Source organism: Bradyrhizobium sp. Ghvi (genome assembly GCF_900115265.1).
Taxonomy (GTDB): Bacteria; Pseudomonadota; Alphaproteobacteria; order Rhizobiales; family Xanthobacteraceae; genus Bradyrhizobium.
Genome location: NZ_FOVU01000001.1, coordinates 972,865 through 1,029,777, shown reverse-complemented (window position 1 = coordinate 1,029,777; position 56,913 = coordinate 972,865). Strand labels below are relative to the sequence as shown.

Annotated in this window: 50 protein-coding genes; 23 read left to right on the top strand and 27 right to left on the bottom strand. The window is 64.7% G+C overall.

Annotation, left to right across the window (positions count from 1 at the left end; genetic code table 11):
* Nucleotides 1-9 precede the first annotated feature (9 nt).
* From rpsA to trpB, 6 genes are all read left to right on the top strand, one after another.
* Nucleotides 10-1,716 (top strand): 30S ribosomal protein S1, encoded by a 1,707-nt coding sequence (rpsA, locus tag BM374_RS04780; protein ID WP_177248090.1) that lies wholly within the window; start codon nucleotides 10-12, stop codon nucleotides 1,714-1,716.
* Between the two features lie 371 nt (nucleotides 1,717-2,087).
* On the top strand, nucleotides 2,088-3,068 hold the full coding sequence (gene sppA / locus BM374_RS04775) for a signal peptide peptidase SppA (protein ID WP_092289427.1): 981 nt from the start codon (nucleotides 2,088-2,090) through the stop codon (nucleotides 3,066-3,068).
* 182 nt (nucleotides 3,069-3,250) lie between these two features.
* Nucleotides 3,251-3,556, top strand: a complete 306-nt coding sequence (locus BM374_RS04770) for an integration host factor subunit beta (protein WP_007598410.1) — start codon at nucleotides 3,251-3,253, stop codon at nucleotides 3,554-3,556.
* 71 nt (nucleotides 3,557-3,627) lie between these two features.
* A complete protein-coding gene (locus tag BM374_RS04765; RefSeq protein ID WP_092289425.1) occupies nucleotides 3,628-4,020 on the top strand; it encodes a lipopolysaccharide assembly protein LapA domain-containing protein in 393 nt (130 codons plus the stop codon).
* A gap of 64 nt (nucleotides 4,021-4,084) precedes the next feature.
* Entirely contained in the window at nucleotides 4,085-4,744 is a 660-nt protein-coding gene (locus BM374_RS04760) for a phosphoribosylanthranilate isomerase (RefSeq protein ID WP_092289423.1), read from the top strand.
* Nucleotides 4,741-5,958, top strand: coding sequence for a tryptophan synthase subunit beta (trpB, locus tag BM374_RS04755; RefSeq protein WP_092289420.1), 1,218 nt, complete (start codon nucleotides 4,741-4,743; stop codon nucleotides 5,956-5,958). The genes BM374_RS04760 and trpB overlap by 4 nt, the downstream gene beginning before the upstream one ends.
* Before the next feature lie 79 nt (nucleotides 5,959-6,037).
* Here the strand turns inward: trpB and BM374_RS04750 are convergent, their stop codons facing one another.
* Entirely contained in the window at nucleotides 6,038-6,382 is a 345-nt protein-coding gene (locus tag BM374_RS04750; protein ID WP_092289417.1) for an endonuclease domain-containing protein, read from the bottom strand.
* Between the two features lie 72 nt (nucleotides 6,383-6,454).
* Between BM374_RS04750 and trpA the strand changes: the two genes are divergently transcribed.
* From trpA to BM374_RS04730, 4 genes are all read left to right on the top strand, one after another.
* Complete coding sequence (gene trpA, locus BM374_RS04745; protein WP_092289415.1) at nucleotides 6,455-7,291, top strand: tryptophan synthase subunit alpha; 837 nt, start codon at nucleotides 6,455-6,457, stop codon at nucleotides 7,289-7,291.
* A 172-nt stretch (nucleotides 7,292-7,463) separates the two neighbouring features.
* Complete coding sequence (gene accD, locus BM374_RS04740) at nucleotides 7,464-8,405, top strand: acetyl-CoA carboxylase, carboxyltransferase subunit beta (RefSeq protein WP_092289413.1); 942 nt, start codon at nucleotides 7,464-7,466, stop codon at nucleotides 8,403-8,405.
* Nucleotides 8,402-9,745, top strand: a complete 1,344-nt coding sequence (locus BM374_RS04735; protein ID WP_092289411.1) for a bifunctional folylpolyglutamate synthase/dihydrofolate synthase — start codon at nucleotides 8,402-8,404, stop codon at nucleotides 9,743-9,745. Before accD ends, BM374_RS04735 begins: the two co-directional genes overlap by 4 nt.
* Before the next feature lie 129 nt (nucleotides 9,746-9,874).
* Complete coding sequence (locus BM374_RS04730; protein ID WP_177248089.1) at nucleotides 9,875-10,615, top strand: metallophosphoesterase family protein; 741 nt, start codon at nucleotides 9,875-9,877, stop codon at nucleotides 10,613-10,615.
* Between the two features lie 120 nt (nucleotides 10,616-10,735).
* Here BM374_RS04730 and BM374_RS04725 read toward each other — a convergent pair whose 3' ends face one another.
* Nucleotides 10,736-11,794, bottom strand: coding sequence for an ATP-dependent DNA ligase (locus BM374_RS04725; protein ID WP_283807073.1), 1,059 nt, complete (start codon nucleotides 11,792-11,794; stop codon nucleotides 10,736-10,738).
* 123 nt (nucleotides 11,795-11,917) lie between these two features.
* Here BM374_RS04725 and BM374_RS04720 point away from each other — a divergent pair, with 123 nt between their 5' ends.
* On the top strand, nucleotides 11,918-12,346 hold the full coding sequence (locus BM374_RS04720) for an SRPBCC family protein (RefSeq protein WP_092290238.1): 429 nt from the start codon (nucleotides 11,918-11,920) through the stop codon (nucleotides 12,344-12,346).
* 8 nt (nucleotides 12,347-12,354) lie between these two features.
* Nucleotides 12,355-12,831 (top strand): MarR family winged helix-turn-helix transcriptional regulator, encoded by a 477-nt coding sequence (locus tag BM374_RS04715; protein WP_092289407.1) that lies wholly within the window; start codon nucleotides 12,355-12,357, stop codon nucleotides 12,829-12,831.
* A 50-nt stretch (nucleotides 12,832-12,881) separates the two neighbouring features.
* On the opposite strand, the gene trxA is transcribed toward BM374_RS04715, so the two are convergent.
* From trxA to ubiE, 11 genes are all read right to left on the bottom strand, one after another.
* Entirely contained in the window at nucleotides 12,882-13,202 is a 321-nt protein-coding gene (gene trxA / locus BM374_RS04710; protein ID WP_092289405.1) for a thioredoxin, read from the bottom strand.
* A 68-nt stretch (nucleotides 13,203-13,270) separates the two neighbouring features.
* On the bottom strand, nucleotides 13,271-16,780 hold the full coding sequence (addA, locus tag BM374_RS04705; protein ID WP_177248088.1) for a double-strand break repair helicase AddA: 3,510 nt from the start codon (nucleotides 16,778-16,780) through the stop codon (nucleotides 13,271-13,273).
* Nucleotides 16,774-19,917 carry a double-strand break repair protein AddB gene (addB, locus tag BM374_RS04700; RefSeq protein WP_092289400.1) on the bottom strand — a complete coding sequence of 1,048 codons (3,144 nt, stop codon included), beginning with the start codon at nucleotides 19,915-19,917 and terminating at the stop codon, nucleotides 16,774-16,776. Before addB ends, addA begins: the two co-directional genes overlap by 7 nt.
* Before the next feature lie 229 nt (nucleotides 19,918-20,146).
* Nucleotides 20,147-20,869 (bottom strand): nucleotidyltransferase family protein, encoded by a 723-nt coding sequence (locus BM374_RS04695; protein ID WP_092289397.1) that lies wholly within the window; start codon nucleotides 20,867-20,869, stop codon nucleotides 20,147-20,149.
* A gap of 123 nt (nucleotides 20,870-20,992) precedes the next feature.
* Nucleotides 20,993-21,310, bottom strand: coding sequence for a PilZ domain-containing protein (locus BM374_RS04690; protein ID WP_092289395.1), 318 nt, complete (start codon nucleotides 21,308-21,310; stop codon nucleotides 20,993-20,995).
* A gap of 87 nt (nucleotides 21,311-21,397) precedes the next feature.
* Entirely contained in the window at nucleotides 21,398-22,918 is a 1,521-nt protein-coding gene (gene tsaE / locus BM374_RS04685) for a tRNA (adenosine(37)-N6)-threonylcarbamoyltransferase complex ATPase subunit type 1 TsaE (RefSeq protein WP_092289393.1), read from the bottom strand.
* A complete protein-coding gene (locus BM374_RS04680; protein ID WP_092289391.1) occupies nucleotides 22,915-25,419 on the bottom strand; it encodes a PAS domain-containing sensor histidine kinase in 2,505 nt (834 codons plus the stop codon). The genes tsaE and BM374_RS04680 overlap by 4 nt, the downstream gene beginning before the upstream one ends.
* Nucleotides 25,420-25,646: 227 nt before the next feature.
* Nucleotides 25,647-26,105, bottom strand: coding sequence for a dUTP diphosphatase (dut, locus tag BM374_RS04675; protein ID WP_092289388.1), 459 nt, complete (start codon nucleotides 26,103-26,105; stop codon nucleotides 25,647-25,649).
* Nucleotides 26,102-27,550 (bottom strand): bifunctional phosphopantothenoylcysteine decarboxylase/phosphopantothenate--cysteine ligase CoaBC, encoded by a 1,449-nt coding sequence (coaBC, locus tag BM374_RS04670; RefSeq protein WP_092289386.1) that lies wholly within the window; start codon nucleotides 27,548-27,550, stop codon nucleotides 26,102-26,104. Before coaBC ends, dut begins: the two co-directional genes overlap by 4 nt.
* Nucleotides 27,551-27,622: 72 nt before the next feature.
* Complete coding sequence (gene ubiB, locus BM374_RS04665) at nucleotides 27,623-29,197, bottom strand: 2-polyprenylphenol 6-hydroxylase (RefSeq protein WP_092289384.1); 1,575 nt, start codon at nucleotides 29,195-29,197, stop codon at nucleotides 27,623-27,625.
* On the bottom strand, nucleotides 29,194-29,955 hold the full coding sequence (gene ubiE / locus BM374_RS04660) for a bifunctional demethylmenaquinone methyltransferase/2-methoxy-6-polyprenyl-1,4-benzoquinol methylase UbiE (protein WP_092289382.1): 762 nt from the start codon (nucleotides 29,953-29,955) through the stop codon (nucleotides 29,194-29,196). Before ubiE ends, ubiB begins: the two co-directional genes overlap by 4 nt.
* A gap of 81 nt (nucleotides 29,956-30,036) precedes the next feature.
* On the opposite strand from ubiE, the gene mutM reads away from it, so the two are divergent.
* Genes mutM through BM374_RS40085 form a run of 3 tightly spaced genes read left to right on the top strand, consistent with a single transcriptional unit; the run spans nucleotide 30,037 to nucleotide 31,502 of the window.
* A complete protein-coding gene (gene mutM / locus BM374_RS04655) occupies nucleotides 30,037-30,942 on the top strand; it encodes a bifunctional DNA-formamidopyrimidine glycosylase/DNA-(apurinic or apyrimidinic site) lyase (RefSeq protein WP_092289380.1) in 906 nt (301 codons plus the stop codon).
* 6 nt (nucleotides 30,943-30,948) lie between these two features.
* The gene (locus tag BM374_RS40090; RefSeq protein ID WP_349509983.1) at nucleotides 30,949-31,158 is read left to right on the top strand and encodes a GNAT family N-acetyltransferase; all 210 of its coding nucleotides are present in this window, start codon (nucleotides 30,949-30,951) and stop codon (nucleotides 31,156-31,158) included.
* Nucleotides 31,155-31,502, top strand: a complete 348-nt coding sequence (locus BM374_RS40085; protein WP_349509982.1) for a GNAT family N-acetyltransferase — start codon at nucleotides 31,155-31,157, stop codon at nucleotides 31,500-31,502. Before BM374_RS40090 ends, BM374_RS40085 begins: the two co-directional genes overlap by 4 nt.
* Nucleotides 31,503-31,722: 220 nt before the next feature.
* Here the strand turns inward: BM374_RS40085 and BM374_RS04645 are convergent, their stop codons facing one another.
* Nucleotides 31,723-32,463 (bottom strand): nucleotide-binding protein, encoded by a 741-nt coding sequence (locus BM374_RS04645; RefSeq protein ID WP_092289377.1) that lies wholly within the window; start codon nucleotides 32,461-32,463, stop codon nucleotides 31,723-31,725.
* Between the two features lie 244 nt (nucleotides 32,464-32,707).
* Here BM374_RS04645 and ggt point away from each other — a divergent pair, with 244 nt between their 5' ends.
* Complete coding sequence (ggt, locus tag BM374_RS04640; RefSeq protein ID WP_092289375.1) at nucleotides 32,708-34,387, top strand: gamma-glutamyltransferase; 1,680 nt, start codon at nucleotides 32,708-32,710, stop codon at nucleotides 34,385-34,387.
* Between the two features lie 138 nt (nucleotides 34,388-34,525).
* Here ggt and BM374_RS04635 read toward each other — a convergent pair whose 3' ends face one another.
* On the bottom strand, nucleotides 34,526-35,887 hold the full coding sequence (locus BM374_RS04635; RefSeq protein WP_177248087.1) for a serine protease: 1,362 nt from the start codon (nucleotides 35,885-35,887) through the stop codon (nucleotides 34,526-34,528).
* Nucleotides 35,888-35,978: 91 nt separating this feature from the next.
* On the opposite strand from BM374_RS04635, the gene BM374_RS04630 reads away from it, so the two are divergent.
* Complete coding sequence (locus tag BM374_RS04630) at nucleotides 35,979-36,782, top strand: HesA/MoeB/ThiF family protein (RefSeq protein ID WP_092289370.1); 804 nt, start codon at nucleotides 35,979-35,981, stop codon at nucleotides 36,780-36,782.
* A 20-nt stretch (nucleotides 36,783-36,802) separates the two neighbouring features.
* On the opposite strand, the gene BM374_RS04625 is transcribed toward BM374_RS04630, so the two are convergent.
* Entirely contained in the window at nucleotides 36,803-37,804 is a 1,002-nt protein-coding gene (locus BM374_RS04625) for a 2-hydroxyacid dehydrogenase (RefSeq protein WP_092289368.1), read from the bottom strand.
* 322 nt (nucleotides 37,805-38,126) lie between these two features.
* Between BM374_RS04625 and BM374_RS04620 the strand changes: the two genes are divergently transcribed.
* Nucleotides 38,127-38,657, top strand: coding sequence for an SH3 domain-containing protein (locus BM374_RS04620; RefSeq protein WP_092289365.1), 531 nt, complete (start codon nucleotides 38,127-38,129; stop codon nucleotides 38,655-38,657).
* A 155-nt stretch (nucleotides 38,658-38,812) separates the two neighbouring features.
* Here the strand turns inward: BM374_RS04620 and irrA are convergent, their stop codons facing one another.
* A complete protein-coding gene (gene irrA, locus BM374_RS04615) occupies nucleotides 38,813-39,301 on the bottom strand; it encodes an iron response transcriptional regulator IrrA (protein WP_092289363.1) in 489 nt (162 codons plus the stop codon).
* 357 nt (nucleotides 39,302-39,658) lie between these two features.
* Here irrA and fabA point away from each other — a divergent pair, with 357 nt between their 5' ends.
* The 3 genes from fabA (at nucleotide 39,659) to fabI (ending at nucleotide 42,391) form a co-directional block, all read left to right on the top strand.
* Entirely contained in the window at nucleotides 39,659-40,180 is a 522-nt protein-coding gene (gene fabA, locus BM374_RS04610) for a bifunctional 3-hydroxydecanoyl-ACP dehydratase/trans-2-decenoyl-ACP isomerase (protein WP_092289360.1), read from the top strand.
* Between the two features lie 50 nt (nucleotides 40,181-40,230).
* Nucleotides 40,231-41,454, top strand: coding sequence for a beta-ketoacyl-ACP synthase I (gene fabB, locus BM374_RS04605; RefSeq protein ID WP_092289358.1), 1,224 nt, complete (start codon nucleotides 40,231-40,233; stop codon nucleotides 41,452-41,454).
* Nucleotides 41,455-41,590: 136 nt separating this feature from the next.
* Nucleotides 41,591-42,391, top strand: a complete 801-nt coding sequence (gene fabI / locus BM374_RS04600; protein WP_092289356.1) for an enoyl-ACP reductase FabI — start codon at nucleotides 41,591-41,593, stop codon at nucleotides 42,389-42,391.
* 53 nt (nucleotides 42,392-42,444) lie between these two features.
* On the opposite strand, the gene BM374_RS04595 is transcribed toward fabI, so the two are convergent.
* Nucleotides 42,445-42,906, bottom strand: coding sequence for a GNAT family N-acetyltransferase (locus BM374_RS04595; protein WP_092289354.1), 462 nt, complete (start codon nucleotides 42,904-42,906; stop codon nucleotides 42,445-42,447).
* A gap of 6 nt (nucleotides 42,907-42,912) precedes the next feature.
* Nucleotides 42,913-43,839, bottom strand: a complete 927-nt coding sequence (locus BM374_RS04590; protein WP_092289352.1) for a hydrogen peroxide-inducible genes activator — start codon at nucleotides 43,837-43,839, stop codon at nucleotides 42,913-42,915.
* Nucleotides 43,840-43,953: 114 nt separating this feature from the next.
* Between BM374_RS04590 and katG the strand changes: the two genes are divergently transcribed.
* The gene (gene katG / locus BM374_RS04585; protein ID WP_177248086.1) at nucleotides 43,954-46,122 is read left to right on the top strand and encodes a catalase/peroxidase HPI; all 2,169 of its coding nucleotides are present in this window, start codon (nucleotides 43,954-43,956) and stop codon (nucleotides 46,120-46,122) included.
* Nucleotides 46,123-46,353: 231 nt separating this feature from the next.
* On the opposite strand, the gene pnp is transcribed toward katG, so the two are convergent.
* Nucleotides 46,354-48,516 carry a polyribonucleotide nucleotidyltransferase gene (gene pnp, locus BM374_RS04580; protein WP_092289348.1) on the bottom strand — a complete coding sequence of 721 codons (2,163 nt, stop codon included), beginning with the start codon at nucleotides 48,514-48,516 and terminating at the stop codon, nucleotides 46,354-46,356.
* A 130-nt stretch (nucleotides 48,517-48,646) separates the two neighbouring features.
* On the opposite strand from pnp, the gene BM374_RS37755 reads away from it, so the two are divergent.
* Entirely contained in the window at nucleotides 48,647-49,021 is a 375-nt protein-coding gene (locus BM374_RS37755; RefSeq protein ID WP_143270144.1) for a hypothetical protein, read from the top strand.
* Here BM374_RS37755 and rpsO read toward each other — a convergent pair.
* The 7 genes from rpsO to rimP all read right to left on the bottom strand — a co-directional run bounded on the left by rpsO (nucleotide 48,982) and on the right by rimP (nucleotide 56,796).
* Complete coding sequence (gene rpsO / locus BM374_RS04575) at nucleotides 48,982-49,251, bottom strand: 30S ribosomal protein S15 (RefSeq protein ID WP_018644188.1); 270 nt, start codon at nucleotides 49,249-49,251, stop codon at nucleotides 48,982-48,984. The two genes, BM374_RS37755 and rpsO, sit on opposite strands and share 40 nt — an antisense overlap.
* 2 nt (nucleotides 49,252-49,253) lie before the next feature.
* Nucleotides 49,254-50,372, bottom strand: a complete 1,119-nt coding sequence (truB, locus tag BM374_RS04570) for a tRNA pseudouridine(55) synthase TruB (RefSeq protein WP_177248085.1) — start codon at nucleotides 50,370-50,372, stop codon at nucleotides 49,254-49,256.
* Nucleotides 50,369-50,812 (bottom strand): 30S ribosome-binding factor RbfA, encoded by a 444-nt coding sequence (gene rbfA / locus BM374_RS04565; protein WP_092289346.1) that lies wholly within the window; start codon nucleotides 50,810-50,812, stop codon nucleotides 50,369-50,371. Before rbfA ends, truB begins: the two co-directional genes overlap by 4 nt.
* A 153-nt stretch (nucleotides 50,813-50,965) precedes the next feature.
* The gene (gene infB, locus BM374_RS04560; RefSeq protein ID WP_092289344.1) at nucleotides 50,966-53,650 is read right to left on the bottom strand and encodes a translation initiation factor IF-2; all 2,685 of its coding nucleotides are present in this window, start codon (nucleotides 53,648-53,650) and stop codon (nucleotides 50,966-50,968) included.
* Nucleotides 53,651-53,720: 70 nt separating this feature from the next.
* Nucleotides 53,721-54,404, bottom strand: coding sequence for an RNA-binding protein (locus BM374_RS04555; RefSeq protein WP_092289342.1), 684 nt, complete (start codon nucleotides 54,402-54,404; stop codon nucleotides 53,721-53,723).
* A gap of 23 nt (nucleotides 54,405-54,427) precedes the next feature.
* The gene (gene nusA / locus BM374_RS04550; protein ID WP_092289340.1) at nucleotides 54,428-56,038 is read right to left on the bottom strand and encodes a transcription termination factor NusA; all 1,611 of its coding nucleotides are present in this window, start codon (nucleotides 56,036-56,038) and stop codon (nucleotides 54,428-54,430) included.
* A gap of 2 nt (nucleotides 56,039-56,040) precedes the next feature.
* Nucleotides 56,041-56,796 (bottom strand): ribosome maturation factor RimP, encoded by a 756-nt coding sequence (rimP, locus tag BM374_RS04545; RefSeq protein WP_092289337.1) that lies wholly within the window; start codon nucleotides 56,794-56,796, stop codon nucleotides 56,041-56,043.
* Nucleotides 56,797-56,913: the final 117 nt, after the last annotated feature.

Here is a 56,913-nt window from a genome sequence, read left to right as displayed (position 1 = left end):
GGAGAACAAATGGCTTCGACTTCCGCTGGTACCTATAGCCCGTCGCGTGACGATTTCGCCGCGATGCTCGACGAGTCCTTCGCAGGTGGCAACCTGCAGGAGAGCTCGGTCGTCAAGGGCAAGGTGGTTGCAATTGAAAAGGACATGGCCGTCATCGACGTCGGCCTGAAGACCGAGGGCCGCGTTGCCCTGCGCGAATTTTCCGGCCCCGGCCGTGACTCCGACCTCAAGGTCGGCGACGAGGTGGAAGTGTTCCTCGATCGCATCGAAAACGCTCTCGGCGAGGCCGTGCTGTCGCGCGACAAGGCGCGCCGCGAAGAGAGCTGGGGCAAGCTCGAGAAGGCCTTCCAGAACAACGAGAAGGTCAACGGCGTCATCTTCAACCAGGTCAAGGGCGGCTTCACGGTCGACCTCGACGGTGCCGTGGCCTTCCTGCCGCGCTCGCAGGTCGACATCCGCCCGATCCGCGACGTTGCGCCGCTGATGAACAACTCGCAGCCGTTCCAGATCCTCAAGATGGACCGCCGCCGCGGCAACATCGTGGTGTCCCGTCGCACGGTTCTCGAAGAGACCCGCGCCGAGCAGCGTCAGGAGCTGGTGCAGAACCTCGAAGAGGGTCAGGTCATCGACGGCGTGGTCAAGAACATCACCGATTACGGTGCGTTCGTTGACCTCGGCGGCATCGACGGCCTGCTGCACGTCACCGACATCGCGTGGCGCCGCGTCAACCACCCGACCGAGGTGCTCTCGATCGGCCAGACCGTGAAGGTCAAGATCATCAAGATCAACCACGAGACGCACCGCATCTCGCTGGGCATGAAGCAGCTGCTGGACGATCCGTGGCAGGGCATCGAAGCCAAGTACCCGCTGGGTGCCCGCTTCACCGGCCGTGTCACCAACATCACCGACTACGGCGCGTTCGTCGAGCTCGAGCCGGGCATCGAAGGTCTGATCCACGTCTCCGAGATGTCGTGGACCAAGAAGAACATGCACCCCGGCAAGATCGTGTCGACCTCGCAGGAAGTCGACGTGCAGGTGCTGGAAGTCGATTCCGTCAAGCGCCGCATCTCGCTCGGCCTCAAGCAGACCATGCGCAACCCGTGGGAGGTCTTCGTCGAAGGTCATCCGACCGGTTCGGTGGTCGAGGGCGAAGTCAAGAACAAGACCGAGTTCGGTCTGTTCCTGGGCCTCGAGGGCGACGTCGACGGCATGGTCCATCTCTCCGATCTCGACTGGAAGCTTCCGGGCGAGCAGGTGATCGACAATTACAAGAAGGGCGACATGGTGAAGGCCGTGGTGCTCGATGTGGACGTCGAGAAGGAGCGCATCTCGCTCGGCATCAAGCAGCTCGAAGGCGATCCCTTCGCCGAGCCGGGCGATGTCAAGAAGGGCGCGGTCGTGACCTGCGAAGTGCTCGAGGTGAAGGAAAGCGGCATCGAAGTGAAGATCACCGGGACCGACTTCTCGACCTTCATCAAGCGCTCGGAGCTCGCGCGTGACCGCAACGACCAGCGCGCCGAACGCTTCGCCGTCGGCGAGAAGGTCGATGCCCGCGTGATCCAGTTCGACAAGAAGGCCCGCAAGGTCCAGGTGTCGATCAAGGCGCTCGAAGTCGCCGAAGAGAAGGAAGCCATCGCGCAGTACGGCTCCTCGGATTCGGGTGCGACGCTGGGCGACATCCTGGGCACCGCGCTCAAGAACCGCGACAGCAAGTAAGCAAAACTCAGGTTTTGCCGACATCGAAGCCCCGGCGCGAGCCGGGGCTTTTTTGTTGGGCGGCAAACACAACTCTCGTCTCGGGGCACGCGAAGCGCGAGCCTGGGACCCAAAGCCACAGGAAGTGGTTTTTGACGAAGACTCGAAATGGGCGACTCGCCTCACACTGCGCCCTGTGGCTATGGATCCCCGTCCCGTCCGCAATCGCGCACTAGACTAGGCGGGGATGACGCGTGAGTTCTTGGCGGCTTCCCTGCCTCACCCCAAGCCTTGTTTTCTTCAAATTACGCCGCAATTGATGTATCCAGAGAAGCTGATGGTCACAATGTGACGGCACAACGCCCGCGGCCTTTTCATTTGGAGAAATCTCGATGTCGCTCGATTCGGACATCATCGTCGATCGCCGCAGGATCCGCCGTAAGCTGACGTTCTGGCGCGTGATCGCCGCGCTGATCGCGATCGCGGCGATTGCGGGCTTTGCGCTGATCGCGACGCCGGGCGCGCGCGGTACCTTCGCCTCCGCAGGCTCCATCGCGCGCGTGCAGATCGACGGCCTGATCCGCAGCGATGCCGAGCGCACGCAGGCGCTGGAGCGGCTGGAGAATTCGAAGGCCGCCGCCGTCATTGTTCACATCAACTCGCCGGGCGGCACCACTGCCGGCTCAGAGCAGCTCTATGATTCACTGACGCGCCTGAAGGCGAAGAAGCCGCTGGTCGTCGTGGTCGAAGGCCTTGCGGCATCCGGTGGATACATCACGGCGATCGCGAGCGACCACATCATCGCCCAGCAGAGCTCGCTGGTCGGCTCGATCGGCGTGTTGTTCCAGTTTCCCAACGTCTCGGAGCTCCTGAAGACCATCGGGGTCAAGGTCGAGGAGGTGAAGTCCACGCCGCTGAAGGCCGCGCCCAATGGTTTTGAGCCAACCAGCCCGGAAGCGCGGGCCGCGCTGGATGCGCTGGTGAAGGATTCCTATGCCTGGTTCAAGGATCTGGTGAAGCAGCGCCGTGGCATGGACGACACGCAGCTCGAAAAAGTCGTCGATGGCCGGGTCTTCACCGGCCGCCAGGCGATCGGTCTCAAGCTGATCGATCAGCTCGGCGACGAGAAGACCGCCGTGACCTGGCTCGAGGAGCAGAAGGGCGTCAAGAAGGGCTTATCGGTACGTGATTACAAGCTCGAGCCGCGCTTCGGCGATCTGACGTTCCTCAGGACAGCTGCGGCCGTGACGCTGGAAGCGCTGGGATTCGGCTCGATTGCGCATCAAATCGCGCAAACTGGCGTCGTCCAGGCAGTTGATCGCATCGGGTTGGACGGAATGCTGGCCGTGTGGGAGCCGGCCGCCTCGAACTGAGGGAAACGGCGGGGAACTGCGCGAGCTTCAAACTTTTTTCCCGTTTGGCGAGTGGCTGCGCAGCCCGCTTTTTCGGCATTTGTCACCCATTTTCACGACGTCCAATCTTTATTTAGCGTCTTGACAGATCAAGGCATTTTCACGGAAATGGTCATCCGCACGCTTCCGGGTCCTATCTCTCGATGATCAAATCCGAACTTGTTCAGCGTATCGCCGAGCACAACCCGCATCTGTACCAGCGGGATGTCGAGAACATTGTGAATGCGATTCTCGAAGAGATCGTAGCGGCTCTCGCGCGCGGTGACCGCGTCGAGTTGCGCGGCTTCGGTGCCTTCTCGGTCAAGCATCGCCCTGCGCGCGCAGGGCGCAATCCGCGCACCGGCGCCCATGTCCCTGTCGATCAGAAGAGCGTTCCGTTCTTCAAGACCGGCAAGGAAATGCGCGAGCGGCTCAATCGCGACCATCCGGATCCAGGTGCGCCGGATTAAGCCTGTCGTCCGGGCTTAACCTGACAGCCGCATGATGCGGCAGCTAGCTTGATTCAAGACGAGCGATCGCGATGCGAAAGTTCCTGACCGCACTGATCGTGATTCCGCTGGGCCTGATCCTGGTCACCTTTGCCGTCGCCAACCGGCATTTCGTCACCGTCTCCTTCGATCCCTTCATGGCGGCTGATCCGGCCCTGTCGGTCACGCTGCCGCTGTTCCTGCTGCTGATCCTGGCGGCTACCGTGGGCGTCATCGTCGGCGGCTGCGCCGTCTGGTTCGGCCAGCGGCACTGGCGGCGCGCGGCACGCCGGCATGAGGCGGATGCCCGGGCCGCCCGGCTGGAGGCGGCCGATCTGCGGGCCCAGACGGCCCCGGCCAAGCCCGAGGCCCAGCGCCTCCCGGTACCCTCTGGCGTGGGCCTTTACGGGCCTGTTGGGCGAGACAAGCAGCGCGCGACGTTGTAGAAGCGGCCCGACCGAAAAGCCCGTTTCCCGGCCGCCACTTGCGGCCTCCCTTTGCATTGAGACCATGTCCCTGCTCGTCAAGATCTGCGGCCTGTCCACGCCCGAGACGCTCGAGGTGGCGCTCGATGCGGGCGCCGACATGGTCGGCTTCGTGTTCTTTCCACCGTCGCCGCGGCATGTCTCGCTGGAGACGGGACGGGATCTCGGCCGGCAAGTGAAGCGGCGCGCGCTGAAAGTGGCGCTCACGGTCGATGCCGACGATGCCACGCTCGACAACATCATGGATGCGCTGTCGCCTGATATCTTCCAGCTCCATGGCAAGGAAAGCGTGGCGCGACTGCGCGACATCAAGCAGAGGTTTGGCCGTCCGGTGATGAAGGCGGTGCCAGTTGCAAGCGCCGCCGACCTCGCCGTTCTGCCGGGCTATGCCGCGGTTGCCGACCGTATCCTGTTCGATGCACGCGCGCCGAAAGACGCGACCCGCCCCGGTGGTTTGGGGGAGCCGTTCGACTGGCACCTGCTCGAAAATCTCGATCTGGAACTGCCCTATATGGTCTCCGGCGGGCTTCACATCGACAACGTTGCCGAAGCCCTTCGCGTCACCCGCGCCGGTGGCGTCGACGTCTCCTCCGGTATCGAGAGCGCCCCCGGCGTAAAAGACCCGGAGCTGATCAAGGCCTTCATTCGCGCCGCGCGCGCCACTCGAGAGTTGAGCGTTCGATGAACATCGCCAAACCAAATTCCTATCGCAGCGGGCCCGACGAGCGCGGCCATTTCGGCATTTTCGGCGGCCGCTTCGTCGCCGAAACCCTGATGCCGCTGATCCTCGACCTCGAGAAGGCCTACACTGCCGCCAAGGCCGATCCGGCCTTCCAGGCCGAGATGAACGGCTATCTCAAGAACTATGTCGGCCGGCCCTCGCCGCTTTATTTCGCCGAGCGCCTCACCGAGCATCTCGGCGGCGCCAAGATCTACCTGAAGCGCGAAGAGCTCAACCACACCGGCTCGCACAAGGTGAACAACGTGCTCGGCCAGATCATGCTGGCGCGGCGCATGGGCAAGAAGCGCATCATCGCCGAGACCGGCGCCGGCCAGCACGGTGTCGCCACCGCGACGCTGTGCGCGCGTTTCGGCCTCGAATGCGTGGTCTATATGGGTGCCGTCGACGTCGAACGGCAGCAGCCCAACGTGATCCGCATGGAGATGCTGGGCGCAAAGGTGTTCCCGGTGCAGTCGGGCACGCGCACGCTGAAGGACGCGATGAACGAGGCGCTGCGCGATTGGGTCACCAACGTGCACAACACTTTCTATTGCATCGGCACGGTGGCGGGCCCGCATCCCTATCCAACGCTGGTGCGCGACTTCCAGTCCATCATCGGCAACGAGACCAAGGCGCAAATGCAGGAGGTCGAGGGCCGCCTGCCGGACTCGCTGGTTGCCTGCATCGGCGGCGGCTCGAACGCGATGGGCCTATTCCATCCGTTCCTCGATGATCCCTCCGTCGAAATCTTTGGCGTCGAAGCCGCCGGCCACGGGCTCACCCAGCTGCATGCGGCGTCGATCGCGGGCGGTCGTCCCGGCGTGCTGCATGGCAACCGCACCTATCTCCTGATGGATGCCGACGGCCAGATCCAGGACGCGCATTCGATCTCGGCCGGTCTCGACTATCCCGGCATCGGGCCCGAGCATTCCTGGCTGCACGAGGTCGGCCGCGTTAATTATCTCTCTGCGACCGATGACGAGGCGCTCGCTGCGTTCCAACTGCTCTCGAAGCTTGAAGGCATCATTCCCGCGCTCGAGCCCGCGCACGCCATCGCCAAGGTGATGGAGCTCGCGCCGAAGCGGCCGAAAGACCACCTGATGGTCGTCAATCTCTCCGGCCGCGGCGACAAGGACGTCCCCCAGGTCGGCGACATCCTGAGGGGCAAGAGCAGGTGAGGCGCGTGTCGAACTCTCTTCACCTCTCCCCGTCGGGGAGAGGTCGGCTGCGCAGCAGCCGGGTGAGGGGCCTCTCCGCTCACTCGAATCTCAGGGACCTTTCGATGAGCTTGAGCACGCCCTCGATATTTTCGTACACGTCGGTATTCGAGACTCGGAGGACGAGGAATCCGCACGCCTCAAGCACTCTGGTTCGCGCGTCATCGCGTGCTATTTCGGACGGGCTGGAATGCGTGACGCCGTCCACTTCGATGATGAGCTTACCGTCGAGTGTCACGAAATCGACGACGTATCGGTCGACCGGGTGCTGGCGACGAAATTTCCAACGGGCGAGCTGCCGGTTGCGCAGCGCTTGCCAAAGCTTCGCTTCGGCGCTCGTCTGCGAATCGCGGAGCCTTCGCGCCCTTGATTTGAACCTCTCCATCCCCCTCACCCGGCTGCTTCGCAGCCGACCTCTCCCCGGAGGGGAGAGGTATAGCACAGCGGCCGCCGAATCATGACCACGCGTATCGACACACGTTTTGCCGAGCTGAAGAAGCAAGGCCACTCGGCCTTCGTCACCTATGTGATGGCCGGCGATCCCGATCTCACGACGTCGCTCAATATCGTCAAGGCGCTGCCCAAGGCGGGCTCCGACGTGATCGAGCTTGGCATTCCCTTCACCGATCCGATGGCGGATGGTCCCTCGATTCAGGCGGCAGGTCTGCGAGCGCTCAAGAACGGCATGACGTTGAAGAAGACGTTGGAGCTGGTGCGCGATTTCCGCAAGGACGACAACGTCACGCCGCTGGTGCTGATGGGCTATTACAATCCGATCTACATTTACGGCGTCGACAAGTTTTTGGCTGATGCCAAGTCGGCCGGCGTTGACGGCTTGATCATCGTCGATTTGCCGCCGGAGGAAGACGACGAGCTCTGCATTCCCGCGTTGAAGGCGGGACTGAACTTCATTCGCTTGGCGACCCCGACCACCGACGACAGGCGCCTGCCGGCGGTGCTCGCGAACACGTCGGGCTTTGTCTACTACGTCTCGATCGCGGGCATCACCGGTGCGGCGGCAGCGGACGCGAATGCCGTCGGTGAAGCCGTCGCGCGCATCAAGCGACACACCAAGCTGCCGATATGTGTTGGTTTTGGCATCCGCACGCCGGAGGCGGCGCGCGCCATTGCCGAGAAGGCGGATGGTTCGGTGGTCGGGACCGCGCTGGTCGATGCGCTCAAGACCAGCCTTGATGCTGAGGGGCGGGCGACCGCCAAGACCGTTAACGCCGTGGCCGAACTGACCGCGGCGCTGGCCCGGGGCGTCAAGGGCGCCAAACAAGCGGCCGAATAGGCCATAATTCCGCTTAAGCTTTTTAGTTTGAGCATGATCTTATCGGAAAACCGCTTCACAGTTTTCCGGATCATGCTCTAACGGGGCGACATGGCGGCTTGCCGGCCATCGGCCCGGCCGCCATATAGTCCTTCAGGCGTTCCCTTTGGGGGATCGTACATCGGAGCAAACCATGAACTGGCTTACCAATGTGGTCCGGCCGAAGATCCGCAACATGCTGCGGCGGGAGACGCCGGAAAATCTGTGGATCAAGTGCCCGGATTCCGGACAGCTCGTGTTCTACAAGGACGTCGAGGCCAACCAGTTCGTCATTCCCGGCTCGAACTACCACATGCGCATGGGCGCGGTGGCGCGGCTGAAGTCGATCTTCGACAACGAGACCTGGTTCGACATCGCGCTGCCCGAGGTCACGCCCGATCCGCTCAAGTTCCGTGACGAGAAGAAATACGCCGATCGCATCAAGGACGCGCGGGCACGCACGAACCTCAACGACGCGGTCAAGGTCGGCTACGGCAAGCTCGAAGGTGCCGGCGTCGTCGTCGCCGTGCAGGATTTCGACTTCATGGGCGGCTCGCTCGGCATGGCGGCAGGTGAGGCGATCGTGCGCGGGATGGAGCTCGCAGTCGAGAAGAAGTCACCCTTCATCGTGTTCGCCGCGTCCGGCGGGGCGCGCATGCAGGAAGGCATCCTGTCGCTGATGCAGATGCCGCGCACCACGGTCGCGGTGCAGATGCTGCGCGAGGCCAAGCTGCCCTACATCGTCGTGCTGACCAACCCCACCACCGGCGGCGTCACCGCCTCCTATGCGATGCTGGGCGACGTGCAAATCGCCGAGCCCGGCGCGCTGATCGGCTTTGCCGGCGCGCGCGTGATCGAGCAGACCATCCGTGAGAAGCTGCCCGAAGGTTTCCAGCGGGCCGAGTATCTGAAGGAGCACGGCATGGTCGACATGGTCGTGCATCGTCACGAGCTGCGCCCGACCCTGGCGCGGCTGTGCCGTCTGCTGACCAAGGCGCCGGCGCTCGAGAGCGCGTCGAAACCGGCGCAGGCCGTCACCAGTCCGGCGCAGATCGTATCGGCCCCCGAAACGGCGCCGGCTGCGCCGCACGCGTGAACGCGACTCCCGACAGCGCAAAGTCGTTACTCGACGCAGTGATCGGGCGGCTGTCGGCCCTGCATCAGAAGCGTATCGATCTGGGGCTCGAGCGCATGCATCGCCTGCTCGAGCGGCTCGGCCATCCCGAACGCAAGCTGCCGCCGGTGGTCCACGTCGCCGGCACCAACGGCAAGGGCTCCACGGTCGCATATTTGCGCGCGACGCTGGAGGCCGCCGGCTTGCGCGTCCACGCCTACACCTCACCCTATCTCGTCCGCATCAATGAATGTTTTCGGCTCGGCCGCATCGGTGGCGGCGTGCTCGTCAGTGACGACGAATTGCGTGCCGCACTGGAAGAGGTCGAGCGCGTCAATGCCGGCGAGCCCGCGACATTGTTCGAGCTGAAGACTGCCGCCGCCTTCCTGTTGTTCGCGCAAAACCCTGCCGATGCGGTGCTGCTCGAAGTCGGCCTCGGCGGCCGGCTCGATTCGACCAACGTAGTTGATGCGCCCGCCGCCTGCGTGATCACGCCGGTCAGCATGGACCACATGGATTTCCTCGGCGACACGCTGGCATCGATCGCCACCGAGAAGGCCGCGATCATCAAGCGGGGCGTGCCCGTGGTTTGCGCGGAGCAGGCGGAAGAGGCCATGGCGGTCATCGAGGCGGAGGCCAAGCGCATGCGCGCGCCGCTGCTTGCCGCGAATGAAAGCTGGCACGTCAATATCGAGCGCGGGCGCCTTGTCTATTCCGACGACCGTGGCCTGATGGATCTGGCGGCGCCGCGCCTGTTCGGCCGCCATCAGTTCGACAATGCCGGCCTTGCGATCGCGACGCTGCGAGCGATCCCGACTTTCAAGATCAACCAGGCGGCGTTCGAGGCCGGCATCGTCGGTGCCGAATGGCCGGCGCGGATGCAGCGCATCACCTCCGGCGAGTTGCTCTCCTGGGGACCGCAGGGGTCGGAGATCTGGCTGGACGGCGGGCACAATGCCGAGGGCGGCCGGGTCGCCGCCGCTGCGCTCGGCGATCTCGAAGAGCGCGTGTCGCGGCCGCTGGTCGTCATCGCAGGCATGATGGCCAACAAGGACGCGCGGGCGTTCCTCGCCAATTTCGCCGGCCTCACCCGTCACATCATCGCGGTGCCGATACCCGACACCGAGAATGCGATGCCGGCCGATCGTCTTGCCGACGCGGTCCGCAGCCTCGGCATGCGTGTCGAGATCGCACCCGGTATCGAGACCGCGTTGCGCGCGCTGTCGCGGCTCGCCTATGAGGTGCCGCCGCGGATCCTCATCACCGGATCGCTCTATCTCGCCGGCCACGTGCTCGGCCTCAACGGCACGCCTCCTGCATAGCTCGCGTGTCCCGGACGAGCGCAGCGAAGCGGAGCGCAGAGCCGGGACCCAGAATGCCGCCATGCGCCCTGGCTCAGCAGCGCACCGCGGAAGACGCGCTGCGCCGCCTCCGGGGAAAGAGGGATACCAATGCGCTTTGCCGCGATTGCCGACATCCACGGAAATTACCTCGCGCTGGAGGCTGTGCTTGCCGACATTCGCGCGCAAGGGATCACTGACATCGTCAATCTCGGCGACATGCTGAGCGGCCCGCTCGATGCAAGGCGTACCATCGAGATCCTGATGCCGCTCGAGATCTTGCATGTACTCGGCAACCACGATCGCTATCTGCTCGACCGTGCCCCCGAGAAGATGGGCTCATGGGACCGTCCCGCCCACGCGGCGCTCGATGCCTCGCAACTCGACTGGCTCCGCGCCCACCCGATGGCGCGCGTGTTTCGCGATCAGGTTTTCCTCTGTCATGCGACGCCTGACAATGACGAAGTCTATTGGCTTGACATTGTGCACCCTGACGGCACCGTCGCGCTGTCGCCGCTCGATCGCATCGAGCAATTCGCGCAAGGCATCGCGCAGCCCCTGATCCTGTGTGCCCACACCCATCTTGCGCGCGCCGTCCGCTTGCGCGATGGCCGCATGATCGTCAATCCCGGCAGCGTCGGCAGCCCTGGCTACCGCGATGTGCACCCGTTCCCGCATGTCATCGAAGCCGGCACGCCGCACGCGCGGTACGCGATCCTCGAACTCGTGGATGCCAGTTGGCGGGTGACTTTCCGCAACATCGCCTACGATCATCAAACGATGGCCACGCTCGCACGACGCAACAATCAACCGGAGCTGGCGAACGCGCTGGCGACTGGGTGGATCAGGTAAGTCTCTTGTCCCGGACGCGGTGCAGCGCGAAGCGATGCGCCGCCGAGCCGGGACCCAGCTTGTGGTCTCTGGGCCCCGGTTCCGCAGCGCGTCGCGCTGCGTTCGGGCACGAGTCGAATATCACGTCAACATCTTCATCGGATCCGCCACCTTCTGCTTCAACTGCTCGAACGTGCACTGCCGCGGCGCCTTGTCCGGGCGCCAGCGCAGGATCGAGGTGCCGTGGCGAAAGCGCTCGCCGCTGAAATGGTCGTAGCAGACCTCGATGACGAGCTTCGGCTCGAGCGGGCACCATTTTGCCGAGCGCTCGGTCGACCAGCGGCTCGGCCCGCCCGGCGCGTTGCCGGTGAAGCCGGGTTCGCCGATCAGTGCCTCCAGCCGGTCGGTCAGGGCAGGCTTATCACCGGCCTTGATCGCGGAGGTGAAGCCGACATGGTTCAGAAGGCCCTTGTCATCGTAGAGCCCGAGCAGCAGCGAGCCCACGACCTTCCTCCCCGAGATCTTGTTGCTTGCATAGCGGAAGCCTCCGACCACGCAATCGGCACTGCGGAACCTCTTGATCTTCTGCATGCCGTCGCGATTGCCCGCCTGGTAGGGCAGGTCGATGCGCTTGGCGATCACGCCGTCCGAACCGCCGCCCGATTGTGCCAGCCATTTCTGGGCCGTGGCGAAGCTTGTCGTCGCAGGAGAGAGGCGAAACAGGCTGCCCTTCAGATGGGCCTTCGCAAAAGCCTCAAGCGCCGGCCGGCGCTCGGTGAGCGGGGCTTCGGCAAGCTCCCTTTCGTTGGCCGTTGCGAGCAGATCGAAGACGAGATAGAGCGCCGGCGTTTCCTGCGAGAGTTTTTTCACACGGCTCGCGGCGGGATGAATCCGCTGCAGCAATGCGTCGAAAGAGAAGCCTTTGGCTTGCGGCACGACGATCTCGCCGTCGAGCGTGAACCGGTCTGCCCTCAGCTTCAGTGCCGCGGCGACGATTTCAGGAAAATAGCGCGCGAGGTCCTCGCCGGATTTCGAGCGGAGATCGACCTGGTCGCCCTCGCGCGAGAGCAGGCAGCGAAAGCCATCCCATTTCGGCTCGTACTGCCACTCCTTGCCCCGCGGAATCGCGTCGACGGAGCGAGCCTCCATCGCGGCCAGCGCGGGGGGCTTTCGGTTGGCTATGCGGCGGCGGGTGGACATGGCGGAGGCTCTTCGTTCAAACCATGGGTTTCAACGCAAGACAGGCAAGTTCGCTCCCTCATGATGCCTTGACCTTTTAATATGTGCGCATATTATATGCGCACATATTATATGGAGCAAGTCATGAGCGAACTTTGGCGCACGGAATACGCGATCGAGACGTCGGCAACCGCCGAGACGATCTGGAGCATCTTTCGCGATGTCCCCTCCTGGAAAAGCTGGAACGCAGGCATCGAGCAGATCGACATTGAGGGGCCGTTCGCGGCCGGCACCTGGTTCACCATGAAGCCACCCGGCGAGGACGCGCTGCGCTCTCAGCTGGTCGATGTTCGCGAGAACGTGTGCTTCGTCGACGAAACGCGGGTCGGCGAGCTGGCCATTCTCGTCGGTCATCGCATCGAGCCGCTTGGGCCGGCGCGGACGCGCATCGTCTACGCGGTCGATGCCCGCGGGCCGCAGGCCGCCGAGATCGGTCCGGCCGTTTCTGCGGATTTCCCCGATGTGCTGGCGAGCCTGTCCAAACTTGCAGAATCCAGGTCGGGCAAGGAGTGAGATCGGCGATGACAAAGCCGCCGCTCCCGACCCGTCTGTCCGGACCCGGAGAAAGTCCCGGCTTCCTGCTCTGGAAGATCTCGAATGCCTGGCAACGCCGGCTGCGCTTGGCGCTTCAGCCCTACGAACTCACGCATTCCCAGTTCGTGCTGCTGGCGACCGCGGCCTGGTTCGGCGTGTCCGAGACGCTGACGCAGGCGCGGCTGTCGCAGCTCTGCGGCGTTGACCCGATGACGACCTCGCAGGTGCTGCGCGCGCTGGAAGCGGCGCGGCTGATTCAGCGCGTGGACCATCCAAGCGATCCGCGTGCCAAAGCGATCATGGTCACCAAGACGGGACGCGATCTTGCTCGCAAAGCCGTTGTTGCGGTCGAAGACGCCGATGCCGCATTCTTCGCGCCGCTGGGACCTGATACCAAACGGCTGGTCACGATGTTTCAGGCGCTCGTCGAGAACAACGAACGCACGGAGCCATCCGACAAATAAAACGGCCGGCGAGGCGCCGGCCGTTGTCGAAAATCATGTGCCGCGGTGGATCAGACCGCAGAGGTGATCCACTGCTGCAGCTTCGCCTTCGGCGCCGCGCCGACCTGCCGGGAGGCCATCTCGCCGCCCTTGAAGATCATCAGGGTCGGGATCGACATCACGCCGTATTTCGACGCAGTCTTCGGGCTCTCATCGACGTTGAGCTTGACGATCTTGACCTTGTCGCCCATCGCGCCGGCGATCTCGTCGAGGGCGGGCGCGATCATGCGGCAGGGTCCGCACCACTCGGCCCAGAAATCGACGACCACGGGGCCGTTCGCCTTGAGCACTTCGGCTTCGAAATCGCTGTCGGAAACCTTGCCAACGGCCATTGGAGTACCTCACTCGGTTGAAAGAGAAGCGGCGCGACCTGAATCGCGCCGGGGATCATGCCGTCAACCTATGAACGGCCCCTTGCCGGGTCAAGGATGCTCACACCGAGATGAACAGATGCCAGCGCCGCGTCCAGCGCGGGGGCCGAAATCTCCATATATTCAAGGGTCTCGGTCCAGAGCAGGACGGCACGGATGGGCTTTTGGGGATAAAGCCGCGACAGCACCGCCCGGTACAACGCAAGCTGGCGAACATAGGCGGCGGGCGCCTCGGCCGCGGTCCTGGGCGCGGCCTGGTTGGTCTTGAAATCGACGATCAAAACCTCCTCCGGACGAACGACCAGCCGGTCGATCTGGCCTGACACCAGCGCCGGCGCTCGCCCGGGCCGGTCGAGCTTGCCGACTATGGCGACCTCGGCCCGGCTGCCCGCGCCAAACACGGCCGCAAAGCGCGGCTCGGCAATCAGGGCAAGCACCTTGTCGGCGAGCGCAATACGGTCGGCCTCCGCCCAGTCCGAGGCATTGCGCGCCATGAAGCCGAGCGCGGCCTCGCGCCGCCGCTCGACGGCGATCTCGGGCAGGGATTGCAGGAGACGGTGCACCAGCGTGCCGCGTTGCAATGCCAGTGCGCGCGACTGAACCGATTCGCCTGATCGCACGCTGCGACCTTCCTCCGCCGCCTGGCCGGATGGGCGCAGCGGATCGTCTTCGCTCATTTCGCGTGGTGCGGGCGTCCGCAGCCAGTCCGGCAGCGTGACCGAATGCTCTATTGAGGTCGCGGGCGGGCCGAGTGCAACGGCGTCCTCCGGGCGGGCGAATCGGGTGACCTTGCCGAGCGGAGTCTCGATCGTCTCCTTCGCCAGGCCCGAGCCCGAAAGCCCGGTGTCGATCAGATCGTACCAGCTCAGCTTGCGGACGGTCCGCACATTGCCGGGCATGCAGCCGCCGACGATCAGTCGGTCGGCCGCACGCGTCATTGCGACATAGAGCAGGCGGCGATATTCGTCCTCGGTCTCTTCGAGCATGGCCTTGCGCGCGTCGGCGACCGGCTTGGGATCGTCGGCCTTACGCCCGGCCCAGACCACGACCTCGCCGCCATTGCCGCGCGGCACGTGGATGAGGCGCACCCGCTGCGAGTCCGCGGGCGATGACGTGGTGTCCACCATGAACACGACGGAGGCCTCGAGGCCCTTGGCGCCATGCACGGTCATGACCCGCACCTCGTCGCGCGAGATCTCCATGTCGCGCTTCACCTCGGTGTCGGCCGAGCGCAACCAGGCCATGAAGCCTTGCAGCGAAGCCGGCGCCTTGCGCTCGTAATTCAGAGACAGCTCCAGGAATTCGTCGAGTGCGTCGTTGGCCTCATGGCCGAGCCGGCGCAGGATGCGCGCGCGGCCGCCGTCGCCGCCGAGCAGCCACGCATAGAAGGCGAAGGGTGTTTCCTCGCGCGCGCGAATCTCGCAGGCTTCCAGGCGCCGCAGCGCGGTCGCGAGCCTCTCGCTTCCAGCCGCATGCTCCCCGAGCGCGCGACGCAGCGAGCCTTTGCGGTCATGGGCGAGCTGGAACAGATCGTCGTCGTCGAGGCCGAACAGCGGGCTCTTCAGCGCCACCGCCAGCGCGAGGTCGTCCTGCGGCAGCAGCAGCGCGTCCGCAAGATTCATCAAATCGATGATCGCGATATGCTCGGTGAGCTTGAGCCGGTCTGCGCCGGCGACCGGGATGTTGGCGTGCTTCAGCGCCTGGATCACCGCATCGAATGCGTTGCCGCGCCGGCGGACTAGGATCAGCATGTCGCCATAGCGCAGCGGCCGCCGCTCGCCTTCGTGGCCTGTCAGCGTGCCGCTCTCGACCAACCGCTTGATCTCGGCCTGGATACGGCGGGCCAGCTTGACCTCCGGGCTGGTGACGGCGACGCCATCGAACGGCGCGCGCCAACCCTCGATCTCCTGCCGGTCGTCGGCCTCCGCGAGATCCCAGAGCTCGATCACGCTGGGACCGGCATCGGCGAGCGCATTGTGCAGGGGATGGCCGATCTCGACCGCATGGATGCTCTTGTAGATCGCGGGATCGCGGAAGACGTGGTCGACCGATTGCAGGATGGTCGCGCCGGAGCGGAACGAATAGGTGAAGGCAACAGGATCGAACTTCAGTCCGGCCGCGGTGAACTTGCGATGCAGCTCGCGCCGGCGCGCGTCGAACTCGTGCGGCGCTGCGCCCTGGAACGAGAAGATCGACTGCTTCTCGTCGCCGACCGCGAAGATGGTGCGGTTCAGCCCCTCGCGCGCGCCTTCGCCGGCGGTGAACTCCGAGATGATGTGCGCGACGATGTCCCATTGCCGGGGGCTGGTGTCCTGGGCCTCGTCGATCAGGACGTGATCGACGCCGCGGTCGAGTTTGTAATGCACCCAACCCGAGGAGATGCGATCGAGCATCGCCAGCGTCTTGTCGATGAGATCGTCATAGTCGAGCAAGCCGCGCTCCTGCTTCTCGCGGCGGTAGTTCGCGGCGGCAGCGGTTGCGATATGCAGCAGCGCCGCGGTGCGGTCGCGCACGGTCACCGCGCGGCGCCTCTCGATCAATCCGTTGAGACGAGACGCTTCATTCTCGAACAGGCGTGCGACGGACGGATTGTGCTCGCCGAACTTCTTGGTCAGCACCGCCTTGCGCGGCGCCTTTTCATCCGTGAGGAAGACGCAGAGATAGGCGTCGACCTGCGCGGCGCCGGAGAAGGCTTTTGCTTCGCGGAGCCGGCCGGCCTGATCGTTGTCGGATTTGCTGCCGTCCTCCAGCGCAAACGCAATGTCGTCCCAGCGCGATCGCGGCAGGAACGGTCCGTCGAGAATCTCCGTCTCGATATCCTCGATGCGGTCGTTTGGATCGATGCCCAGCACGGTCGCCATCTGCGCAGCCGCTGCGACGGCATTGCCGGCCTCATCGGTCCACGCCATGAAATGGTCGCGGCTCAGGCACGCCTCGCGCACGACCTCCTTGAAGGTGACGTCGGCGGCGCTCGCCATCGCGGTCAGCAGCGCGCGGCCGGTGACGCTGTCAGGATCGCGCGCGGCCTCGAGTAACACCTTCAGGTTAGCGCGCTCCATCATGTCGGTCTGGTCGCGATCGTCCATGACGGCAAAGCGCGCCGGCACGTTGGCCTCGAACGGGAACTGCTGGAGCAGGCGTGTACACAGCGCGTGGATGGTCTGCACCTTCAACCCGCCGGGCGTCTCCAAGGCGCAAGCGAACAGCTTCCGTGCGTCGCGCCGCAGCTTTGCATTGGGATGCGGAATGCCCACCGCGCGGATCGCGGCGTCGAGCCGGGCATCGTCAAGCGTCACCCAATGGCCGAGCGTCGTGAACACGCGCTCGGCCATGTTGGCGGCCGCGGCCTTGGTGAAGGTGATGCAGAGGATCTTTTCCGGCGGTACGCCCGACAGCAGCAGTCGGATCACGCGCTGCACCAGCACATGCGTCTTGCCCGAGCCGGCATTGGCCGAGACGAAGGCGGACGCGGTCGGATCGGACGCGCGCTGCTGCCGCGCGCGAACCTCGTCAGGGATGGGACGCGGGGCCTTCACCATTCCTCGATCCCCAATCCGCCGGCCGCGGACCATTCCTTGATCCGGGCGAGATCGTCATAGGTGCCGTAGCGGTTCGCCCACATCGGCAGGTTCAGCGAGGTGTAGGGCTGGTTCTCGTCCTCGAAAGCGCGGATCAGCGCCTCGAGCTTGGCGCGCGCCTCGGCGGCTGCCGTGTCCGGCGGCTGCGGCTCGTCGCCCGGTTTGTATTTGAGCTCGAGGATGCGCTCCTCGCCCGGCGGATTGTTGCCGCTCAGGCGGACATAGACGAGCTGGCTCACCGACGCCCCCGCGTCGATGTCAGGAAAGCCGCCTTCGCGCAGGATCGCTGCTTCCAGCGTCAGCTGCGGCGACAGGCCCATGCGAACCTGCTTGCCGGTCGGTGGCTGGCCGGTCTTGTAGTCGAGGATGGCATAGCTGCCGCCCTGGCGCCGCTCGATCCGATCCGCGCGGGCGGAGAGGCGGAAGCTGCGGCCATGGTCGAGTGGGATCGAGATCTCGCCGCGGGTCTCCGCGGCGATGGCTTCGATTGCATCGCGCCGCGCCGTCTCCCATTCGCCGAACCAGTGCGAGATGCGCTGGAAGCGCGGCCACCACAGCGCCCGCGCCTCGGGGCGCTCCATCAGCGGCGCAAAATGCTTCTCGCCGATCGCACGCAGCACGCGGGCAGGATTATCGGGCAGACGCACCGCATAGGTTTCCGTGAATTCGCCGATCGCATCGTGGATCGCCGAGCCGCGATCGGCGGCCGAGAGCGGCATGTCGACGGGATCGAGCGCATCGAGCCGCAGGATATACTTTGCATAGATCGTGTAGGGATCGCGCAGCCAGTCCTCGATCGCGGTCACCGACATCTTCAGCGGCCGCGTCGCGCACGGCGGTCGCGGCTCCGGCTGCTTGATCGGCTCGACCTTATCAGGCTGATCCAGCGCGCCCGCGAACTGCACGTATTTTTCGCCGGCGCGGACAGCCGCCTTCCAGAGCTCGTCGCCCGCGACGGCTTCAAGCCGGTGCAGGAAGCGCGAGGCCACGGCGGGCGCGCCGCCGGCCTTGGCGGAATGGGTGAGAATTACCTCGTCGCCGCCGAGCAGCTGCGCGAAGTCGTGTGCGGAGAGGCCGATACGGCGCTCCGGCAGGTCGAGCCCAAGCTCGTGCCGCATCGGCCGGCTCAGCCAGGGATCGATCCGCGGGGCCGGCGGCCAGACGCCCTCGATCAGCCCGCCGATGATGATGCGGTCGGCCTGCATCAGGCGCGATTCCAGCGGGCCGTAGATCTGCAGGCGCGCGCCGGGCTTGTCGCGCCGGCGCACGGCGCGGTCGCCGAATGCGGTCTGGAAGACATCGGCATAGTCGGGCAGCGTCACCATCAAGCCGCTGGTCGTGCCGCCGCGCAAGAGATCGTCGAAGGCGCGCGCGAGCGCGAGGCCTTCACGCTCCTCGAAGGCGAGCGGAACACCCTGCTCGTCGCGCGACAGCTCGATCATGATCTCGCGATGGCGATGCGCGAGCTCGGCGAAGTCGAACGGCTTCGATGCCGCGAGACTCTCGATCGGCGCCAGCGCCTTCTGCAACGTGTCGATCAGCGCCTGGATGCGGTCGAGATCCTCCGCCTTGAGACGCGCGCGCGGCTCGGCGGCGTGCAGCGCCGAGGCCTCGCTGCGCCAGAGTTTCGCAAGCTCCTCGCGAAAGCGGTTGAATTCGCGCAGGAGACCGCCCGTGCCTGCCGGCGGGCGCGTGCCGCGTAGCACCGCAAGCTCGAGGTCCTCGAGCGCCGCCTTCCATGCGCCGGGTGCGCGGCCGAGCCGGCACAGCGGATGCTTCAGCATCGCCAGCAGCGTCGGCGGCTCCAGGCCCTTGGTCGCCGCCTCCGCTGCGAGCCGGGCGAACACGCCGGCGGAGGTTTCCATCAGCACATCGCCGCCGGAATCATCGAAGGCGAGATCCCATCGCGTGAGCGCGGCCGTGACGCGTCGCGCCAGCGCGCGGTCGGGCGTCACCAGCGCCGCCGATTTGTCCAGATGCCGCGCCTCGCGCATCGCGATGGCGATGGCAAGCGCTTCCATTTCCGGATTTGGCGCTTCGACCACCGCGAGGTTTTTCATGCCGCCAACAATCTTCGCGGCGACATCGGGCTGCTTCAGCCGGTCGTGCCAGGCTTCCGTCTTGGCGGAGGGCCGCATCGATTCGGATGCGAGCAGATCGCGGCCGTCGTCCGCCGGCGGCGAGAGAATCTCGACATCGCTGCGCTTGATCCCGAAGCGCTCCAGCAGCGCGTGCATCGCATATTGCGGATGGTTCGAGCTGGGATTCTCGGTGATGCCGAGCAGGTCCCTGCTGCCCCCAATGCTGCGCCAGGCGTCGTCGTCGAGATCGGTGTCGAGACCCGGAAGCACCACCGCGCCGTGCGGCAGCGAAGCGACAGCGTGCAAAAACTTAGCGGTCGCCGGCATTGAGCCGGTCGAGCCGGCCGCGATCACGGGGCCATTGGGATGCGCGGTCAGCCGTTTGGCCTCCGCCGCGATCAGGAGATCGCGCCGCGCCGCCGGCTCGATCCGGTTGATCTCGGCGAGATGTTGCGGCCAGGCGATGCGCGCGATGCGCAGGAAGTCGAGCGAATGCTGCCAGTAGCGATCGAGGTTATCAGGCACCAGCCCGTCGAGCGCGCTCCATTCGACGCCGCGCGTCACCATGTCGTCGATCAAACGGGCGAGGTCGCCGGCCAGCGCCAGCGTCGAGGCGGGGCCGCCGACCACCAGCGGCGCCAGCACCGGGCCCTTGGCCCAGGCGGCAACGAGCTGCGCCAGCGTCAGGCGCCGTTCGAGCTCGTCCAGCCGCGGCGGAATCTCGAGCGGCGTGGCGCCGGAAAACTGCTCGCCTTCGTCAGTGAAAGCGAGCTCGTCCTCGTCGATGTCGCCGAGCGCAACGATGCGCGGCAGCACCACGGCATCGGCCTTCATCTCGGCGAGAAAGATCTCGCGGACGACGCGCATGGCACGCCGCGTCGGCAGGTACAGCGTGGCATCGGCCAGCCGCGCCGGTTCCCTGCGCGCCTCGAACCCGTCCACCAGCCTGCCGTCGAGCAGAGCCGAGACGATGGTGCGCAGGAACGGAACTGAGAGCGGAACGCTGAAGACGCGCATGGGCTGCCTGATTCGAAGGATCAGGCAATATAGGGACGCCGATTCAAATGGTCATGGGTCGGAAGGAAGTCGTCCCCGCTGTTCGGCGGGGGCTTCGTAGGGTGGATTAGCGTCAGCGTAACCCACCTCTTTGGTTTCCACAGTGACAGAACTGGTGGGTCACGCCCGCGGATCGCGCTTCGCGCGACCGCAAGCTAACCCACGCTCCGGCACCGTGCTTGGAGTAGGCTTACGCCACGCTCTCCAGAAACGCCTCTTCGGCGGCGTGAATCGCATCGGGCGTGCCGACATGCATCCACACGCCGTCGAGGCGCAGGCCGAACAGGCGCTCCTGCTCATTGGCGCGGTCGAACATTTTGGTCAGCGAGAACTCGCCCTGCGGCGCACCTTCGAAGATCGTCGGCGACAGGATGGCCGCGCCGGCATAGACGAACGGAACGATCTCTTTTTCCTTGCGCTTGCGCAAGGCGCCGTCGGGCAGCATGCCGTAATCGCCGCGGCCGCTATAGCCGATGCTGGTCGCGGTCGGCGCCATCAGCAGCAGGATGTCCATGCGCGCGGGGTCGAAGTTTTCGGCAAGCCGCGCCAGATTGGAGCGCACGCCATCGATCCACAGCGTGTCGGAATTGACGTGGAAGAACGGCGCATCGCCGAGCAGCGGCAGCGCCTTGACCACGCCGCCGCCGGTGCCGAGCACCTGGTCGCGCTCGTCCGAAATGATCACGCGCGGATGCTGGCGCGTTGCGGTGTGCTCGATGATCTGGTCCGGCAGATAGTGCACATTGACCACCGCTTCGGTGACGCCGGCTAGGCCGAGCTTGTCGAGCACGTGGTCGAGCAGCGGCTGTCCCGCCACCGGCACCATCGGCTTCGGCATCTTGTCCGTCAGCGGACGCATGCGCAGGCCGAACCCCGCGGCGAGCACCATGGCTTTGGTCGGTTTGACGGACATCCTTCGCTTTCTCGAACCTCGAAATCTCTGTGCCGCGGCAGCCTAGCACGGGCCCCGGCCCGCCGCACCGCGTCTGAACCGCCTTAGCCACCCGCCGTGACGGTTGTGCGACGTGTGTTGCCGTCACGCCCCAGCGGCTGTGGAACGCGCCTTTTTCTTCTTGTCGCCGGCTTTCAGGAAATTGACGCCGATCTGGTCGCCATTCACCCAGGCCAGTTCGCAGCGCCGGTAGGCGAGTCCGGTGGACGACAGCACGAGAAAAAATTCCTTCAGGTGCAGACCCTCGACCGAGCCGTCGATGGTCAGCTTGGCGCCGCTCTCGGAGACGTCCTCCATGGTGCATTCGCGCCGCCAGGTGCCGTCGATTCCCATCATCTGGGCCGGTACCCCACGTTCGAAAACAACCCTGTTGGTCCCGCGATGGTCCGCCTTGACCGCCATCTGCCCTGCTCCAGCCCCGTATTCATCCGGCTGCCTGCGGGCGAGAATACCGGTGCGATGGCTAACAGCCGGTAAACCGGTTCATGTTCAGGATAAGGGGGGCGGGACGTTGGCGAGGTACCAGTCGCGCAAAGGCTCAAGGGTGGGATGCGCGAGCGAGCGCTGGAGGTAGGCCCAGATCCGCGGCTGGTGGCGCAGATAATGCGGCTTGCCGTCGCGGCGGTTGAGCCGGGCGAAGGTGCCGAGCAGGCGCGTGTTGCGCTGCGCCGACATGATGGCATAGAGCTCGGCAAAGCCGGCTGGATCGAAGCTCGCATCCTCAGTGCGGCGCGCCTTGATGTAGCGCGACAGCAGCGTCAGCTCGAGCGCTTCAGGCACGTCGATGCGGGCGTCCTGCAGCAGCGACACCACGTCATAGGAGCGCGGCCCGAGCACGGTGTCCTGGAAATCGATCACCCCGACGCGTGCGATGCCGGTACGATCGGCGAGCCAGATCAGATTGGGCGAGTGATAGTCGCGAATGATCCAGGTCTTCGGCGCGGCCAGCGGCTTCTTCAGCAATTCGCGCCACATCGCGAAGAACTCCGCGCGCTTCTCCTTGCTCAGCGGTGCGTTACGGTCGGGCAGATACCATTCCGGCATCAAGCCGATCTCGATCAGCAGCGCCTCGGTGTCGAAAACAGGGATCGTGTAGGTCTGCCCGTCCAGCGGCAGCGTTTCCGGCAATGACTTGCCATGCAGCACGGCCAGCACGTCGGTTGCGGCCTCATAGCGTTCGGGAACTGGACGTGGCGGATTGCCTTCAATCACGCCTTCGCTGCCGAAATCTTCCGAGATCAGGAAGCCGTGGTCGAGATCGACATGGTGGATCTTCGGTGCGGAAACTCCTTGCGCGCGCAAACCTTCGTCGACGGCGACGAACGGCTTGATGTTCTCGGCGAGATGGACCGCGGCGCTGTAGGACCTGCCATCGTAGATCGCAGCGCCATCGGGGCGCTGCGGCGAGTTCATGAGGATGACGATGTCCTCGTCGCGGATCAGGCGCGCATAGGAGCGGGTCGAGGCATCGCCTGCCATGCGTTTGCGGTCGGCGTCGATGTAGCCCGAGGCGTCGAGGAATTCGCGCAGCGCCTTCAGCCGCGCAACGGTCGCGGCGCTCTTGCCGTAGCCGGTGATGTCGGCACCGCGCGCATTCGAGCCCAGCGCGGGGCGATGCGACAGTGCTATGTCGATGCGATCTTCCGGCATCGCCGATGACGCACGCTCGGGCCATTCGATCAGGACCAGCGTGGCATCGGGCAGCGGCGATAGCCCGATCTCCTCGAGTTCGCCTTCATCTTCCACACGGTAGAGGTCGGCATGCATGACCGGAAATGCCGGCAGCTCGTAGCCCTGCACCAGCGTGAAGGTCGGGCTCGGCACTTCCAGTTCGTCATCGCCGGCGAGATAGCGGATCAGGCTGCGCGCCGCCGCCGTCTTCCCGGCGCCGAGATCGCCTGTCAGCGTGATGGTATCGCCGGGCCCGACCAGCAGCGCGAGGTCGGCCATCAATTGCTCAGTAGCCGTCTCGTTGTGGAGCGCGACGGAGAGTTTGGCTGGTTCGCTCATTCGGCGGCATCGCGATGCGCCGCCTGGTCGGTCGGGAAGTCGCAAGTGACGACGGTGCCCTTGCCGACCACCGAATCCACCCGCACCTTGCCGCCATGCAGCTCGACGAAGGAGCGCACCAGCGACAGGCCGAGCCCGGCGCCGCGATGACGCGAGCCCTGCGAGCGGCTCTCGAACCAGTTGAACACCTTGTCCTTCATATCGGCGGGTATTCCAGGTCCGGAATCTGTCACAATGAAGACCACGCTGCGTTCGGTGCGGCGCGCGCTGATCCCGACGGTGGAATCCTGCGGCGAGAAGCCCACGGCGTTGGCGAGCAGGTTATAGAGCACCTGGACCACCCGCTTCTCGTCGCCGATGAAGCTGCCGACATCGGGCGCGATCTCGACCTTGAGACGGATGCGGTCGGTGGCGAGGCGGTCCTGGATGCCTTCGGCGGCGAGCTCGATGGTCTTGCTGACGTCGACCGGGCCGAGCTCCAGCTTCATCGCGCCGGCGTCGATGGTGGCGAGATCGAGGATGTTGTTGGTCAGCGCCAGCAGCGCGTTGGTCGATTTGGTGACGTAGTCGAGATATTCGGCCTGCTTCGGCGTCAGCGGCCCGGTCGAGGGGTCGCTGAGGAAATGCGCGAAGCCGATGATGGTGGTGAGCGGCGAGCGCAGCTCGTAGGAAACGTGGTGGACGAAATCCACCTTCATCTGGTCGGCCGTCTCCAGCGCCTCGTTGCGCTCGCGCAGCGCGCGCTCGACGTTCTCGGTGTCGGTGATGTCGAGGAAGGTCAGCATGGTCGCGCCGTCATGCAGCGGACGGATCATGCCGTCGAGCACGCTGCCGTCTTTGCGCTCCAGCTTGATCGGCACGTCGGCGCGATTCTCGATCGAGGTGATGGCCTCGCGGATCTGGCGCCAGACCGCGGGATCGTCGAACAGCTGATGGCACCAGCCCTCGACGGTCTGGATATGCGGCTCCTCGCGCATGGCGTCGTTCGAGAGCTTCCACATCCTCAAGAACGCCGGATTGAACAGCTGCGCCTTGCCGTTGCTGCCGAACACGGCGACGCCCTCGGCAAGGCTGTCCAGCGTCTCGCGCTGGACCCGGATCATGCCGTCGAAGCGGCGGGCGAGCTCGAGGCTTTCGGTGACGTCGTCGAACAAATAGGTGACGCCGCCTTCAGGGTTGGGCGTGGTGACGACGGACAGCGCGCGGCCGTCGGGCAGGTACCAGGTGTCCTTGGCAGCCTCGACCGCGCGATAGGCCTCGTGCAGCTTGGCCTTCCAGGCGCGGAAGTCCGGCTGCTCCGGCAATTTGCGCGCGGCGCGGAGCTGGTCGAGCACGCTGGAATCATCAGGGTTGGTGTCGAGGAAGGTGCGGTCCAGATTCCACAGCCGCCGGTAGGAATCGTTGCAGAAGGCGAGCCGCCGCTGGCCGTCGAACACGGCAACGCCTGACGAGAGCTGGTCGAGCGTGCGGCGATGCGCCTCCGCCATCCGCACCAGGGCCGCACTCAGCGCATCGGCCTCGCTGGCATCGATCGCCACGCCGACGCTGCCATGGCCGACATTGACGGCGCGCACGTCATACATGCGCCGCTCGCCGCCGATCACGATCGGCAGGCGCGAGGTGAAATGAGCGGCCTCTTTCAGACCGCGCTCCATGGCGGTGCGATCGGCGCTGTCGAGCAGCTCGAGCTTGCGGTCCTGGGCGTCAGCGATGCTGGTCGCTTCGGTGGCACGGACATAGGCCGGATTGGCGAAGGTCAGGGTGCCGTTCTCGGCCTTGGCCCAGATCGGCCACGGCGCAGCAGCGGCGAAGCCGCGCAGCATCTCGGTTTCGTCGGAGAGCGCCTTGTAGCGCAGATTGGTCTCGGCCAAATCGCGCCGCAGGCCGGACAATTCGCGAATCCGGACGATGGCCTGGCCGCCGATGGCGCGGCCGATCGCTTCCAGCATGTGGCCGTTGGCGGTGGTCAGCGTAAGCTGAAAGCCGTCGCCGCGTTCGCGCAAGCCGTCGACGGCGTGATCCATCTGGAGCGCCGGTTCCGGCGGCAGCCAGGTTCCGAAGGCGAGCACGCGCTGGGGCGAGGAATCGCGCGGCAGCACCATGGAGAGGTCGCCGGAGATCTGCGCGCGATCGTCGCCCGCCGGCCAGGAGATCAGGACCTGCGGTTCGGCGAACAGCAGCGCGCCGAAGCGGTCGGCCTGCAACTGGAGTTCCCTGATTCGCCCGCGCAGCGCCGCCTCGCTCGTGGCGGTGCGCACGCGTGTGCGCATCAAGAGGATCGCGGCCATGACCGAGAAGCCGAGCAAAGCCAGCGCGGTGGCCAGCACCGCGAGCTCCTGCCGGTTGAAATCCAGCAATATCGAGAGCGTGTCGACGAGATCGGCGGCCTTCGCCGGCTCAGCCGGCAGCAGCGCTGCGAGAGCGCCTCCCAACAAGCCGTTGCGCGCCAACGATGTGCACGACAACAGCGTCCGACGCATCGACCCGATCACGCCTGACATAGTTGCCCCAAGACCGCGGAGTTCAAGACCGCACGAATTTTCGCGCGGCGACCCCCGCCGCGCGCGAATCAAAAGACAATACCCTCACCGCGACTCCACCGGTAAGAGTCCAGATCGTGAACGCAAAGGCGGCCCCACAAAAATGCCGAGTGTGGAGTTCCAGGTTCACGTAGTTCCGCGGATGATTCGGTCGGTCGCACCGCGCTGATGCGGAGAAAGCGCCGCTGCTATCGCCCCGTCGAGCCGAAACCGCCGGCGCCGCGATTGGTCGAGGACAGTGTCGCCACCGGAACCAGAGAAGCTTGGAGCACCGGCGCGATCACCATCTGCGCGATGCGCTCGCCGCGATTGATCACGAATGGGCTGGCGCCGTGGTTGATCAGGATCACCTTGATCTCGCCGCGATAGTCCGCGTCGATAGTGCCGGGCGTGTTCAGCACGGTAACGCCGTGCTTGGCGGCAAGTCCTGAACGCGGCCGCACCTGGGCCTCATGTCCTGATGGCAGGGCGATCGCAAGTCCTGTCGGCACCAGCGCGAACTGGCCCGGTGCGAGCGTCATCGGCTCGCCCTCCGGCACCGCCGCCATCAAATCGAGGCCGGCGGCCCCCGCGCTCTGATAGGCCGGCAGGGCTAAGCCTTCCGCGTGGGGCAGGCGCTGCAGTTCGACCGTGATTTTGTTGCTCAAGATGCCGGCTCCGGAGATTTCTTGGTCACGCTTTTCACGATGTGCGCGACCAGCTCTATGGCGACCTGTTCCTTGGTCATGACAGGCCAGGAATCAACTGTGATCTCGTTGTTGTTCTCAGCATTCTTGCTGATGAGGTGCACGGTGTTGCGGTCGCCGCCCATCACGCCGGTGGCGGGCGAGACGTCGTTGGCGACGATCCAGTCGCAGCCCTTGCGGGCGAGCTTGGTCTTGGCGTTGTCGATCAGGTGCTCGGTCTCGGCGGCAAAGCCGATCACCAGCGGCGGGCGCTTCTCGACCAGCTTGGAGATCGTGGCGAGAATATCGGGGTTCTCGACCAGCTGAAGCGGCGGCATGCCGGCCGAAGTCTTCTTCAGCTTCTGCTCGCCTTCATTGGCGACGCGCCAGTCGGCGACGGCAGCCGCGAAGATCGCGATGTCAGCGGGCAGTGCTGTCTGCACCTGCTCCAGCATCTGCCGCGCCGATTCGACGTGCTTCACCGTCACGCCGGCGGGGTCGTCGAGATCGACCGGGCCGCTCACCAGGACCACCTCCGCGCCCGCGGCCTGCGCGGCGGCGGCAATGGCAAAGCCCTGCTTGCCGGAGGAGCGATTGGCGATATAGCGCACCGGATCGATGGGCTCGTGCGTCGGGCCTGCGGTGATCAGCACGCGCTTACCGGCGAGCGGGCGCGGTACCGGCGGCCGCAGCAATTTCTCGGCGGCATTGGCAATCTCGATCGCTTCGGACATGCGGCCGATTCCGGCCTCGCCCGCTTCGGCCATCTCGCCGGAATTGGGGCCGATCAGCACCGCGCCGTCGCGCTGCAGCTGCGCGACGTTGCGGCGGGTCGCGGCATTGTTCCACATCAGCGGATTCATCGCCGGCGCCAGCAGGATTTTTCTGTTGGTCGCGAGCAGGATCGCGCTGGCGAGATCGTCGGCATGGCCGTTCGCCATTTTTGCCATCAGATCGGCGGTTGCCGGCGCCACCACGATCAGATCGCAGTCACGCGCGAGACGGATATGGCCAGCGTCGAACTCGCTCTGGGGATCGAACAGGTCGGTGTAGACGCGCTCATGCGAGAGCGCGCTCGCCGCCATCGGGGTGACGAATTGCTGAGCCGCCTTGGTCAGCACGCAACGAACCTCGATGCGGCGCTCCTTCAGCCGGCGGATCAGGTCGAGCGACTTGTAGGCGGCGATACCGCCGCCGATGATCAGGGTGATGCTGGCCTCGGGGAGGGCGCCGGTGCGCTGGGGCGCCGGACCGCTGGATGACGCCGGGGGCGCCGAAAACGGCGTCGGCGGCTCTCCGCGGCCCTCGATCAGGTCCCGCAGGATGACCCGGACCTCTTCCTCCACTGACCGGCGATTCCTCGCCGATCGCAGCCGCAAATAGGTTTTGACGGCGTCGTCGAGCTTGCGGATGGTCAGGCTTGCCATGACGCCCCTCCAGCACGGATTGATAGCGATGCTATCATCCGTATGATTGCAATGCAATCAAGCTTTTGGCAATCAGAGATTCCGGACGGCGATCAGGATGCCGATGAAGGTCACGGCGATGATCCAGACCGCCACGGTGCGCCAGCGGTTCTTGCGGCCCTCGCTGCGTCCCATCGCGGCGATGCTCTCCGGCGACAGTCGGATGCCTTCCCGCGTCATGGTCTCGAGCTGCTCCAGCACCTTCACCGAGCGCTCAGCGATGTCAGGCAGGCGCATCAGCACCTTGGCGAGCTCGCCGCCGCCGGCGAGCGCGCCCTGTACCCGGCCGATGGGGCCGAGGTTGCGCTCGATCCATTCGCGCACGACTGGGTCGGCGACCCTCCAGATGTCTAGCTTGGGATCGAAGCTGCGCGCGACGCCTTCGACCACCACCATTGTCTTCTGCAACAGGATCAGCTCTGGCCGCGTCGTCATGTCGAACAGGCCGGTGACTTCGAGCAGCAGCGTCAGCAGCCGCGCCATCGAGATCTCCTCGGCGGTGCGGTTGTGGATCGGCTCGCCGATGGCGCGGATGGCCTGCGCGAAATTCTCCACCGAATGGTGCGCCGGCACGTAGCCCGCCTCGAAATGCACTTCGGCAACGCGGCGATAATCACGGGTGATGAAGCCGAGCAGGATTTCGGCGAGGAAGCGCCGCTCCTTCATGCCGAGCCGGCCCATGATGCCGAAGTCGACCGCGACGAGGCGGCCGGCGTCATCGAGGAACAGATTGCCCGGATGCATGTCGGCGTGGAAGAACCCGTCACGCAGCGCGTGGCGCAGGAAGCTCTGGATGATCTTGCGGCCGAGATCGGGCAAATCGACCTGCGCCTCTTCGAGGCGCTTGTGGTCGTTCAGTGCGATGCCGTCGATCCACTCCATCGTCAGCACGTTGTGGGTGGTGCGGTCCCAGTCGACGGCAGGCACGCGGAAGTCAGGATCGTCCTGCGTGTTCTCGGCCATTTCCGACAACGCGGCAGCCTCGAGCCGCAGGTCCATCTCCATCGCGACCGAGCGCGACATGGTGTTGATGACCTCGATCAGTCGCAGTCGCCGCGCCTCGGCCGAATAGGCCTCCGCCTTGTGTGCGACGTAGAAGAAATCGGAGAGATCGCGGCGGAAGCGCGCGGCGACGTTGGGCCTGAGCACCTTGATCGCGACGGGCCTGAGGATGCCGTCACGCTCGACCTCGCCGCGATGCACCTGCGCGATCGAAGCGGCCGCGACCGGCGGCCCGAAGCTGGCGAACACATCCATCAGCGGACGCTCCAGCGAGGTGGTGATCGCCGCTTCCGCTTCGGCTTGCGAGAACGGCGGCAGCCGGTCCTGCAGGCTTTCGAGATCGCGCGCCATGACCACGCCGACGACGTCAGGGCGGGTCGCCAGGAATTGCCCGAGCTTCAGATAGGCCGGGCCCATCCGCGTCAGTGCGCGCGAGATCCGTGGGCCCTGCTTGGCGCTGCGGCGTTCGACGAGGCGTGCAAGCTTCAGCGCGAGCTGTCCGGGCGGCGGCACCAGGCTCGGGTCGACGGAGCCGAACACGCCCTCGCGCGCAAACACGAACGCGGCGCGGATCAGGCGCGAAATGTGGGTGATGGCAGAAATCACAAACGCCAGCCTGAATGCAGTGCGACGATGCCGCCGGTCAGTGTCTGAAAGCCGACGCGCGAGAAGCCGGCGTCGCGGATCATGTCGGCGAAGACGTTCGGCTTTGGAAACTTGCGGATCGATTCGACGAGATATTGGTAGGATTCGGCGTCGCCCGTGACCATGCGCCCGAGCGGCGGAATCACCTTGAACGAGAACAAATCGTAGAGCTTGTCGAGCCCGGGCATCTCGACGGTCGAGAATTCAAGGCACAGGAAGCGGCTGCCGGGTTTCAGCACCCGATAGGCCTCGCGCAGCGCCTTGTCGATCTGCGGCACGTTGCGGATGCCGAAAGCGATCGTATATGCGTCGAAGCTGCGGTCGGCGAAGGCGAGCGCTTCGGCATTGCCTTCGACGAAATCGACCTGGGTCTCGAGGCGGCGCTTGGCGGCGCGCTCGCGGCCCACCGCCAGCATGTCGGAATTGATGTCGCAGACGGTGGCATGGAAGCCTGGGCCTGCCGCCTTGGCGGCACGGAACGAGATGTCGCCGGTGCCGCCGGCCACGTCGAGCAGTTTGAACGGCCGGTCGCTTCGCGGCGGATCCAGCGCGTTGATCATGATGTCCTTCCAGACCCGGTGCAGGCCACCGGACATCAGGTCGTTCATCAGATCATAGCGCGACGCCACGCTGTGAAACACATCGTTCACCAGCGTCTGCTTGTCCCCCAGGGGGACGTCTTTGAAGCCAAAATGCGTGGTTTCGCCCGGCCGATCCATTACTCTACTCCACTGGGCGGACCATAGCCCGCCCGCCGCAATGGCGCTATCACACCGCCCTCATAAGGTGAATGCCTGACCATGCCTGAATTGCCCGAAGTCGAGACCGTCCGCCGCGGCCTTCAGCCCGTTATGGAGGGGGCCAAAATCATCGTTGCGGAGGCCCGCAGGCCGGATTTGCGCTTTCCGTTCCAGCCCGACTTCGTGGACCGGCTCCAGGGACAGATCGTCACGGGCCTCGGCCGCCGTGCAAAATATCTCATGGCCGATCTCGCCTCCGGTGACGTGCTGCTGATGCATCTGGGAATGTCGGGCTCGTTTCGCGTCATCAAGCCGGACGACGAGGCCGTATCAGGCGAGTTTCACTATCCCAGGGGCAAGGACTCCGCGCATGACCACGTGCTGTTTCGAATGTCGTCAGGCGCCGACATCGTCTTCAACGATCCGCGCCGCTTCGGTTACATGAAAGTGATCGCGCGCAATGCCCTCGACGACGAGCCGTTGCTGCGCGATCTCGGTCCCGAACCGCTCGGCAACGAGTTCGATGCCGCGATGCTGGCGCGTGCCTGCGCAGGCAAGACCACCAGCCTGAAGGCCGCGTTGCTCGACCAGCGCGTGGTCGCAGGGCTCGGCAACATCTATGTCTGCGAAGCGCTGCACCGCTCGCATCTGTCACCGCGCCGGATCGCAGCGACGCTTTCGACAAAGGCCGGACAACGCAAAAGCGTTGCCGGGGGCGAGCCGACGGATCATGCGAAGAGATTGGTCAGCGCCATCCACACCGTGCTGAACGATGCCATCGAGGCGGGCGGTTCGTCCTTGCGCGACCATCGCCAGACTTCGGGCGAGCTCGGCTATTTCCAGCATTCGTTCAAGGTCTATGACCGCGAGGGTGAGACCTGCAAGACGCCGCGCTGCGGCGGCACCATCAAGCGCTTCACCCAGAACGGCCGCTCGACCTTCTGGTGCCCGAAATGTCAGAAATAGCAGGCCATGCAGACGCCGCAGCTTGAGACCGAACGGCTGATCCTACGTCCGCTCGCATTGTCCGATGCGCCGGCGATCCAGCGCCATTTCGACAATTGGAATATCATCCGGCACCTTGCGGTCGTCGTGCCCTGGCCGTATCCGGCTGATGGTGCGGAAACCTTCGTCCGCTCGCAGCTCGAGCGGATCTCGGCCGGCGAGGAGATTAATCATTGAGTCCTGGTGCTCAAGGGCGGGACGGCGAGGCGATCGGCAACATTCATTTCCGTCCCGGTGCCGACGGCGCCAAAGGCAATCGCGGCTTCTGGCTGGCTGAACCGTACTGGGGGCGCGGCTTGATGACGGAGGCGATTACCGCGGTGAACGATTTCGCGTTCCTCACACTCGGTCTTGACCATTTCTACGTCTGCAACGCCGTCACCAATGAGGCCTCGCGCCGGGTCAAGCAGAAGACCGGTGCGGAATTCGTTGGCTTCATCGAGCTCGCCCATCATGGCGGGCAGTCGAAGTCCGAGCGATGGATCGTGCGGCGTGAGGCTTGGCTGCGCGGCAGGACGTGATTTGGGAGATAATGTCGCCCCGGCGTCATGGCCGGGCTTGTCCCGGCCATCCACGTTCTGTCTTCTTGTAGCCAAGACGTGGATGCCCGGGACAACGGGCATGACGGACAGATGGCGTTCGACGCGAAGCGAAGCAATCCGGCAGGGCTGGGGGCCGGATTGCTTCGTCGCTTGGGCTCATCACCGGATAGCGAAGAGCCCCTGGGTCTCGAGCCCCCGCTCAGGACGCCAGGGTCGTGGTTTCGTCCGCCGCGGGCTCGCTCGCGGCGTGCAACATGCACTCGGCTGCCGACATGACCTGATCGATCAAGAGATTGCCGGCGGAGAGATCGAGACGGGCCTCGATCCAGCGCCAGAGGCCGCGGATCTCGTCCGCCGACTTGCCGTTCGGCGCGAATTCGCTGACCGCGAGGCCGCACGCAAGCGAGTCCTGGTGGTCATTGCGCATCACGATCAACGGCCGTGCGAGCACCTCGGCAACATCGAGCGCGGCTTCCTCGGCGAGCGCGCTCGCGGCATTGTCGATGCGCTGGCCGCGGATCGGCGTCTGGTTCAACACGAAGCTGTAGGAACGCTTCCAGGCGCGTGCGACGCTGAGGGTGGAGACGGTCGCCTCGATGTCGGCGACGCTCGGGCGGGCCGGAATCAGGCAGAGGTCGGAATAGCGGATCGCGGCGGTGGTCGCGGCGGAAAGGCCGGCGGCAGTGTCGACGATCGCGAGCTGGAGGCCGCTGTCGGCCAGCATCGTCAGCCGCGGCGCGAAATCGGCGGCGTGATAGATCGGCTCGACGACGATGTCGTCGCTGTTGCGGCGGCGCTGCCAGTTGGAGAGGGTGCCCTGCGGGTCGGTCTCGATCAGGCGGACGGTGAAGCCGGCCTGCTTGGCAGCCAGCGCGAGGCCGATGGCGAGCGTGCTCTTGCCACTGCCACCCTTTTGGGTGGCCAGTACGATCGTATGCATTTGAAGTTCAATCCTTTGGAGTGCTTGGGTCTTCGGGATAACGCCACGCGAACGTGCATCGATTTGCGATGCTGAGCTCTTCTCGCTCAGGACGTGCCCTGCCCGATCCAAAGGGGACCGCGGATGTCCGAATCAACGCTGATGATGATGGCAGAATCGGGAATGCCAGCTAATCCGTACCATTACTGGACCCGTATTCGCGCGTATGATGTGCTTGCCGCAGTGAACAAGAGAGGCGAGCGGCATGGGCGGCAAGTGGCGCGACCGGACGGCAATCACCTTCGAATGTCAGAAGATGCCGGCGGTCTCGAGCCGCGGCATGGTGGTGAGCAACCACCCCCTCGCTTCCAGCGCCGGCGCCGAGATGCTGGCCGCCGGCGGCAACGCCATCGATGCCGCGATCGCCACGCTGTTCACGCTGACCATGGTCGAGCCGATGATGGTCGGCATCATCGGCGGCGGAATGGCGCATATCCGCCTCGCCGATGGCAGCCACCGCATCATCGATGGCCAGAGCACCGTCCCTGCTTCGGTGCGTGACACCACTTACACATCCAAGCCAGGCTCGGCGCACGACGTGTTCGACACTGTCGGCAACGAGAACCTCAACGGCCCGAAAGCGGTTGCCACCCCGGGCTCGTTGAGAGCCTGGTGCGAGACACTGCAAAGGTTCGGCACCATGTCGCTGGCCGATGTCATGCAGCCTGCGATCAAGCACGCCGCGCGCGGTTATGCCGCGACGCCTTACTTGCATGAATGCATCAGCGAATGCGCCGCCGAGATGCGCAAGGACACGCCGATCGCGGCGATCTATCTGCCCGGTGGCGAGCCGCTCAAGGTCGGCGAACGCGTGGTGCAATCAGAATATGCCGAGACGCTCCGTTATATTGCCGATCATGGCGAGACAGCCCTCTACGAGGGGCCGCTCGGCGATATCCTCGTCGACTACATGGCGAAGAGCGGCGGCTTCATCCGTCGCAACGATCTCACTAACTACAGGACGGCCGAGCGGCTGCCGATCCGCGCCTGTTATCGCGGCTGGACCATTTTTGGTCCCCCGCCGCCCGCGGCTTCCGGCGTGCACATCGCGCAGATGCTGAACATCCTGGAAGGCTACGACATCGGCGCCCTCGGCTTCGGCACGCCAGAGACCATTCATTACCTCGCCGAAGTCCTGAAGATCGCCTTCGCCGATCGCGCTGCGGCCAGCGGCGATCCTGACTATGTCGGCGTTCCCGTGGAGAGGCTGACCTCGAAGGCTTACGCCGAGGAGCGCCGTCGCACGATCGATCCGACGCAGGCGCAAGCTTTCGGCGCCGGCGTGACACAGCTCGAGAGCGCGCACACCACGCATCTGACGGCGGCAGACAGTTTCGGCAACGTGGTCGCGACCACGCAGACCATCAACAATCTCTTTGGCGCCAAGATCATGATCCCGGGTTTAGGGACCATCGCCAACAACTACATGAACCTGTTCGATCCGCGCCCCGGCCATGCGCTGTCGCTGGCGCCGGGCAAACGCGTCACGACCTCGATGTCGCCGATGATGGCGCTTCGCGACGGCAAGCTGCGCTACGCGCTGGGCCTGCCCGGGGGCAAACGCATCTTCCCGAGCGCGATGCAGGCGCTGCTCAATCTGATCGATCACGGCATGAGCCTGCAGGAGGCGGTCGAAGCGCCGCGGGTCTGGACCGAGGGCAATGCGCTCGAGGTCGAGCAGACCATCCCGGAGAGCGTCCGTGCGAAGCTCGCAGCGCTCGGCCACAAGGTGCAGCCGGTCGCGACGGTTGCCGGCGGCATGAACGGCATCGCCTTCCATGACGACGGCACCATGACCGGCGCCGCATGCTGGCGCGCCGACGGCACGCCGGTCGGAATTTCGGGTGGTCTTGCGAAGAGCGGGATCAGGTTCAGGTTGAGTTAGGTCTCGTGCCCCGGACGCAGCGCAGCACACGAGTGATTCGCTGCTGAGCCGGGGCCCAGCATTTCTCGCACGGAATGTGAATGGATCCCGGCTCTGCGCAGCGTCACTGCGTGCCTCAGCGCGTCCGGGACACGAGCATTATTTCCGCACGCAGATCACACGCACGACGGCAGCTTTCGCATCCGTCGACGTGCCGCTCGCAATGACCCCGTTCGCCTTCAAGAATTCGCGCACGGCTTCTGCCGAGATCATCACCGCTTGCGATGCAGGCGCCGACGTCGTCGGACCCGCAACGATTGCCGGCTTCAACAGCGCGATGCCGGCGAATTTGCCCTCGCCATCGAGGGCCGGGCTGCCGGAGAAGCCGACCGCGGGTGGAGGCGAGAGCGCAGAGTCGCTCGCCGTCACCGGCGCCAGTGCGCCCTTCACGCTCGATACGCCTGCGGCGCCGCCCTGGCTCTGCGGATCCGCGATGCCGATGACATCGACACTCGTCTTCACAACGCCGCTCGCGAGGCTGAGTGGCTTCAGGCCGCGTGCGCCATAGATGTGTAGCAGTGCAAGATCGTGGTCCTTGTCCTCGGCCAGACGATCGACATTGCCGTAGCCGCCGATGGTGATGGCAAGGCAAGAGTCGGTGACGAGGCGATCCGTGACGATCGCACCGTCGTCGCTGACGACGATGCCGGTGCCGTATTCGACGGTCTTGCGCGGCGGAGGTCCCGCCTGTGGCCCCGACGGAAACGCGTTGAACGCGCTCGACATCGCGATCACGACCGGCTCGACCGTATTCTCCATGGCCTGATCATATAGAATGGTCATGATGCGGACTTCGTCGCCCTTGAAAGTGCCGCGCACGTAAAATTTCTTCAGGCCTTGCAGTCCCGACAGTACGAAGAAGTCGGGCTTCACCACGGTGTAGTCGACCTTGCGGCCTGCAGGCTCCTTCTTCTCGGCATCCGCCAGTTTTGCCGTGGTCGGGTTCGCTTCCTTGCGCCGGCTGAGCAGCACTTGCACCGTTCCGGACGGTGAGGTCCATTTCGAGCCGTTGGTATCGGTGGCCTGTTGCGGCACCAGTTTGGAGGGAATGCCGAGCCGCGCGCCGCTGGTCATCTCGGTCACGATCTTCCAGCCGACGCTGTCCTGCTTGCGCCGCGCGGTCTCGGCGAGGGCGGCGCGCTCCTGCGGATTGAGCACCCCGGTCGGCTTGCCGCCCTTGGCCTTCTGGTATTCCTTGATGGCATCGACCATGCGCGAACTGACGTCGCCGGTGATGGCGCCATTATATTGACCAACCCAGGCGAGGTCGGATTGCAGCGACAGCCGCTCCGCCTGCGCCATCGCGTCGGCGGTTTCGGACGGCGTTTGCACGGCGGGCGGCTTGATCGGGACGGTCTGGACCAGATTCGGCTTGGCGCCGGGGACCTGCGGCGCCGTCATCTGGGCGTTCGCACCTGTGGCAGACGCCAACATCAGTGTTGCCGCAAGCATCGATCTCATGACAAATCCAGCCAGCCCATTGAACGCGCTGCCATTCAAGCACATCTCGTTGGTCGCGAACAATCTCGGGGTGGTTCAGGAGTAAGAGACGGTGCTGAGCCCGGACGAACTCGAACGCTATGCCCGCCATATCGTGCTGCGCGATGTCGGTGGCCCCGGCCAGGCCGCACTGAAGCGGGCTTCCGTGCTGGTGATCGGCGCCGGCGGTCTCGGCGCGCCCGCGCTGATGTACCTGGCTGCCGCCGGCATCGGCACGCTCGGCGTGGTCGACGACGACGTAGTGTCGCTGTCCAACCTTCAGCGTCAGGTGATCCACACCACGCCCGATATCGGCCGGCACAAGGTCGAGAGCGCGGCCGAGCGGATCGCGGAGCTCAATCCGCATGTACGCTTCGTCGGTCACGCGACCTGGCTCAATGCCGACAATGCGCTGAGCCTGATCGGCGACTACGATCTCGTGCTCGACGGTTCCGACAATTTCTCGACGCGTTATCTGGTCTCGGACGCCTGCTTCTTCGCGAAAAAGCCCCTCATCACGGCGGCGCTCGGCACCTTCGACGGCTCGCTCACCACCATCCGCGCGCATGAGACAAACGAGCAGGGCGTGTTCAACCCGACCTATCGCTGCCTGTTTCCGGAAGCGCCGCCGCCGGGCACCGTGCCGGCCTGCGCGGAGGCCGGCGTCATGGGCGCGCTTGCCGGCGTGATGGGTTCGATGATGGCGCTGGAGGCGATCCGCGAGATCGTCGGTTTCGGCGAGGGCCTGGTCGGGCGCCTGCTCATGATCGATGCGCGCGCAATGCGCTTCGAGACATTGCGCTACGCGCGCGATCCGGCCAATCCGCTCAATGGCGACGGGCCCGTGATCGCTGACCTCCGCGCCCATCGCGACTGAGCGCGACAGGTCTTTGCGACCTACAGCATGCTCGGCAGCACGCGGTCCGGCGGCTTGTGCGCGTCGAGGAAGGTGCGGATGTTGATGATCACCTTCTCGCCCATCTCGACGCGGCCCTCGATCGTGGCCGAGCCCATATGCGGCATCAGGGTCACCTTGCCGGCCTTCGCAAGCCGCACCAGTTTCGGATTTACCGCGGGCTCGTGCTCGTAGACGTCGAGGCCGGCGCCGGCGATCTCGCCGCCTTCGATCAGCTTGATCAGCGTGTCCTCGTCGGTGACCTCGCCGCGCGCGGTGTTGACGATGTAAGCGTCCTTGCGGATCAGCTTCAGCCGCCGCGCCGAGAGCAGATGATAGGTCGCCGGCGTGTGCGGGCAGTTCACCGAGATGATGTCCATCCGCGCCAACATCTGGTCGAGGCTTTCCCAATAGGTCGCGCCGAGCTCTTCGGCGATGACGGGCGCAACGGGACGGCGGTTGTGATAGTGGATCTGCAGGCCGAAGGCGCGGGCGCGGCGCGCAACCGCCTGGCCGATTCGGCCCATGCCGATGATGCCGAGGCGCTTGCCGCCGATGCGGTGACCGAGCATCCAGGTCGGCGACCAGCCCGCCCAGGGCTTTCCTTCGGTCAGGATCGAGGCGCCTTCGATCATTCGCCGGGGCACTGCGAGGATCAGCGCCATGGTCATGTCGGCGGTGTCTTCGGTCAGCACCTTCGGCGTGTTGGTGACGGTGATGCCGCGGGCATGCGCGGCCGCGACGTCGACATTGTCGACGCCGTTACCGAAGTTCGCGATCAGGCGCAGCTTGCAGTCGGGCTGGTTGACGATGTCGGCGCTGATGTGATCGGTGACCGTCGGAACCAGGATGTCGGCGGTACGCGCGGCTTCGGCGATCTGCTCGGTCGACATCGGCGTGTCGTCGAGATTGATGCGCGCGTCGAACAGTTCGCGCATCCGGGTCTCGATCGAGTCCGGCAGCTTGCGCGTCACGACGACGAGGGGCTTTTTCTTCACCGACATGTCCTGCCCTCATGAGGCGTTGCAAGCCGCCTTTGTCGCCAAAGGCCGGCCGTTGAGGCCTCATTAACCCGGTTGTTCGACACTGGCCTTGCCGTGTCGTCCCCGGCGTTTCCTTCAAGCTTTACCCCCAATTTCCAGCCGGAAAATCGGGGCAAACTGGTTGTTCAAGTGTCCGTCCTCTCTAGCAGAAGGCCGGGCCAAGACAAGAACCAGGGCGAAGGCTCCGGGAACACCCGCGTGGGGCGGGAGAGGGGGATGCGGCAGGGTTTGGAATTTGGGGTGAGGATCCGGTTCAGCCGGGTCTTCGACAGGAGACGGGTTAATGGCGTTGGGGCGTTTTTGTTCGGTGATGGCGCTCGTTTGCACCTGGTGGAGCGCCTCGGTCGGCCCCTCGCATTCGGCCAAGGACAACACCCCGCAGACCGCCAGCGGCCTGCCGGTGCCGCGTTATGTGAGCCTGAAATCGGATCACGTGAACGTTCGCGCCGGCCCGACCAAGGACAATGACGTGGCCTGGGTCTACACCCGCGCCGGCCTACCGGTCGAAATCACGGCCGAGTTCGAGAACTGGCGCCGGGTGCGCGATTCCGAAGGTGCCGAGGGCTGGGTCTATCACTCGCTGCTGTCGGGCCGCCGCACGGCGGTGGTCACCATGAAGCACAAGGACGACCTCGCGCCGATTTATGACCGCGCCGATCCGGACAGCGCGGTGGCCGCGAAACTCCAGGCCGGCGTCGTCACGCAGGTAAAAAAGTGCACGACCAGCTGGTGCCACGTCACCGGCAACGGTTTTGACGGCTGGATCCAGCAGGAGCGCCTCTGGGGCGTTTATGCGGATGAGCAGGTGAATTGACGCCATAGGCGTCATCCCGGGGCGATGCTTTAGCATCCGAACCCGCGATCTCGAGATTCCGGGTTCGGTGCTGCGCACCGCCCCGGAATGACGGTGTAAAACAATATGGCCGGGACAAGCCGGGCCATGACGATCAAACTAGCGATTGACTGATCTCAGCGCTTCTTGCGCAGGCGCACGACCATATCGATGCGCGAGATTTCGTAACCCTCCGGCACCTCCGGCATCTTGGACAGCACCAGATGCGGGTCCTCGATGTCGACCAGCTCGTGGCTGTTCTCGAGATAATAATGGTGGTGGGTGGTGACGTTGGTATCGAAATAGGTCTTGGTGCCGTCGACGCTGACCTGGCGCAGCAAGCCGGCATCGGTGAGCTGGTTCAGTGTGTTATAGACGGTTGCGAGCGACACCGGGACCTTGGCCAGGGTCGCTTCCTCGTAGAGCATTTCAGCCGTGAGGTGGCGGGCACCCTTGCCGAACAGCAGCCAGCCCAGCGCCATGCGCTGGCGCGTCGGACGCAGGCCGGCGGACTGCAGCATTTCGTTGACGTCGTGCCAGGGGCAGCCGGTCAGAGCCGGCTGGCGGCCAGACAGAAGGGCCGCATGGACGTCGTCGTGGTGACGGGGCGCGTTGTTGTCGCTCATTTCCAAAATTCGGGCACGCGTGGACACTATCTACCTGCAATATATGGACAGATAGATGCAGATGCAAGTTTCTCGCAACTAGAGTGGTTCTAATTAGCGAGGGAACCGCGCCCGAGCATCGTCATTTTACCTTCATGAGATCGCTTTGCCACCGAAAAGGCCTGTGTTAGAGAGCGCCCGGTTCCGCGTAGCCGGTGAGGCGCGGCCGGGCATTGAGGCCGGTCGCAAGTCCATGTTCGCAGGTCCATCCGGGCTCTTGGTATTCGCGCCTGCTGACGACGGCGTCACTTCCGAACGAAACGGGGCCCATTTCTGCCAGAAACGCCGCTCAATCGGGGTTAGAACAAAGGCTTCTGCATGCTGAACAGGCGCAACGGTTACGAATACGAAGATCTGCTGGCATGTGCCCGCGGCGAGATGTTCGGCCCGGGCAATGCCCAGTTGCCGCTGCCGCCGATGCTGATGTTCGATCGCATCACGGAAATCAACGACAATGGCGGCGAGTTCGGCAAGGGACTGGTGCGCGCCGAGCTCGACGTGAAGCCGGACCTCTGGTTCTTCGGCTGCCACTTCAAAAACGATCCCGTCATGCCCGGCTGCCTCGGCCTCGATGCGCTATGGCAAATGGTCGGCTTTTATCTCGGCTGGACCGGAGGCGAGGGCCGTGGTCGTGCACTCGGCCTCAACGAATTAAAGTTCAGCGGGCAGGTGCTGCCCGAGGCCCGCAAGGTTGTGTACAACGTCGATATCAAGCGCGTGATGCGCTCAAAGCTCGTGCTCGGGATTGCCGATGGATGGCTTTCGGTCGATGACCAGATTATTTATCGCGCCAAAGACCTGAAGGTCGGGCTGTTCAAGCAGGGCACTAGCCTGGGCTAGGCGCGTTTTCAAGCACTACGAAGAAAGACAACGATTTAGGCGAGGCTGTCATGAGGCGGGTTGTGGTCACCGGGATGGGTATCGTCTCGTCGATCGGAAACAACACCCAGGAAGTGCTTGCGAGCCTTCACGAGGCGAAGTCGGGTATTTCGCGGGCGGAGAAACATGCCGAGCTCGGCTTCCGTTCGCAGGTGCAAGGTGCGCCGACGCTCGATCCGTCGACCGTAGTCGATCGGCGCGCGATGCGCTTCCTCGGTCAGGGCGCGGCGTGGAATCACGTCGCGATGGAGCAGGCGATCCAGGACTCCGGTCTCTCGCCCGAGGAAGTCTCCAACATCCGCACCGGCATCATCATGGGCTCCGGCGGTCCGTCCGCCCGCACCATCGTCGAAGCCGCCGACATCACCCGCACCAAGGGACCGAAACGCGTCGGTCCGTTTGCGGTGCCGAAAGCGATGTCATCCACGGCATCTGCGACTCTCGCGACCTGGTTCAAGATCAAGGGCGTGAACTATTCGATCTCCTCGGCCTGCGCGACGTCCAACCATTGCGTCGGCAATGCCTATGAGACGATCCAGATCGGCAAGCAGGACGTCATCTTCGCCGGCGGTTGCGAGGAGCTCGACTGGTCGCTGTCGGTGCTGTTCGACGCCATGGGCGCGATGTCGTCGAAGTACAACGACACGCCCGCCACCGCTTCGCGTCCCTATGACATCAGCCGCGACGGCTTCGTCATTGCCGGCGGCGCCGGTGTGCTGGTGCTTGAAGAGCTCGAGCACGCCAAGGCGCGCGGCGCGCGCATCTATGGCGAGATCGTCGGTTACGGCGCGACCTCGGACGGCTACGACATGGTCGCACCGTCAGGTGAGGGCGCCGAGCGCTGCATGCGCATGGCGATGTCGACGGTGAAGACCAAGGTCGACTACATCAACCCGCACGCGACATCGACGCCGGCCGGCGATCCGCCTGAGATCGACGCGCTCCGCCGCGTGTTCGGCGCCGGCGACAAGTGTCCGCCGATCTCGGCGACCAAGGCGCTGACCGGCCACTCGCTCGGTGCGACCGGCGTGCAGGAGGCGATCTATTCGCTGCTGATGATGAACAACGGCTTCATCTGCGAGAGCGCACACATCCAGGAGCTCGATCCGGTGTTCGCCGACATGCCGATCGTGCGCAAGCGCATCGACAATGTCAAAATCGGCACCGTGCTGTCGAACTCGTTCGGCTTCGGCGGCACCAACGCCACGCTGGTGTTCAGCCGGATGGACGTGTGACGGTTTTGCGGATGTATTGGTAGTTTCGTCATGGCCGGGCTTGTCCCGGCCATCCACGTATTTGCTACTGGTCGCGGAAGAACGTGGATGCCCGGGACAAGCCCGGGCATGACGAAGAGCGGAGAGTAATCGTAGCATGGAAGGTTTGATGAAAGGCAAGCGCGGTCTGATCATGGGCATCGCCAATGATCATTCGATCGCCTGGGGCATGGCCAAGACGCTGCACGCCCATGGCGCCGAGCTCGCCTTTACCTTCCAGGGCGAGGCCCTCGGCAAGCGGGTCAAGCCGCTCGCGGAATCGCTCGGCGTTGATTTGGTGCTGCCGTGCGACGTCGAGGACATCGCCAGCGTCGATGCGACCTTCGATGTCTTGCGCGAAAAATGGGGCAAGCTCGACTTCGTCATCCACGCGATCGGCTTTGCCGACAAGAACGAGCTGAAGGGCCGTTATGCCGACACCAGCCGCGAGAACTTTTCGCGCACCATGGTGATCTCCTGCTTCTCGTTCACTGAGGTCGCCAAGCGCGCCGCCGAGCTGATGACGGAGGGCGGCAGCATGATTACGCTGACCTTCGGGGCCTCCGAACGAGCGATGCCCAACTACAACGTGATGGGCGTCGCCAAGGCGGCGCTGGAAGCCTCGGTGCGCTATCTCGCATCCGATTTCGGTCCGCGCGGCATCCGCGTCAACGCGATCTCCGCCGGCCCGATCCGCACGCTCGCCGGCTCCGGCATCGGCGAGGCGCGCGCGATGTTCGCCTTCATGCAGAAGCATTCGCCGCTCCGCCGCGGCGTCACGCTGGACGAACTCGGCGGCTCGGCGCTGTATCTCTTGTCGGATCTCTCCGGCGGCGTGACCGGCGAAATCCACTACGTCGATTCCGGCTACAACATCGTCCTGATGCCAAGGCCCGACGATTTGAAGGCGTCGGAGTAGAACTCCATAGGGTGGGCAAAGGAGCGCAGGCGACGTGCCCACCATCTCGCTGTTTATTCTGCGGGCTGCCGTCTCCACCGGTAGCATTTCATCGTGAAGCCCGTGACCGGGGAGATCTCTTCGTTCTCGAACACAAAGCCCTCACGTTCGTACCAGCGCCAAGCCTTCTCGTTCTCGCGGACGCAGCGCAGTTCGATCTCGTCCGGCATCTGGACCCGTGTGAAGGCAAGCAGCTCCCGTCCGAGCGATTGTCCCTGATAGGCGGGGGCGACGAACAGCTGGTCGAGATAAAGCTTGGGCAGATGCAGTGCCAGCATGGCGGCGATGGTGCCGTTGTCGTCGGCGACGTAAAGGGTCCAGCCGTCCTCGATCTCGCGCCTGACTCGTGCGCGCAGATTCGCCAGCAGGAAATTGCTCGCTTCGGCGAGCCCGGTCGAAACCCAGCTCTCCATCCAGACGCGGGCGATCTCGTCATACTCGTCGGCGCGGGCGGGGCGGATGATGGGGTGCGACATCACAAATCAGGGCCGCTGGCCGCGCGGGGCCTGCCTTGCGCGCACCTTGCCGGCCGACAGGCACACCACCTCGGAGATCTGGAGCAACTGCCGCGCCAGCGGGCTGGTCTTGCGCCAGACCATGCCGATGGTGCGCGACGGCTCGGGGTCGCGGAAGCGCGACAGCGACACCGAGGCCGATCGCGTCTCCACCGACACCGCCATCTCCGGAATTAGCGTGACGCCGATACCGGCGCTGACCATCTGCACCAGTGTCGAAAGCGAATTCGCATCCAGCATCTCGCGCGGCGGCGCCGACTGCATGTTGCAGAACGACAGCGCCTGGTCGCGGAAACAATGGCCCTCTTCGAGCAGCAGCAGCCGCATCTCGCGCATCATCTCGCGCGACGGCACTGGGGTGCCCGCATCCGTGCCGGGCCGCACCAGCAGGAATTTCTCCTCGAACAGGGCGACCTCGGTGAGCGAGGGTTCGGAGACCGGCAGCGCGACGATGGCGGTGTCGAGCCGGCCCTCGACGAGCTCCTGGATCAGTCGCGGCGTCATCGTCTCGCGCACGCGGATGTCGAGCTCCGGATGCATGCGCGTGAGATTCTTGGTGATCTTGGGCAAGAGATAGGGCGCGATCGTCGGGATCATGCCAATGCGCAAGCGCCCGGCGAAGCGGTCCTGCGAGGCGCGGGCGAAATCGCCGAGCTCGTCGACGGAGCGCAGGATGTCACGGACGCGCTGCGCCAGCTCCTCGCCGAACCGGGTCAGCGCGACCTGGCGCGCGCTGCGCTCCAGCAATAACCCGCCAAGCGCCTCCTCCAGTTCCTTGATCTGCATCGACAGCGCCGGCTGCGAGATGGAACAGGCCTCCGCGGCGCGGCCGAAATGACCATGGCGCGCCAGCGCGTCAAAATAGCGCAGCTGGCGCAGCGTCAGATTGATCATCAGAAAATCCTATCGCAGCGATCATTAAAGTCAACTTCCCCTGATGGAAGGCGGCGCTTAGAGTGTTTTGACCTGGTCAATGGCGCGAGTTCGACGCCACCAGAGGAGGTATTCATGGACGACACTTCAAAGTGCCCGTTTTCGGGTGGAAAACGCGTGCCGGCGAACCGCGACTGGTGGCCCACCAATCTCAGCATCGAGATGCTGCACAAGAACTCCGACCTGTCGGACCCGATGGGCAAGGACTTCGATTATGCCAAGGAGTTCAAGTCGCTCGATCTCAACGCGGTCATCAAGGACCTCACCGCCCTGATGACGGATTCGCAGGAATGGTGGCCCGCCGATTTCGGTCACTACGGCGGTCTCATGATCCGCATGGCCTGGCACAGCGCGGGCACCTATCGCATCACCGACGGACGCGGCGGCGCCGGTGCCGGCCAGCAGCGTTTCGCCCCGCTCAACAGCTGGCCTGACAACGCCAACCTCGACAAGGCGCGCCGGCTGCTCTGGCCGATCAAGCAGAAATACGGCCGCAAGATTTCCTGGGCCGATCTGATGGTGCTCGCCGGCAACGTCGCGCTGGAGTCGATGGGCTTCAAGACGTTCGGCTTCGCCGGCGGCCGCGCCGACGTCTGGGAGCCGGAAGAGCTCTATTGGGGTCCGGAAGGCACCTGGCTCGGTGATGAGCGCTACAGCGGTGAGCGCCAGCTTGCCGAGCCGCTCGGCGCCGTGCAGATGGGCCTCATCTACGTCAACCCGGAAGGCCCGAACGGCAAGCCGGATCCGATCGCCGCGGCGAAGGATATTCGCGAGACCTTCTTCCGCATGGCGATGAATGACGAAGAGACCGTCGCGCTGATCGCCGGCGGCCACACCTTCGGCAAGACCCATGGCGCCGGCGATCCGTCGCTGGTCGGCCCCGAGCCTGAAGCGGGCGCACTGGAAGACCAGGGCCTCGGCTGGAAGAGCAAGCACGCGTCTGGCATGGCGGGCGATTCCATCACCAGCGGTCTCGAAGTGACCTGGACGACGACGCCGACGAAGTGGAGCAACAACTTCTTCGAGAACCTGTTCAAGTACGAATGGGAGCTGACGAAGAGCCCGGGTGGTGCGAACCAGTGGACGGCGAAGGGCGCCGACGCGATCATTCCTGATCCGTTCGACAAGTCGAAGAAGCATCGGCCGACGATGCTGACCACCGATCTCTCGCTGCGCTTCGATCCGGTTTACGAGAAGATCTCGCGTCGCTTCCTGGAGAACCCCGATCAGTTCGCGGACGCGTTTGCCCGCGCCTGGTTCAAGCTCACCCATCGCGACATGGGCCCGATCCAGCGTTATCTCGGCCCGCTGGTGCCGAAGGAGACGCTGATCTGGCAGGATCCGATTCCGGCCGTGAATCACGAGCTGGTCGGCGACCAGGACATCGCTGCGCTGAAGAGCAAGATCCTGGCCTCGGGCCTTTCGGTGTCCGAACTCGTCTCGACCGCCTGGGCGTCGGCCTCGACCTTCCGCGGTTCGGACAAGCGCGGTGGCGCCAACGGTGCGCGCATTCGCTTGGCTCCGCAGAAGGACTGGGAGGTGAACCAGCCGGCTCAGCTCACCAAGGTGCTCGGCAAGCTCGAAGCGATCCAGAAGGAGTTCAACGCGTCGGGCGGGGCCAAGAAGGTCTCGATTGCCGACCTCATCGTGCTCGGCGGCACTGCCGCGGTCGAGAAGGCCGCCAAGGATGCCGGCGTCGACGTCAAGGTTGGCTTCACACCCGGCCGGATGGATGCCTCGCAAGAGCAGACCGATGCGGCCTCCTTCGCACCGCTGGAGCCGCGGGCCGATGGTTTCCGCAACTATGTGGGCAAGAAGCACCAGTTCCTTCGTGAGGAAGAAGCGCTCGTCGATCGCGCGCAGCTTCTGAGGCTCACGGGCCCCGAGCTGACCGTGCTGGTCGGCGGCCTGCGTGTGCTCGGTGCCAACGCGAACGGGTCGAAGCACGGCGTCTTCACTTCAAAGGTGGGCACGCTCTCCAACGACTACTTTGTCAACCTGCTCGACATGAGCACGGCGTGGGCGCCGGTTGCTGACGGCTCTTACGAGGGCCGCGACCGCAAGACCAATGCGGTGAAGTGGACCGGCACGCGCGCCGATCTGATCTTCGGCTCGCACTCCCAGCTCCGCGCCTTCGCCGAGGTCTATGCGACCTCGGATTCCAAGGAGAAGTTCGTGAAGGACTTCGCCAAGGCATGGACCAAGGTGATGAACCTCGATCGGTACGATCTCGCAGCGTCCTGACGCGATGTTGTTCCACCTCTCCCGCGTGCGTGCGGGAGAGGTCGGATCGCCTCGGGGATGCGAAGCATCGTCCGGTGCGATCCGGGTGAGGGTTCTCCCCTCTTGGGGGTTCTTCGTCGCAGAAGCACCCTCTCCCGCAAGCAGAAGAGGGAGCGCATATCGCCCGGAGCGAACACAAACAAAAAGGGCGGCCTTTCGGCCGCCCTTCGTGTTTTGGGACTGGCTTAGCGATTACTCGCCGGCGGCTTCGCGCGGTGCCTTCTCGCCCTCGCCGCCCTTGTCCTTGCCTTCGAGATCTTCGCCGGTGGTCTGGTCGACGACCTTCATCGACAGGCGGGTCTTGCCGCGGTCGTCGAAGCCGAGCAGCTTGACCTTGACCTTGTCGCCTTCCTTGACGACGTCGGAGGTCTTCTGCACGCGGTTGGACGCGAGCTGGCTGATGTGGACGAGACCGTCCTTGGAGCCGAAGAAGTTCACGAAGGCGCCGAACTCCATCACCTTGACGACGGTGCCGTCATAGATCTGGCCGACTTCCGGATCGGACGCGATCGACTTGATCCACTTGATCGCAGCCTTCATCGCCTCGCCGTCGGAGGAGGCGACCTTCACGGTGCCGTCGTCCTCGATGTTGACCTTGGCGCCGGTCTTCTCGACGATCTCGCGGATCACCTTGCCGCCGGTGCCGATCACTTCGCGGATCTTGTCCGTGGCGATCTTGAAGGTCTCGATGCGCGGCGCGTATTCGCCGAGCTCGGCGCGGGCGTTCGTGAGTGCCTTGGCCATCTCGCCGAGGATGTGGATACGACCGTCCTTGGCCTGGGCGAGCGCCACCTTCATGATCTCTTCGGTGATGCCCTCGATCTTGATGTCCATCTGGAGCGAGGTGATGCCCTGCTCGGTACCGGCGACCTTGAAGTCCATGTCGCCGAGATGGTCCTCGTCGCCGAGGATGTCCGAGAGGACCGCGTAGCGCTTGTCCTCGAGGATCAGGCCCATCGCGATGCCCGCGGTCGGCCGCTTCATCGGCACGCCGGCGTCCATCAACGCGAGCGAGGCGCCGCAGACCGAAGCCATCGACGAGGAGCCGTTGGATTCGGTGATCTCCGAGACCACGCGCACGGTGTAGGGGAACTCGTGATGCGGCGGCAGCACCGGGTGGATCGCGCGCCAGGCGAGCTTGCCGTGGCCGATCTCGCGGCGCTTCGTGCCGCCGAGACGGCCGGTCTCGCCGACCGAGTAGGGCGGGAAGTTGTAGTGCAGCAGGAACGTCTCTTTGTACGTTCCCGACAGCGCGTCGATGTACTGCTCGTCCTCGCCGGTGCCGAGCGTGGTCACGACCATCGCTTGGGTCTCGCCGCGGGTGAACAGCGCCGAGCCGTGGGCGCGGGGCAGCACGCCGACTTCGGCGATGATGTTGCGCACGGTCTTGACGTCACGGCCGTCGATGCGCTTGCCGGTGTCGAGGATGTTCCAGCGAACGATCTTCGCCTCGAGCTCCTTGAACACCGCGCTGACGCGCAGCTTGTCGTATTTCGGCTCCTGCCCTTCGGGGAAGTAGTGGGCGATCACCTTTTCCTTGACCTTGCCGACCGCGGCGTAGCGATCCTGCTTGACCGGAATGGCGTAGGCGGCGCGCAGCTCCTGCTCGACGAGGCCGAGCATTTCCTTCTCGAGCGCGGCATTGTCGATCACGGTGACTTCGCGCGGCTCCTTGGCAGCCTTCTCGGCGAGCTCGATGATCGCCTTGATGACCGGCTGGAAATGGCGGTGACCGAACATCACGGCGCCGAGCATGATCTCTTCGTTGAGCTCCTTGGCTTCCGATTCCACCATCAGCACGGCATCCGCGGTGCCGGCGACGACGAGGTCGAGCTGGGTGTCGACCATCTCGTCGAGCGTCGGGTTGAGGATGAACTCGTCATTGGCGAAACCGACGCGGGCGGCGCCAATTGGGCCCTTGAACGGCGCGCCTGACAGGGTCAGCGCGGCCGAGGAGGCCACCAGCGCCACGATATCGGGATCGTTCTCCATGTCGTGCGACAGCACGGTAGCGATCACCTGGGTCTCGTTGCGCCAGCCATCGACGAACAGCGGACGGATCGGACGATCGATCAGGCGGGAGACCAGCGTCTCCTTCTCGGTCGGCCGGCCCTCGCGCTTGAAATAGCCGCCGGGAATGCGGCCGGCTGCGTAGGTCTTTTCCTGGTAGTCGACGGTCAGCGGCAGGAAATCGACGCCTTCACGCGGCGCCTTCGCCGCAACGACGGTGGCGAGCACCACGGTCTCGCCATAAGTGGCGATGACGGCGCCGTCGGCCTGGCGTGCGATCTTGCCGGTTTCGAGCTTGAGAGGGCGTCCGCCCCAGTCGATCTCGACTGAATGCTTATTGAACATAGAGGTCTTCTTTCATGGGTTCTCGAAAGAAGGGACGGCTCGAAAAACAAAAACCATGTCAAGATTGCAGGACGCTGATCGGAGCGGGTGATCAGCGTCCTGCGATCCTGCCATGGTTCTTGGATGTCGGATGGCGTCCATCCTTTCGGGTCATACGGGCACCTTGCCCGTTGCGCCCAGCCGCCGGATTGCTGCTGGACTGTCAGTCGGCACGAACGCGAACACCGAACCTTTGGTCTTCGCCGATCATGCCCCGGATGCGAAGCGTCGCCTAAGCATGATCCGGAAAAGTGCGAAGCGGTTTTCCGACAAGATCATGCTCAAACAAAAATCCAAAGTGCGACTCTTGTCGCGCTTTGGGCCCGCACCGGACGTACGCGTGAGCCTCGATCAAAAACCTTGGAATAAGCGCTTTCGCTCGAAATCACGCGCAAAAACGCGCGCCGGTGGCGCGCGCAAGAACTCTCAACGACGAATGTTGTGCTTCTCGAGCAGCGCCTTGTAACGCGCCTCGTCCCGCTTCTTCAGGTAGTCGAGGAGCGAACGGCGGGTCGAGACCAGCTTCAGGAGGCCACGACGCGAATGATTGTCCTTCACGTGGGTCTTGAAGTGGTTGGTCAGGTTGTTGATGCGTTCCGACAGGATCGCGACCTGCACCTCGGGCGAACCGGTATCTCCGGCTTTGGTGGCATTCGTCTTGATGACTTCCGCTTTGCGTTCTGCGGCAATCGACATCGTCAATTTCTCTCGTTGCGACCGGTTGAGGCAGTCAAGCCGGTCAGGTTGAACACACGCTTGGGGATGATTTCGCCATTGCCAACTTCAGCAAGCGCCAAAAGACGGCCTGCCACCGTGACATAGACTGTGCCGCTACAAGTGGGCGCATCCCGTCCGCGCAACAAAACGGCCTGGCCCCGATGGAGCCTTGCCGCATCAGCCCGAGTGACGGCCAGTGCCGGGATGTCGTCCAGCGCGGTCTCAACGGGCATCAGCGCGTCGGCGAGGCTTCCCTCGCCGGACGCGGCTCTATCGCACAAAGCCTCCAGCTGATCCAGCGGAATCATGTCATTTTCGCTGAATGGGCCGACCAGGGTCCGCCTGAGCGCGCAGATATGGCCGTAAGTGCCGAGAATCCGGCCCATATCGCGGGCCAGCGCCCTGACATAAGTGCCCTTGCCGCACTCGGCCTCGAATACGGCCCGGTCGTTATCCGGTTGATCTACAAGGGTTAAATGATGGATCTCGACCGGGCGGGGCGCCAGTTCCACAACCTCGCCGTCCCGGGCCAGGTCATAGGCGCGTTCTCCCTGGACCTTGATCGCCGAATAGCGCGGCGGAACCTGCTCGATCACGCCGGTGAAGCGGGGCAGCAGGGCTTCGATGGCCTCCCGGGTCGGACGCTGGTCCGAGGTGGCGGTAACCCGGCCCTCGATGTCGTCGGTGTCGCGCTCCTCACCCCAGCACACGGTGAAGCGGTAGCGCTTGCGACCGTCCATGACGAAGGGAACGGTCTTGGTGGCTTCGCCGAGTGCGATCGGCAGGCCGCCGGAGGCGAGCGGGTCGAGCGTGCCGGCGTGGCCCGCGCGCTTGGCGTTGAACAGGCGTTTGAGCACCGCAACGGCCTGCGTCGACGTCATCCCGATCGGCTTGTCGAGCACGACCCAGCCGTGCACGTCGCGCCGATCGCGGCGCACCTGATTGCCCTTCTGCTTGCTCGCGCGCGGATCGTTGTTGACACGACGCGCATCCTGATGCGGCTGAGCGCTGCCGCCGGCATCTGCAAAATTATTTTTTTGCACCTCGCGCATATCGGCCTCGTCGTTGCCGAACGTGCCGTGAGCCGGGTCCATCATCATTGTTCTTCTTCCCGATCCGAATCCGGATCCTGTTCCAGATTCTTGTCCAAGTCCTTCTGCACCGCAGGTGTTCGCAAAAGCTTCTCGATCCGTTCCGCTTCGTCGAATCGTTCGTCGACGCGGAAGCGAATGTCAGGTGCAAATTTCAGGTTAACGCGCCGCGCGACTTCGCCGCGCAGGAACTTCTTGTTGCGATCGAGCGCAGTAATGACGAGCTCGGTATCGCGGCCACCGAGCGGCATCACGTAGATTGTCGCAAGCTTCAGGTCGGGCGACATCCGCACCTCCGGCACGGTGATGATGTGGCCTTCGAGGTCCGCATCATGCACGCTGCCTTGCGCCAGAATCTCGGCTATCGCGTGGCGAACCTGCTCGCCGACGCGCAACTGGCGCTGCGAGCCGCCGGACGCGGAACTCTTTTTCTGATGATGGCGCGGCATGGTTGGAAATCACCTCGTCGTGCCCGCGTTTGGACACGAGCATTGTCATTTGTCCCGTTGAAACGAATGAGCGTTGATGGCCGGAAAAATCCGGCCATCGCACTCGCGCAATTTCAGCTCAAAAAGATCCGGGCGCTTCGGTAAGATTTGGACTTACAGGGAGCGCTGGATCGTCTCCACACGGTAACACTCGATCACGTCACCGGCACGCATGTCGTGATAGTTCTCGAAAGCCATGCCGCATTCCTGACCGGACTGGACTTCCTTCACTTCGTCCTTGAACCGCTTCAGCGTCGACAGCTTGCCTTCGTGCACCACGACGTTGTCGCGGATCAGACGCACGTTGGCGCCGCGTTCCACGGTGCCGTCGGTGACGCGGCAACCGGCGACCTTGCCGACCTTGGAGATGTTGAAGATCTCCAGGATCGAGGCATTGCCCAGCATGGTTTCGCGCAAGGTCGGCGCGAGCAGGCCGCTCATCGCCTTCTTCACGTCGTCCACGAGGTCGTAGATGATGTTGTAGTAGCGAATCTCGATGCCGTTGCGCTTGGCGGCCGCAGCCGCCTCCTTGTTGGCACGAACCGAGAAGCCGATGATCGCGGCATTGAAGCCTTCCGCGAGCGTCACGTCGGACTCCGAGATGCCGCCGACGCCGGCATGCAGGATGCGAGCGGCGACTTCGTCGGTGCCGAGCTTCTCCAGCGAGCCGAGGATGGCTTCCAGCGAGCCCTGCACGTCGGCCTTGATGATCAGCGGGAATTCCTTGCGGCCCGCCGTCTTCAACTGCGACATCATCTGCTCGAGCGAGCCGCGCATGCCGGAGATCGAGGCCGCCGCGTTCTCGCGCTTCTGGTGCGCACGGTAGCTGGTGACCTGGCGCGCGCGGGCTTCGTTCTCGACCACGGCGAGACGATCGCCGGCTTCGGGCGGACCGTTGAAGCCGAGCACCTCGACCGGGACCGAGGGGCCGGCTTCCTGAACCGTCTCGCCCTGATCCGAGATCAGCGCCCGGACGCGGCCCATCTCGGCGCCGGCAACGATGATGTCGCCGACACGCAGCGTGCCGCGCTGGACCAGCACGGTCGCCACCGGACCCCGGCCGCGATCGAGCTTGGCTTCGATCACGGTGCCTTCGGCCGGACGTTCCGAATTGGTCTTCAGGTCCAGGATGTCTGCCTGGAGCGCAATCATCTCGAGCAGCTTGTCGAGATTGGTCTTGTTCTTGGCGGACACTTCGACGTCGACGACGTCGCCGCCGAAGGATTCCACCTGCACTTCGTGCTGGAGCAGCTCGGTGCGAACGCGCTCGGGCTTGGCATCGGGCTTGTCGATCTTGTTGATGGCAACGATGATCGGCACCCGCGCCGCCTTGGCGTGGTTGATGGCCTCGACCGTCTGCGGCATGACGCCGTCATCGGCCGCGACCACCAGCACGACGATGTCGGTGACCTTGGCGCCGCGGGCGCGCATCGCGGTGAACGCGGCGTGGCCGGGCGTGTCGATGAAGGTGATCTTCTTGCCGCTTTCGGGCGACACCACCTGATAGGCGCCGATATGCTGGGTGATGCCGCCGGCTTCGCCTGAGACCACGTTGGCATGGCGCAGCGCATCGAGCAGCGAGGTCTTGCCGTGGTCGACATGGCCCATCACGGTAACGACGGGAGAGCGCGTCTCGGTGTCGGTGGAATCGTCGACCTGGTCGAACAGGCCTTCCTCAACGTCCGATGCTGCGACGCGCTTGACGGTGTGGCCGAGCTCTTCAGCGATCAGCTGCGCGGTGTCGGCATCGATCACGTCCGTGATCTTGTGCATCGCGCCCTGCTTCATCAGCATGCGGATGACGTCGACCGCGCGCTCGGACATGCGGTTGGCGAGTTCCTGGATGGTGATCGCTTCCGGAATCGTCACCTCGCGAATGAGCTTCTCCTTCGGCTCGTTCGAGGCGTGGCCCTTCAGCCGCTGGGTGCGGCGGCGGAACGAGGCGATCGAACGCTCGCGCACGTCGTCGGCATTGAGAGCGGTCACGACCGTGAGGCGGCCGCGCTCCTTCTGCGGGCCGGGCTTGTGCGTGGTCTTGGGAGCTGCCGCAGGACGTGCGGCCCCGCCCGGACCGCGGCGGATCTGGCGCGGACCATCGTCGTCGTCCGGTCCGGCCGCGACGGCGGGCGTGCGACCCGCAGGGCCGCCGGGCCGCGACGTCGTAATGGTCGCCGGGCGAGCGGTCGTCGTCGCTCCGGGTCGCGTCGTGGTCGGCGCGGAGCGCGGAGCACTGGCCGCCGGGGCAGCGGCGGCGGGACGCGCGGCCGATGCCGGCTGCTCGCCTTCGCCAAAACGCTTCTTGGCTTCGGTCTCGGCCTTGCGCCTGGCTTCTTCCTCGTGACGATGACGCTCTTCCTCGGCCTTGCGGCGGGATTCGGCGGCTTCGCGCTCGGCGCGCTCGGCGGCCTCGCGGACCGCGCGGCGCTGGGCCTCTTCCTCGGCCTGGCGGCGCTCTTCGACTTCGCGAACCTTGGCGTCAGCGAGCGCGCTGGCACGGGCGGAGCGTTCGTCCTCGGTCAACGTGCGCAGCACCACGCCGGAGCCGGCGTTGCGCGGCGGCGCCGGGCGCGCGGGAGCGGGTGTCGGTGCGGCCGGCGCCGGCTTCGCGGCAACCGCGGGAGCCTGCTGCTCGGGGCTGCCGTCGATGCGACGCTTGCCGCGCTTCTCGACCACGACCTGCTTGCTGCGGCCATGGCTGAAGCTCTGGCGCACAGTGCCCGTTTCGACGCGCGGCTTGAGCGATAGCGTCTTGCTCGGAACGCTCAGCTTCTTGTCGTCAGGGGTCTTGGTATCAACCATTCAGCAGTCCTAATCTTGATTTATCAGTGTTGTGCGTTGCCGCACCGTCCTATCGGGTCGTCGTTGTCTCTCAGAAATCCTGGCCGGGCTTTTCGGCAGTCTTGTCATCGTCCGCCAGCCGGTATCGGACCAGCATCTGGCTACGTGACAGGAATGTCTTGCTCGCCGGGCCCGCGAGCAGGGCAGCATGTATCACATTTGACCGGGTGAGTGCCAAATCCAATTCTGCAGATTTCAATGCGGTGACGACGGGAATCGGCGGCCGCAGGCCGCGATTTTCGTCATTTTGCCGCGCCAGCGTGTCCAATTTACGGATTCCGTCCGCGGCCCCGTCGCTGGCATGGATCAGGACCTCGACCGTGCCTTCCCGCAGGGCGCTTTCGACCTTGCCGAAACCGGCAACGATCTGGCCCGCCTTGGCGGCAATTCCAAGGGCCTCGATCACGCTCCGGACCAGGAGCGCCTCGATGTCGGCGGGGAGCGTCTTGGAAATGCGCAGTTCGCGCTTGAAGGCTTTGGTAAAATGGTGACGGCGGACGGATTCCGCAACCACCTGTCGCGACGCCGTGACCCACATGCCGCGTCCAGGCAGCTTGCGCTTGAGGTCGGGAACTATGTCGCCCCCCGGCGACACGACAAAACGGATCAGCTCGTCGATCGGCCGGACCTCGCGGCTGACCGCGCACATACGCATGGTCGCGGACCTTTCGGTTCGCGGTCCATGGTCAAGTTCGCTGTCAGCGCTGGCAAGCATCCGGGCGACATCCTCCGTTACCCTTAAGCCGGCTGATCTTCGGCCGCCTCGGCCTCTTCGGCCGGCTTGGCAAGGTCAGCCTCGGTGATCCAGCCGGCCTTGACGCGGGCCTGCATGATCATGGCTTCCGCATCGTCGCGGGAGATGCCGAGACCATCGAGCGCGCCAGCAAACTTGGTCTGCTCGCCGCCGTCCTTGCGCTCGGTCCAGCCGACCAGATCGTCGGTGGCGCAGCCGGCGAGGTCCTCGACCGTCTTGATGTCGTTCTCGCCGAACTTCACCAGCATCTTCGAGGTCACGCCGGGCACGTCCTTCACGGCGTCCTCGACGCCGAGTTCCTTGCGGCGGGCTTCAATTTCGGCTTCCTGCTGATCGAGATACTCCCGGGCACGGCTCTGCAGCTCCTGCGCAGTCTCCTCGTCGAAACCCTCGATGCTGGCGAGTTCCTTAAGGTCCACCATCGCCAGCTCCTCGACCGAGGTGAAGCCTTCGGAGGCGAGCAACTGGCCGACAACCTCGTCGACATTGAGCGATTCCATGAAGACGCGGGTGGAGTTCTCGAAGTCGGCCTGGCGGCGCTCCGATTCCTCCTGCTCGGTCAGGATGTCGATGTCCCAGCCGGTGAGCTGCGAGGCGAGGCGGACGTTCTGGCCGCGACGGCCGATCGCCAGCGAGAGCTGGTTGTTGGTGTCGGGCACCACGACTTCGATGCGCTCGCGGTCTTCGTCGATGACGACCTTGGAAACTTCCGCGGGCGCCAGCGCATTGACCACGAAGGTCGCGATGTCGGGCGACCAGGGAATGATGTCGATCTTCTCGCCCTGCAATTCGTTCACCACAGCCTGCACGCGCGAGCCGCGCATACCGACGCAGGCGCCGACCGGATCGACCGAGGAATCGCGGGAAATAACACCGATTTTCGCGCGCGAGCCCGGATCGCGGGCGACCGCCTTGATCTCGACGATGCCGTCGTAAATCTCAGGCACTTCCTGCGCGAACAGCTTCGCCATGAATTGCGGATGAGTGCGGGAGAGGAAAATCTGCGGACCGCGGGTCTCGCGGCGGACGTCGAAGATGTAGGCGCGGACGCGGTCGCCGTTGCGGAACACTTCGCGCGGCAGCATCTCGTCGCGGCGGATGATGGCTTCACCACGGCCGAGATCGACGATTACGCTGCCATATTCGACGCGCTTGACGACGCCGTTGACGATGTCGCCGATGCGGTCCTTGAATTCCTGATATTGCCGGTCACGCTCGGCCTCGCGCACCTTCTGCACGATCACCTGCTTGGCTGACTGCGCGGCGATGCGGCCATATTCGAGCGGCGGCAGCGTGTCGGCAATGGTATCGCCGACCTGCGCGCCGGGATTGGCGCGTTGCGCGTCGACCAGCGAGATCTGGTTGGAATGGTTTTCGACCTTGTCGACCACCAGCATGTGGCGCGACAGCCGCAGCTCGCCCTTTTTCGGGTCGATCTCGGCGTGAACGTCAGTCTCGCTGCCATAACGGGCCCGCGCCGCCTTGGCGATGGCATCCTCCATCGCCGCGATGACGATGCCGCGGTCGATCGATTTCTCGCGAGCGACGGCGTCGGCGATCTGGAGCAATTCAAGTCTGTTGGCGCTGACTGCCATGGCTAGTCTCCTTCGTCAGGCTCGATCTCGCCGCGCCGCGCGCGTTCAGCGGCCAGGCGATGTTTCTTCGTGTTGGTCGGTGCCGGCTTCTTTTTCGGCTTGGTGTTCTTGGTGATTCTTGCGCTGATCTCGGCGTGCGGCGCCTGCGGCGGCGCGAGACCGAGATCGCGGCGCATCTGGCGCTCCTCGGCCTTGCCGCGGCGCATGGATTCGGCGATCAGCTCGTCGGTCAGCACCAGCCGGGCTTCGCCGATGTCTTCCATCCTCAGGAGAACGTCGGCATTGTCGGCTGCCTTGGCGTCGTCGCGATGCAGATGCACCCGGTCGCCTTCGACGGCACCGAGCGTGCCACGAAATCGCTTCCGGCCTTCATGGGCGACCGCCATTTCGACCTTCACCAGATGGCCGGAATAGCGCTCGAAATCGGAGCGGCGGACCAGCGGCCGGTCAATCCCCGGCGAGGAGATTTCCAGCCGATAGGCGCGATCGATGGGGTCGGCGACGTCGAGCACGGGCGACAGCGCCCGCGAGATTGCCTCGCAATCCTCGAGCTGCATCGAGCCGTCGGGCCGTTCGGCCATGATCTGCACGGTGCAGCCGGCCTCGCCGGAAATGCGGATCCGCACCAGGCGGTAGCCCATGCCCTCCAGCACCGGCGCCGCGACCGCAGATACCCGTGCCGCGACGCCCGGCTCGACCACGAGCCTCGGCTCGGCCAGCAATTCGGCATCGGTGGAACCCTTGGTCGGTTCGGTCATCTCAGGGATCAAGGCGCTCGATGGTCTCGATGGTTAAGGCTTGGTTAAAACGTCTGGGCCCGCTTCGGAACCGGGCCGCATCTTCCGCCAAAGCCGCGTTCAGGTAATAAAAAAGAG

Bases quoted from the DNA above. Each gene is read 5' to 3' on its own strand.
- rpsA (WP_177248090.1), top strand. From the start codon at position 10: ATGGCTTCGACTTCCGCTGGTACCTATAGCCCGTCGCGTGACGATTTC.
- sppA (WP_092289427.1), top strand. From the start codon at position 2,088: ATGTCGCTCGATTCGGACATCATCGTCGATCGCCGCAGGATCCGCCGT.
- BM374_RS04770 (WP_007598410.1), top strand. From the start codon at position 3,251: ATGATCAAATCCGAACTTGTTCAGCGTATCGCCGAGCACAACCCGCAT.
- BM374_RS04765 (WP_092289425.1), top strand. From the start codon at position 3,628: ATGCGAAAGTTCCTGACCGCACTGATCGTGATTCCGCTGGGCCTGATC.
- BM374_RS04760 (WP_092289423.1), top strand. From the start codon at position 4,085: ATGTCCCTGCTCGTCAAGATCTGCGGCCTGTCCACGCCCGAGACGCTC.
- trpB (WP_092289420.1), top strand. From the start codon at position 4,741: ATGAACATCGCCAAACCAAATTCCTATCGCAGCGGGCCCGACGAGCGC.
- BM374_RS04750 (WP_092289417.1), bottom strand. From the start codon at position 6,382: ATGGAGAGGTTCAAATCAAGGGCGCGAAGGCTCCGCGATTCGCAGACG.
- trpA (WP_092289415.1), top strand. From the start codon at position 6,455: ATGACCACGCGTATCGACACACGTTTTGCCGAGCTGAAGAAGCAAGGC.
- accD (WP_092289413.1), top strand. From the start codon at position 7,464: ATGAACTGGCTTACCAATGTGGTCCGGCCGAAGATCCGCAACATGCTG.
- BM374_RS04730 (WP_177248089.1), top strand. From the start codon at position 9,875: ATGCGCTTTGCCGCGATTGCCGACATCCACGGAAATTACCTCGCGCTG.
- BM374_RS04725 (WP_283807073.1), bottom strand. From the start codon at position 11,794: ATGTCCACCCGCCGCCGCATAGCCAACCGAAAGCCCCCCGCGCTGGCC.
- BM374_RS04720 (WP_092290238.1), top strand. From the start codon at position 11,918: ATGAGCGAACTTTGGCGCACGGAATACGCGATCGAGACGTCGGCAACC.
- BM374_RS04715 (WP_092289407.1), top strand. From the start codon at position 12,355: ATGACAAAGCCGCCGCTCCCGACCCGTCTGTCCGGACCCGGAGAAAGT.
- trxA (WP_092289405.1), bottom strand. From the start codon at position 13,202: ATGGCCGTTGGCAAGGTTTCCGACAGCGATTTCGAAGCCGAAGTGCTC.
- addA (WP_177248088.1), bottom strand. From the start codon at position 16,780: ATGGTGAAGGCCCCGCGTCCCATCCCTGACGAGGTTCGCGCGCGGCAG.
- addB (WP_092289400.1), bottom strand. From the start codon at position 19,917: ATGCGCGTCTTCAGCGTTCCGCTCTCAGTTCCGTTCCTGCGCACCATC.
- BM374_RS04695 (WP_092289397.1), bottom strand. From the start codon at position 20,869: ATGTCCGTCAAACCGACCAAAGCCATGGTGCTCGCCGCGGGGTTCGGC.
- BM374_RS04690 (WP_092289395.1), bottom strand. From the start codon at position 21,310: ATGGCGGTCAAGGCGGACCATCGCGGGACCAACAGGGTTGTTTTCGAA.
- tsaE (WP_092289393.1), bottom strand. From the start codon at position 22,918: ATGAGCGAACCAGCCAAACTCTCCGTCGCGCTCCACAACGAGACGGCT.
- BM374_RS04680 (WP_092289391.1), bottom strand. From the start codon at position 25,419: ATGTCAGGCGTGATCGGGTCGATGCGTCGGACGCTGTTGTCGTGCACA.
- coaBC (WP_092289386.1), bottom strand. From the start codon at position 27,550: ATGGCAAGCCTGACCATCCGCAAGCTCGACGACGCCGTCAAAACCTAT.
- ubiE (WP_092289382.1), bottom strand. From the start codon at position 29,955: ATGGATCGGCCGGGCGAAACCACGCATTTTGGCTTCAAAGACGTCCCC.
- mutM (WP_092289380.1), top strand. From the start codon at position 30,037: ATGCCTGAATTGCCCGAAGTCGAGACCGTCCGCCGCGGCCTTCAGCCC.
- BM374_RS40090 (WP_349509983.1), top strand. From the start codon at position 30,949: ATGCAGACGCCGCAGCTTGAGACCGAACGGCTGATCCTACGTCCGCTC.
- BM374_RS04645 (WP_092289377.1), bottom strand. From the start codon at position 32,463: ATGCATACGATCGTACTGGCCACCCAAAAGGGTGGCAGTGGCAAGAGC.
- ggt (WP_092289375.1), top strand. From the start codon at position 32,708: ATGGGCGGCAAGTGGCGCGACCGGACGGCAATCACCTTCGAATGTCAG.
- BM374_RS04635 (WP_177248087.1), bottom strand. From the start codon at position 35,887: ATGAGATCGATGCTTGCGGCAACACTGATGTTGGCGTCTGCCACAGGT.
- BM374_RS04625 (WP_092289368.1), bottom strand. From the start codon at position 37,804: ATGTCGGTGAAGAAAAAGCCCCTCGTCGTCGTGACGCGCAAGCTGCCG.
- BM374_RS04620 (WP_092289365.1), top strand. From the start codon at position 38,127: ATGGCGTTGGGGCGTTTTTGTTCGGTGATGGCGCTCGTTTGCACCTGG.
- irrA (WP_092289363.1), bottom strand. From the start codon at position 39,301: ATGAGCGACAACAACGCGCCCCGTCACCACGACGACGTCCATGCGGCC.
- fabA (WP_092289360.1), top strand. From the start codon at position 39,659: ATGCTGAACAGGCGCAACGGTTACGAATACGAAGATCTGCTGGCATGT.
- fabB (WP_092289358.1), top strand. From the start codon at position 40,231: ATGAGGCGGGTTGTGGTCACCGGGATGGGTATCGTCTCGTCGATCGGA.
- fabI (WP_092289356.1), top strand. From the start codon at position 41,591: ATGGAAGGTTTGATGAAAGGCAAGCGCGGTCTGATCATGGGCATCGCC.
- BM374_RS04595 (WP_092289354.1), bottom strand. From the start codon at position 42,906: ATGTCGCACCCCATCATCCGCCCCGCCCGCGCCGACGAGTATGACGAG.
- BM374_RS04590 (WP_092289352.1), bottom strand. From the start codon at position 43,839: ATGATCAATCTGACGCTGCGCCAGCTGCGCTATTTTGACGCGCTGGCG.
- katG (WP_177248086.1), top strand. From the start codon at position 43,954: ATGGACGACACTTCAAAGTGCCCGTTTTCGGGTGGAAAACGCGTGCCG.
- pnp (WP_092289348.1), bottom strand. From the start codon at position 48,516: ATGTTCAATAAGCATTCAGTCGAGATCGACTGGGGCGGACGCCCTCTC.
- BM374_RS37755 (WP_143270144.1), top strand. From the start codon at position 48,647: ATGGCGTCCATCCTTTCGGGTCATACGGGCACCTTGCCCGTTGCGCCC.
- rpsO (WP_018644188.1), bottom strand. From the start codon at position 49,251: ATGTCGATTGCCGCAGAACGCAAAGCGGAAGTCATCAAGACGAATGCC.
- truB (WP_177248085.1), bottom strand. From the start codon at position 50,372: ATGATGATGGACCCGGCTCACGGCACGTTCGGCAACGACGAGGCCGAT.
- rbfA (WP_092289346.1), bottom strand. From the start codon at position 50,812: ATGCCGCGCCATCATCAGAAAAAGAGTTCCGCGTCCGGCGGCTCGCAG.
- infB (WP_092289344.1), bottom strand. From the start codon at position 53,650: ATGGTTGATACCAAGACCCCTGACGACAAGAAGCTGAGCGTTCCGAGC.
- BM374_RS04555 (WP_092289342.1), bottom strand. From the start codon at position 54,404: ATGCTTGCCAGCGCTGACAGCGAACTTGACCATGGACCGCGAACCGAA.
- nusA (WP_092289340.1), bottom strand. From the start codon at position 56,038: ATGGCAGTCAGCGCCAACAGACTTGAATTGCTCCAGATCGCCGACGCC.
- rimP (WP_092289337.1), bottom strand. From the start codon at position 56,796: ATGACCGAACCGACCAAGGGTTCCACCGATGCCGAATTGCTGGCCGAG.